Source organism: Micromonospora sp. CPCC 205561 (assembly GCF_036906775.1).
In the GTDB taxonomy this organism is placed as follows: Bacteria; Actinomycetota; Actinomycetes; order Mycobacteriales; family Micromonosporaceae; genus Micromonospora.
This window is the reverse complement of record NZ_JBAKHV010000027.1, coordinates 1-56,127: the sequence shown is the minus strand read 5'-3', so window position 1 is coordinate 56,127 and position 56,127 is coordinate 1. Positions and strand designations below refer to the sequence as shown.

At 74.3% G+C, this 56,127-nt stretch carries 53 protein-coding genes and 2 pseudogenes; 13 read left to right on the top strand and 42 right to left on the bottom strand.

Going from position 1 to position 56,127, the window contains the following annotated elements:
- Positions 1–38 precede the first annotated feature (38 nt).
- From V6V16_RS16110 to V6V16_RS16085, 6 genes are all read right to left on the bottom strand, one after another.
- Entirely contained in the window at positions 39–425 is a 387-nt protein-coding gene (locus V6V16_RS16110) for a cytidine deaminase (protein WP_334562910.1), read from the bottom strand.
- Entirely contained in the window at positions 418–1,830 is a 1,413-nt protein-coding gene (locus tag V6V16_RS16105) for a hemolysin family protein (RefSeq protein WP_334562958.1), read from the bottom strand. The genes V6V16_RS16110 and V6V16_RS16105 overlap by 8 nt, the downstream gene beginning before the upstream one ends.
- Complete coding sequence (gene ybeY / locus V6V16_RS16100; RefSeq protein WP_334562908.1) at positions 1,806–2,279, bottom strand: rRNA maturation RNase YbeY; 474 nt, start codon at positions 2,277–2,279, stop codon at positions 1,806–1,808. The genes V6V16_RS16105 and ybeY overlap by 25 nt, the downstream gene beginning before the upstream one ends.
- Positions 2,280–2,294: 15 nt before the next feature.
- Positions 2,295–3,350: a PhoH family protein gene (locus tag V6V16_RS16095; RefSeq protein WP_334562907.1), complete on the bottom strand. Its 1,056-nt coding sequence runs from the start codon at positions 3,348–3,350 to the stop codon at positions 2,295–2,297.
- 252 nt (positions 3,351–3,602) lie between these two features.
- On the bottom strand, positions 3,603–4,979 hold the full coding sequence (locus tag V6V16_RS16090) for a serine hydrolase domain-containing protein (RefSeq protein WP_334562905.1): 1,377 nt from the start codon (positions 4,977–4,979) through the stop codon (positions 3,603–3,605).
- Positions 4,976–5,335, bottom strand: a complete 360-nt coding sequence (locus V6V16_RS16085) for a histidine triad nucleotide-binding protein (RefSeq protein WP_334562904.1) — start codon at positions 5,333–5,335, stop codon at positions 4,976–4,978. The genes V6V16_RS16090 and V6V16_RS16085 overlap by 4 nt, the downstream gene beginning before the upstream one ends.
- Positions 5,336–5,427: 92 nt before the next feature.
- Here V6V16_RS16085 and V6V16_RS16080 point away from each other — a divergent pair, with 92 nt between their 5' ends.
- A complete protein-coding gene (locus V6V16_RS16080; protein WP_334562903.1) occupies positions 5,428–6,189 on the top strand; it encodes an SDR family NAD(P)-dependent oxidoreductase in 762 nt (253 codons plus the stop codon).
- Between the two features lie 121 nt (positions 6,190–6,310).
- On the opposite strand, the gene V6V16_RS16075 is transcribed toward V6V16_RS16080, so the two are convergent.
- From V6V16_RS16075 to hrcA, 3 genes are all read right to left on the bottom strand, one after another.
- Positions 6,311–7,045 (bottom strand): 16S rRNA (uracil(1498)-N(3))-methyltransferase, encoded by a 735-nt coding sequence (locus V6V16_RS16075; RefSeq protein ID WP_334562902.1) that lies wholly within the window; start codon positions 7,043–7,045, stop codon positions 6,311–6,313.
- A 76-nt stretch (positions 7,046–7,121) separates the two neighbouring features.
- On the bottom strand, positions 7,122–8,267 hold the full coding sequence (gene dnaJ, locus V6V16_RS16070; RefSeq protein WP_334562957.1) for a molecular chaperone DnaJ: 1,146 nt from the start codon (positions 8,265–8,267) through the stop codon (positions 7,122–7,124).
- Between the two features lie 73 nt (positions 8,268–8,340).
- The gene (gene hrcA / locus V6V16_RS16065; protein ID WP_334562900.1) at positions 8,341–9,363 is read right to left on the bottom strand and encodes a heat-inducible transcriptional repressor HrcA; all 1,023 of its coding nucleotides are present in this window, start codon (positions 9,361–9,363) and stop codon (positions 8,341–8,343) included.
- 224 nt (positions 9,364–9,587) lie between these two features.
- Between hrcA and V6V16_RS16060 the strand changes: the two genes are divergently transcribed.
- The gene (locus V6V16_RS16060) at positions 9,588–10,229 is read left to right on the top strand and encodes a DUF4870 domain-containing protein (protein ID WP_334562898.1); all 642 of its coding nucleotides are present in this window, start codon (positions 9,588–9,590) and stop codon (positions 10,227–10,229) included.
- Between the two features lie 44 nt (positions 10,230–10,273).
- Here V6V16_RS16060 and hemW read toward each other — a convergent pair whose 3' ends face one another.
- Positions 10,274–11,497 (bottom strand): radical SAM family heme chaperone HemW, encoded by a 1,224-nt coding sequence (hemW, locus tag V6V16_RS16055; protein ID WP_334562955.1) that lies wholly within the window; start codon positions 11,495–11,497, stop codon positions 10,274–10,276.
- A gap of 19 nt (positions 11,498–11,516) precedes the next feature.
- Between hemW and V6V16_RS16050 the strand changes: the two genes are divergently transcribed.
- The 3 genes from V6V16_RS16050 (at position 11,517) to V6V16_RS16040 (ending at position 14,393) form a co-directional block, all read left to right on the top strand.
- The gene (locus V6V16_RS16050; protein WP_334562896.1) at positions 11,517–12,335 is read left to right on the top strand and encodes an enoyl-CoA hydratase-related protein; all 819 of its coding nucleotides are present in this window, start codon (positions 11,517–11,519) and stop codon (positions 12,333–12,335) included.
- Between the two features lie 74 nt (positions 12,336–12,409).
- On the top strand, positions 12,410–13,270 hold the full coding sequence (locus V6V16_RS16045; RefSeq protein ID WP_334562894.1) for a hypothetical protein: 861 nt from the start codon (positions 12,410–12,412) through the stop codon (positions 13,268–13,270).
- A 187-nt stretch (positions 13,271–13,457) separates the two neighbouring features.
- The gene (locus tag V6V16_RS16040; protein ID WP_334562953.1) at positions 13,458–14,393 is read left to right on the top strand and encodes a phytanoyl-CoA dioxygenase family protein; all 936 of its coding nucleotides are present in this window, start codon (positions 13,458–13,460) and stop codon (positions 14,391–14,393) included.
- Between the two features lie 119 nt (positions 14,394–14,512).
- Here the strand turns inward: V6V16_RS16040 and V6V16_RS16035 are convergent, their stop codons facing one another.
- From V6V16_RS16035 to V6V16_RS16000, 8 genes are all read right to left on the bottom strand, one after another.
- Positions 14,513–15,154, bottom strand: coding sequence for an MOSC domain-containing protein (locus tag V6V16_RS16035; RefSeq protein ID WP_334562891.1), 642 nt, complete (start codon positions 15,152–15,154; stop codon positions 14,513–14,515).
- Between the two features lie 79 nt (positions 15,155–15,233).
- Positions 15,234–16,064 carry a carbohydrate ABC transporter permease gene (locus V6V16_RS16030; RefSeq protein WP_334562952.1) on the bottom strand — a complete coding sequence of 277 codons (831 nt, stop codon included), beginning with the start codon at positions 16,062–16,064 and terminating at the stop codon, positions 15,234–15,236.
- 23 nt (positions 16,065–16,087) lie between these two features.
- Positions 16,088–17,074: a carbohydrate ABC transporter permease gene (locus V6V16_RS16025; protein ID WP_334562889.1), complete on the bottom strand. Its 987-nt coding sequence runs from the start codon at positions 17,072–17,074 to the stop codon at positions 16,088–16,090.
- Positions 17,071–18,360 carry a sugar ABC transporter substrate-binding protein gene (locus V6V16_RS16020; protein WP_334562886.1) on the bottom strand — a complete coding sequence of 430 codons (1,290 nt, stop codon included), beginning with the start codon at positions 18,358–18,360 and terminating at the stop codon, positions 17,071–17,073. The genes V6V16_RS16025 and V6V16_RS16020 overlap by 4 nt, the downstream gene beginning before the upstream one ends.
- A gap of 212 nt (positions 18,361–18,572) precedes the next feature.
- Complete coding sequence (locus tag V6V16_RS16015) at positions 18,573–18,860, bottom strand: GlsB/YeaQ/YmgE family stress response membrane protein (RefSeq protein WP_334562884.1); 288 nt, start codon at positions 18,858–18,860, stop codon at positions 18,573–18,575.
- A 354-nt stretch (positions 18,861–19,214) separates the two neighbouring features.
- Entirely contained in the window at positions 19,215–19,502 is a 288-nt protein-coding gene (locus tag V6V16_RS16010; RefSeq protein ID WP_334562884.1) for a GlsB/YeaQ/YmgE family stress response membrane protein, read from the bottom strand.
- A 335-nt stretch (positions 19,503–19,837) separates the two neighbouring features.
- The gene (lepA, locus tag V6V16_RS16005; RefSeq protein ID WP_334562882.1) at positions 19,838–21,715 is read right to left on the bottom strand and encodes a translation elongation factor 4; all 1,878 of its coding nucleotides are present in this window, start codon (positions 21,713–21,715) and stop codon (positions 19,838–19,840) included.
- A gap of 102 nt (positions 21,716–21,817) precedes the next feature.
- A complete protein-coding gene (locus V6V16_RS16000; protein ID WP_334562880.1) occupies positions 21,818–22,354 on the bottom strand; it encodes a DUF4240 domain-containing protein in 537 nt (178 codons plus the stop codon).
- A 99-nt stretch (positions 22,355–22,453) separates the two neighbouring features.
- On the opposite strand from V6V16_RS16000, the gene V6V16_RS15995 reads away from it, so the two are divergent.
- Positions 22,454–23,449 carry a phosphotransferase family protein gene (locus V6V16_RS15995; protein WP_334562878.1) on the top strand — a complete coding sequence of 332 codons (996 nt, stop codon included), beginning with the start codon at positions 22,454–22,456 and terminating at the stop codon, positions 23,447–23,449.
- A 273-nt stretch (positions 23,450–23,722) separates the two neighbouring features.
- Positions 23,723–23,989, top strand: a complete 267-nt coding sequence (gene rpsT, locus V6V16_RS15990) for a 30S ribosomal protein S20 (protein WP_334562876.1) — start codon at positions 23,723–23,725, stop codon at positions 23,987–23,989.
- 301 nt (positions 23,990–24,290) lie between these two features.
- Here the strand turns inward: rpsT and V6V16_RS15985 are convergent, their stop codons facing one another.
- From V6V16_RS15985 to pepN, 9 genes are all read right to left on the bottom strand, one after another.
- Positions 24,291–24,746 carry a hypothetical protein gene (locus V6V16_RS15985; RefSeq protein ID WP_334562874.1) on the bottom strand — a complete coding sequence of 152 codons (456 nt, stop codon included), beginning with the start codon at positions 24,744–24,746 and terminating at the stop codon, positions 24,291–24,293.
- The gene (gene holA / locus V6V16_RS15980) at positions 24,743–25,723 is read right to left on the bottom strand and encodes a DNA polymerase III subunit delta (RefSeq protein ID WP_334562950.1); all 981 of its coding nucleotides are present in this window, start codon (positions 25,721–25,723) and stop codon (positions 24,743–24,745) included. Before holA ends, V6V16_RS15985 begins: the two co-directional genes overlap by 4 nt.
- 124 nt (positions 25,724–25,847) lie before the next feature.
- Positions 25,848–28,277, bottom strand: a complete 2,430-nt coding sequence (locus V6V16_RS15975; RefSeq protein ID WP_334562872.1) for a ComEC/Rec2 family competence protein — start codon at positions 28,275–28,277, stop codon at positions 25,848–25,850.
- Entirely contained in the window at positions 28,274–29,257 is a 984-nt protein-coding gene (locus V6V16_RS15970; RefSeq protein WP_334562870.1) for a ComEA family DNA-binding protein, read from the bottom strand. The genes V6V16_RS15975 and V6V16_RS15970 overlap by 4 nt, the downstream gene beginning before the upstream one ends.
- Before the next feature lie 210 nt (positions 29,258–29,467).
- Positions 29,468–30,328: a DegV family protein gene (locus V6V16_RS15965; protein ID WP_334562868.1), complete on the bottom strand. Its 861-nt coding sequence runs from the start codon at positions 30,326–30,328 to the stop codon at positions 29,468–29,470.
- Between the two features lie 39 nt (positions 30,329–30,367).
- Entirely contained in the window at positions 30,368–30,997 is a 630-nt protein-coding gene (locus V6V16_RS15960; protein ID WP_334562866.1) for a histidine phosphatase family protein, read from the bottom strand.
- Positions 30,994–31,404: a ribosome silencing factor gene (gene rsfS / locus V6V16_RS15955; protein WP_210837515.1), complete on the bottom strand. Its 411-nt coding sequence runs from the start codon at positions 31,402–31,404 to the stop codon at positions 30,994–30,996. Before rsfS ends, V6V16_RS15960 begins: the two co-directional genes overlap by 4 nt.
- A gap of 110 nt (positions 31,405–31,514) precedes the next feature.
- Positions 31,515–32,111: a nicotinate-nucleotide adenylyltransferase gene (nadD, locus tag V6V16_RS15950; protein ID WP_334562861.1), complete on the bottom strand. Its 597-nt coding sequence runs from the start codon at positions 32,109–32,111 to the stop codon at positions 31,515–31,517.
- A 70-nt stretch (positions 32,112–32,181) separates the two neighbouring features.
- On the bottom strand, positions 32,182–34,698 hold the full coding sequence (gene pepN, locus V6V16_RS15945) for an aminopeptidase N (RefSeq protein ID WP_334562859.1): 2,517 nt from the start codon (positions 34,696–34,698) through the stop codon (positions 32,182–32,184).
- A gap of 70 nt (positions 34,699–34,768) precedes the next feature.
- Here pepN and V6V16_RS15940 point away from each other — a divergent pair, with 70 nt between their 5' ends.
- On the top strand, positions 34,769–34,987 hold the full coding sequence (locus tag V6V16_RS15940) for a DUF397 domain-containing protein (protein WP_088992395.1): 219 nt from the start codon (positions 34,769–34,771) through the stop codon (positions 34,985–34,987).
- Between the two features lie 49 nt (positions 34,988–35,036).
- Here the strand turns inward: V6V16_RS15940 and V6V16_RS15935 are convergent, their stop codons facing one another.
- The gene (locus V6V16_RS15935; RefSeq protein ID WP_334562856.1) at positions 35,037–36,389 is read right to left on the bottom strand and encodes a cellulase family glycosylhydrolase; all 1,353 of its coding nucleotides are present in this window, start codon (positions 36,387–36,389) and stop codon (positions 35,037–35,039) included.
- A gap of 189 nt (positions 36,390–36,578) precedes the next feature.
- Positions 36,579–36,971 (bottom strand): hypothetical protein, encoded by a 393-nt coding sequence (locus V6V16_RS15930; protein WP_334562854.1) that lies wholly within the window; start codon positions 36,969–36,971, stop codon positions 36,579–36,581.
- 299 nt (positions 36,972–37,270) lie between these two features.
- Here V6V16_RS15930 and V6V16_RS15925 point away from each other — a divergent pair, with 299 nt between their 5' ends.
- The gene (locus V6V16_RS15925; protein WP_334562852.1) at positions 37,271–38,518 is read left to right on the top strand and encodes a cytochrome P450; all 1,248 of its coding nucleotides are present in this window, start codon (positions 37,271–37,273) and stop codon (positions 38,516–38,518) included.
- Between the two features lie 37 nt (positions 38,519–38,555).
- Here V6V16_RS15925 and V6V16_RS15920 read toward each other — a convergent pair whose 3' ends face one another.
- Both V6V16_RS15920 and V6V16_RS15915 read right to left on the bottom strand, forming a co-directional pair.
- On the bottom strand, positions 38,556–39,728 hold the full coding sequence (locus V6V16_RS15920) for a zinc-dependent alcohol dehydrogenase (RefSeq protein ID WP_334562850.1): 1,173 nt from the start codon (positions 39,726–39,728) through the stop codon (positions 38,556–38,558).
- The gene (locus tag V6V16_RS15915; protein WP_334562849.1) at positions 39,725–40,360 is read right to left on the bottom strand and encodes an SRPBCC family protein; all 636 of its coding nucleotides are present in this window, start codon (positions 40,358–40,360) and stop codon (positions 39,725–39,727) included. The genes V6V16_RS15920 and V6V16_RS15915 overlap by 4 nt, the downstream gene beginning before the upstream one ends.
- A gap of 143 nt (positions 40,361–40,503) precedes the next feature.
- On the opposite strand from V6V16_RS15915, the gene V6V16_RS15910 reads away from it, so the two are divergent.
- Both V6V16_RS15910 and V6V16_RS15905 read left to right on the top strand, forming a co-directional pair.
- The gene (locus tag V6V16_RS15910) at positions 40,504–41,241 is read left to right on the top strand and encodes a class I SAM-dependent DNA methyltransferase (RefSeq protein WP_334562848.1); all 738 of its coding nucleotides are present in this window, start codon (positions 40,504–40,506) and stop codon (positions 41,239–41,241) included.
- On the top strand, positions 41,238–42,287 hold the full coding sequence (locus tag V6V16_RS15905) for a glycosyltransferase (RefSeq protein WP_334562846.1): 1,050 nt from the start codon (positions 41,238–41,240) through the stop codon (positions 42,285–42,287). Before V6V16_RS15910 ends, V6V16_RS15905 begins: the two co-directional genes overlap by 4 nt.
- A 175-nt stretch (positions 42,288–42,462) precedes the next feature.
- Here the strand turns inward: V6V16_RS15905 and V6V16_RS15900 are convergent, their stop codons facing one another.
- Genes V6V16_RS15900 through V6V16_RS15890 form a run of 3 tightly spaced genes read right to left on the bottom strand, consistent with a single transcriptional unit; the run spans position 42,463 to position 44,406 of the window.
- The gene (locus V6V16_RS15900; protein WP_334562845.1) at positions 42,463–43,146 is read right to left on the bottom strand and encodes a DUF3618 domain-containing protein; all 684 of its coding nucleotides are present in this window, start codon (positions 43,144–43,146) and stop codon (positions 42,463–42,465) included.
- Complete coding sequence (locus tag V6V16_RS15895; protein ID WP_088998863.1) at positions 43,143–43,595, bottom strand: phage holin family protein; 453 nt, start codon at positions 43,593–43,595, stop codon at positions 43,143–43,145. Before V6V16_RS15895 ends, V6V16_RS15900 begins: the two co-directional genes overlap by 4 nt.
- 31 nt (positions 43,596–43,626) lie before the next feature.
- Positions 43,627–44,406: a hypothetical protein gene (locus V6V16_RS15890; RefSeq protein WP_334562844.1), complete on the bottom strand. Its 780-nt coding sequence runs from the start codon at positions 44,404–44,406 to the stop codon at positions 43,627–43,629.
- Positions 44,407–44,663: 257 nt separating this feature from the next.
- Here V6V16_RS15890 and V6V16_RS15885 point away from each other — a divergent pair, with 257 nt between their 5' ends.
- Complete coding sequence (locus V6V16_RS15885) at positions 44,664–45,143, top strand: DUF4383 domain-containing protein (RefSeq protein ID WP_334562843.1); 480 nt, start codon at positions 44,664–44,666, stop codon at positions 45,141–45,143.
- Positions 45,144–45,239: 96 nt separating this feature from the next.
- On the opposite strand, the gene V6V16_RS15880 is transcribed toward V6V16_RS15885, so the two are convergent.
- The 8 genes and pseudogenes from V6V16_RS15880 to V6V16_RS15845 all read right to left on the bottom strand — a co-directional run bounded on the left by V6V16_RS15880 (position 45,240) and on the right by V6V16_RS15845 (position 55,127).
- A complete protein-coding gene (locus tag V6V16_RS15880) occupies positions 45,240–45,689 on the bottom strand; it encodes a GNAT family N-acetyltransferase (protein WP_334562841.1) in 450 nt (149 codons plus the stop codon).
- A 289-nt stretch (positions 45,690–45,978) separates the two neighbouring features.
- Positions 45,979–47,421, bottom strand: a pseudogene (gene obgE, locus V6V16_RS15875) (GTPase ObgE); the annotation flags it as partial.
- Between the two features lie 92 nt (positions 47,422–47,513).
- A complete protein-coding gene (gene rpmA / locus V6V16_RS15870; protein WP_334455035.1) occupies positions 47,514–47,768 on the bottom strand; it encodes a 50S ribosomal protein L27 in 255 nt (84 codons plus the stop codon).
- Between the two features lie 11 nt (positions 47,769–47,779).
- A complete protein-coding gene (gene rplU / locus V6V16_RS15865; protein WP_088975625.1) occupies positions 47,780–48,094 on the bottom strand; it encodes a 50S ribosomal protein L21 in 315 nt (104 codons plus the stop codon).
- Positions 48,095–48,260: 166 nt separating this feature from the next.
- Positions 48,261–48,773, bottom strand: a complete 513-nt coding sequence (locus tag V6V16_RS15860) for a hypothetical protein (protein ID WP_334562837.1) — start codon at positions 48,771–48,773, stop codon at positions 48,261–48,263.
- Positions 48,774–48,891: 118 nt separating this feature from the next.
- Positions 48,892–52,047, bottom strand: coding sequence for an Rne/Rng family ribonuclease (locus V6V16_RS15855; RefSeq protein ID WP_334562834.1), 3,156 nt, complete (start codon positions 52,045–52,047; stop codon positions 48,892–48,894).
- Positions 52,048–52,178: 131 nt separating this feature from the next.
- Positions 52,179–52,898: a TIGR03936 family radical SAM-associated protein gene (locus V6V16_RS15850; protein WP_334562948.1), complete on the bottom strand. Its 720-nt coding sequence runs from the start codon at positions 52,896–52,898 to the stop codon at positions 52,179–52,181.
- Positions 52,899–53,087: 189 nt separating this feature from the next.
- The gene (locus V6V16_RS15845) at positions 53,088–55,127 is read right to left on the bottom strand and encodes a TIGR03960 family B12-binding radical SAM protein (protein WP_334562831.1); all 2,040 of its coding nucleotides are present in this window, start codon (positions 55,125–55,127) and stop codon (positions 53,088–53,090) included.
- 169 nt (positions 55,128–55,296) lie between these two features.
- Here V6V16_RS15845 and V6V16_RS15840 point away from each other — a divergent pair.
- A pseudogene (locus tag V6V16_RS15840) lies at positions 55,297–56,127 on the top strand (hypothetical protein); the annotation flags it as partial.

Sequence of the window (56,127 nt, the reverse complement as noted above, 5' to 3'; positions counted from 1 at the left end):
CCCGTCGGTGGCGCGGCGTGCCGCGCCGGGGTGCCCGCTCACTCGACCACCGTGCCCAGCACCGTGCCGTCCGGGGCGGCCACGTGGACCGGCGCGTCGGCGGCGAGGTCGCGCACCGCCGCGTGCCCGGCGCCGTCCAGCGTCGACGCCTCGGTCACCACCACGGCCGCCTCCAGCCGGGTCGCGCCGGCCGCCGCCGCCGAGGCCACCGCGAGCTGGAGCGCCGTGATCGTCAGCGAGGGGAGCGAGACGCTGGCCGCGGCGTACGTCCGACCGTCCTGGTCGCGTACCGCCGCGCCCTCCACGGCGCCGATCCGGCCTCGCGCGCCCCGGGCCAGGACGACCAGCTTGCCGTCCTCGGCGCTGAGCTGGACCGGGTCGGACGGGGTGGGCCGGGCGGCCGGTACGGCGGGTGACTCAGGCATCGGCGGGTTGCCTCTCCTCGGATCGGTTCGGGTCGTCCCGGGGCTCGGCGTGCTCGCCGCGGCCGGGGCCGTTCTGTGTGTCGGTGGACTCCGCCCGGCTCACCAGCACGGTGTCGATCCGGTTGCGCCGGCCGGTGGTGCCCTCGGCGACCAGCCGGAGCCCGGCGACCTCCACCTGCGCCCCGGGGATCGGGACGCGGCCCAGGGACTGGGCGAGGAGGCCCCCGACGGTCTCCACCTCGTCGGTGGGGAGTTCGGTGTCGAACAGCTCGCCGATGTCCTCCACCGGGAGCCGCGCGGTGACCCGCACCGCGCCGTCGTCGAGGTGCTCGACCGGGGGACGTTCGACGTCGTACTCGTCGGTGATCTCGCCGACGATCTCCTCCAGGATGTCCTCGATGGTGACCAACCCGCCGGTACCGCCGTACTCGTCGACGACGATGACCAGGTGGTTGCGGGCGGCCTGCATCTCCGAGAGCAGGTCGTCGACGGGCTTGGACTCGGGCACGAAGGTGGCCGGGCGCATCAGCTCGGCGACCGGGAGCTGCCGGTCGGCCGGGGCGCCGCCCTGGGTGCGCCGGATCAGGTCCTTGAGGTAGAGCACGCCGAGCACGTCGTCGACGCTCTCGCCGATGACGGGGATCCGGGAGAAGCCCGAGCGCAGGAAGAGCGCCAGCGCCTGGGAGAGCGTCTTGTGCTCCTCTATCCACACCATCTCGGTACGCGGCACCATGACCTCGCGGGCGATGGTGTCGCCGAGCGCGAAGACCGAGTGGATCATCTGTCGTTCGCCGTGCTCCACGACCCCGCGCTGCTCGGCCAGGTCGACCAGCTCGCGCAGCTCCACCTGGGTGGCGAACGGCCCCTCCCGGAAGCCGCGCCCGGGGGTGACCGCGTTGCCGATCAGGATCAGCAGCGAGGCGAGCGGGTTGAGCGCCCGGCCCAGCCAGCGGACCAGCGGCGCCACGGAGCGCCCGACCACGTACGCGTGCTGCCGGCCGATGGTCCGCGGGCCGACCCCGACCACCACGAAGCTGATCACGGTCATCGCGCCGGCGGTGATCAGGGCCGCGCGCCAGCCCGCGCCGAAGGTGTCCACCGCGACCAGCGCGACCAGGGTGGTCGCGGTCAGCTCGGCGAGCAGCCGCAGCAGCAGCAGCAGGTTGAGGTGGCGGACGACGTCCCCGGCGACGGCCTGGAGCGTCCGCGCGCCGCGCACGCCGTCGCGGGCCAGCTCGGCGGCGCGGGCGGGCGAGACCGCGGCGAGCGCCGCCTCGGTCATGGCGATCAGGCCGGCCAGCACCACCAGGCCGGCCGCGGAGACCAGCAGTTGCAGGTCGGGCAGGCCGGTGGCGCCGGCCGCCAGTGTCGGGGTGGTCATCACCGGGACCGGGTCGACCGCCAGCTCGCCAGCAGCCGGGCCTGGAGCGCGAACATCTCCCGTTCCTCCTCCGGCTCGGCGTGGTCGTAGCCGAGCAGGTGCAGCACGCCGTGCACGGTGAGCAGGTGCAGCTCGTCGGCCGAGGCGTGGCCGGCGGTGGCCGCCTGCTTGGCCGCCACCTCGGGGCAGAGCACGATGTCGCCGAGCAGCGCCGGCTCCCCGCCGGCGGCGGACGACTCGCCGGGCCCGTGGTCGACGCTGCCCTCGTCCATGGGGAAGGCGAGCACGTCGGTCGGGCCGTCGCCGCCCATCCACCGGTGGTTGAGCTCGGTCATGTAGTCGATGTCGACCAGCAGCACGGAGAGCTCGGCGAGGGGGTTGACCCCCATCTCGTCGAGGGCGTGCCGGGCGACGGCGAGCACGGCGTCGGTGTCGACCTCGACACCGGACTCGTTGGCGATCTCGATGGACAACAGTCTTCCCTCGTTCTAGCGGCGCCGGCCGGGCCGGTTGCCCTGGGCGGACCGCCCCGGTACGGCGTGCACGCCCTGGGCCTGCTGGTTCTCCCGCTCGTCCCAGCGGGCGTACGCGTCGACGATCTCCCCGACCAGCTTGTGCCGGACGACGTCGGAGCTGGAGAGCTGGGCGAAGTGCACGTCCTCGACGTTCTCCAGGATCTCCCGGACCACCCGCAGGCCGCTGGTCGTCCCGCCCGGAAGGTCCACCTGGGTGACGTCACCCGTGACGACGATCTTGGAGCCGAAGCCGAGCCGCGTGAGGAACATCTTCATCTGCTCGGGCGTGGTGTTCTGCGCCTCGTCCAGGATGATGAACGCGTCGTTGAGAGTACGCCCCCGCATGTACGCCAGCGGCGCGACCTCGATCGTGCCCGCCGCCATCAGCTTGGGGATGGAGTCGGGGTCGAGCATGTCGTGCAGCGCGTCGTAGAGCGGGCGCAGGTAGGGGTCGATCTTCTCGTTGAGCGTGCCGGGCAGGAAGCCGAGCCGCTCCCCCGCCTCGACCGCCGGCCGGGTGAGGATGATCCGGTTGACCTGCTTGGCCTGCAACGCCTGGACGGCCTTCGCCATGGCCAGGTAGGTCTTGCCGGTGCCGGCGGGCCCGATGCCGAAGACGATGGTGTGCGCGTCGATCGCGTCGACGTAGCGCTTCTGCCCCAGGGTCTTGGGCCGGATGGTGCGCCCGCGCCGGGAGAGGATGTTGAGCGTCAGGACCTCGGCGGGCCGCTCGGCGCCGCCCTGCTCGAGCATGCCGACGGTACGCCGGACGGCGTCAGTGGTCAGGGTCTCGCCTTTCTCGATGAGTTCGAGCAGTTCGCTGAAGAGCCGCTCGGCGAGGGCGTTGTCCGCCGGGGCGCCGGTGATCGTGATCTCGTTGCCCCGGACGTGCACGTCGCTGTCGACGGAGCGCTCGACCAGTCGCAGGATCTCGTCGCCCGCGCCGAGCAGGTTGACCATGATCTTGGAATCCGGAACGGTGATCCTGGTCTGCACCCGGGGCGGGCCGGGAGGTGGGGTGCCGGTCATAGGTCGGGCCGAGGGGCCCTGCGCCACCTGCTCTCGATCTCGGCGCCGGGCCTGGCGGCGCGGCGTGCTGACGTTCCCTCCATCGTATCGGTTCAACAGCGGCGGCACCGCGTCCATTTCCCCCGCCCCGCGCCAGGGTCGCGGGCCGGGCGCCACCGGGGGGACGCGAAACCGGACGACGGCACCCACGGCGGCAGATCCCCGCGCCGCGGGGCGGGCGGCGCGTGCCGGCTCCGCCCCGCCCGCCGCCGGTCAGGAGCCGGAGCGGAAGTCGTACCGCTCGAAGGTCTCCTGGTGCCGCGTGAACCGGTAGGTCGCCCAGTGCATCCGGACCACCTCGCCCCGCTCGTCGCGGGTCAGCCGCAGCAGCTCCCCCGCCTCCCGGCCGGAGACCGTGCGGAACACGTCCGGCCGCTCCGGCAGCGGGGCGAAGACCGACGGGGGCCGGCCCGCCGGGTCGTCGGCCCCCCGGGCCCGCAGGGCGCCGTCGTGCCAGCAGAAGACGTACTCGAAGCCCTCGCCCCACCAGCGCCCCAGCAGCCCGCGTACGTCGGGCGGGGCGGGCGGGCCCGGCCGCCACGGCGAGACGTCGGCCGGGTCGTGCTCGACGGCGGCGGCCAGCAGCCGGTGCGGCAGGCCGAGGAGGTCGGCCGCGGTGCCGGAGGAGCCGAGCACCGCGACGCCCATCGCGCCGGGGGTGCCCTCCCCGCCCCGCCGGCCGTAGACGCCGGCCAGGAAGCCGGGCATCGCGCCGTCGTGCCCGACGTGCATGATCCGCTCGCCCTGCGGCACCAGGATCAGCCCGAGCCCGAAGCCGCCGGCCCAGAGCGTCTCGTCGGTGACCGTCGCCGGCCAGCGCATCTCGTCCAGGGTGGCGGGGGCCAGCACCGCGCCGGCCGGGTCCAGCGCCGCCGGGTCGGCGAGGAAGGCCGCCCAGCGGGCCATGTCCGAGGCGGTGCTCCAGAGCTGCGCCGCCGGCCCGACCGCGCCGAAGTCGGTGGGCGGCTCGGGGTGCGCCTCGTCGGAGTACGCGTCGACCAGGAAGCCGGTGGCGGCGTGCGGCCCGGGCGTCACCGAGGTCTCGGCCAGCCCCAGCGGGGTCAGCACCCGCTCGGCGAGGACCTCCGCCCAGCTGCCGCCGCGCAGCCGGCCGACGAGCCGCCCGAGCAGCGCCATGCCGAGGTTGGAGTAGTGGTACCGGCGGCCGGGGGGCAGCACCCGCTCGACCCTCACCAGGTCGGCCAGGAGCCGCTCGACGTCCGGCGCGCGCAGGTTGTCCCAGACGTCCCCGTACGGCTCCCGTTGCAAACCGGCGGTGTGCGACAGCAGCCGGCGCACCGTCAGCTCGCCGTGGGCCGGCAGGTCCAGGTGCCGGGCCAGCGGGTCGTCGAGGTCGAGCAGGCCGTCGTCGCGGCACTGGAGGGTCAGCACGGCGGTGAACGTCTTCGTCACCGACCCGATCCGGAACCGGGTGCCCGGTCCCAGCTCCGTGTCGTTGCCGGTGCCGCCGACGGTGCAGGTCCAGAGCGGCCGGTCGGCCCGGTGCAGGGCCGCCGACACCGCGGGCACCCGGGCGTGCGCCTGGACCGTGCGCACCAGCCGGGACAGTCGGTCGTCGACGCCCGTCACGCGGGGTTCCGGGCCAGCATGGGCCCCAGCGGCGCCCCGCCGAGCACGTGCGCGTGCACGTGGAAGACCTCCTGGCCGCCGTGGGTGCCGGTGTTGAACATCAGCCGGAAGCCGTCGCCGAGCAGCCCCTCGTCCTCGGCCACCGCGGCGGCCGTGGCGAGGACCTCCCCGGCCAGCGCCGGGTCGCCCTGGGCCAGCGTCGCCACGTCGGCGTAGTGCTCCTTGGGGATGACCAGCACGTGCACCGGCGCCTTCGGGCCGATGTCGCGGAAGGCGAGCGTGGTGGCGGTTTCCCGGACGATCGTGGCCGGGATCTCCCCGGCGACGATCCGGCAGAACAGACAGTCGGTTCCCATCGGGGCAGTGTAAGGAAGGACACCTCCGCCACGCCCGCGCCGGCGCGGGGAGGGCCTTACCGACGGCGGCCGGGCCGGGCATGATGGCCGGCGTGACTTCACGGGCGGTACTGGTGACGGGGGCCTCGCGCGGCATCGGGCGGGCGGTGGCGAGCGCGTTCGCGGCCGGGGGCGACCGGGTGGCGATCCACCACCGGGACTCGGCGGAGCTGGCCGAGCGGCTGCGCGCCGAACTGCCCGGCGAGGGGCACGTGGTGGTCCGCGCCGACCTGACCGACCCAGAGGCCGTACGGGCCATGGTGGACGAGGCGGCCGAGCGGCTCGGCGGGGTGGACGTGCTGGTCAACAACGCCGGGGTGTACGGCGAGCGGGACGCCCCGCACCCGGTCTTCGGTGCCTCCTACGAGCAGTGGCGCGCGCGGTGGCGCCAGGTGCTGGAGACCAACCTGACCGGCGCGGGCAACGTCATCTGGTGCGCCGCGCAGCACATGCGCGCCCGGGGCGGCCGGATCGTCAACGTCTCCTCGCGGGGCGCCTTCCGGGGCGAGCCGGAGCAGCCGGCGTACGGGGCGAGCAAGGCGGGGCTGAACGCCCTGGGGCAGTCGCTGGCGGTGGCCCTCGCCCCGTACGGCATCTCGATCGCCACCGTCGCACCGGGCTTCGTGGAGACCGACATGACCACCGGCCACCTGAGCGGGGAGCGGGGCGCCGCGATCCGGGCGCAGAGCCCGTTCAACCGGGTGGCCCGCCCCGAGGAGATCGCCGCCGCCGTGCACTGGCTGGCCTCGCCGGGAGCCGAGTGGGCCTCGGGCACCATCGTCGACCTCAACGGCGCCTCCTACCTGCGCAGCTGACCCGCCGGCACCGCACGGGAAGACCGCCGGCACCGCACCCGGGAGGCCGGCGGCGCCCGGCCCGGGGCGTCGGCGGGACAGCCCCGAACGGCTGCGGCGGCCCTCGTCGCCGCCGGGGCGGCTACCAGCGGTCGAGGCGGGCCGAGAGGACCGCGAGCGCGGCCACCCCGGCGGTGGAGGTACGCAGCACCGACGGGCCGAGCCGCACCGGACGGGCGCCGGCGGCCCGGAAGGCGTCCAGCTCCGCGTCGGCGATGCCCCCCTCCGGGCCGACGACCAGCACGACCTCCCCGGCGGCGGGCAGCTCGACGGTGCTCAGCCGCTCCCGCGCCTCCTCGTGCAGCACGAACGCGGCGGCGGCCCCGGACAACCGGCGGGCCAGCTGCGCCGTCGACTCGTCCGGCGTCCCGGCGACCACGGGCAACCAGGCGCGGCGGGCCTGCTTGGCCGCCTCCCGGGCAGTCGCCGCCCACTTCTCCCGCGCCCGTACGCCCCGGTCGCCGCGCCACTGGGCCACCGAGCGGGCGGCCGCCCAGGGCACGATCTCGTCCACCCCGACCTCGGTCATCGCCTGCACGGCCAGCTCGCCCCGGTCGCCCTTGGCGATGCCCTGCGCCACCACCAGGCGCGGGACGGGCGCGTCCACGTACCCCCGCGAGGTGATCTCGACGTCGAGGGTGCCCCGGCCGACGGCGGTGACCACGGCGGCGGCCGTGCCGCCCCGCCCGTCGGCGAGCGCCAGCCGCTCGCCGACCCGCAGTCGTTGCACGGTGGCGGCGTGGTGCCCCTCGGGGCCGTCCAGGGTCAGCCGGTCGGCGGTGGGCAGGGGGTCGACCAGGAACAGCGGCGCGGACACGACGACCAGGCTAGCCGCCCCGGTGGGCACCGGGGCGGCGAGGCCGGGGGCACCGGCCGGTGGCGACCCGCGACCGTCAGGCGTGACCGTTGAACGCGTCGCGCATCCGGGAGAAGAAGCCGCCCTGCTTGGAGAGCTCGGCGACCTCCTCGCCCCGGGTCTTGGCGAAGTCGCGCAGCATCCGCTCCTGGTCGGCGTCGAGCTTGGTGGGCGTGCGCACGTCGAGGTGGACGTAGAGGTCCCCCCGGCCGGTGCCGCGCAGGTGCGGCACCCCCCGGGCGCGCAGCCGCAGCGTGCTGCCCGGCTGGGTGCCGGCCTTGACGTCGACCGGCTCCTCGCTGTCCAGCGTCTTGATGGTCAGCCGAGTGCCGAGGGCCGCCGCCGTCATCGGCACGGTGACCCGGCAGTGCAGGTCGTCGCCCTTGCGGGAGTAGACGTCGTGCGGCCGCTCGTGGATCTCCACGTAGAGGTCGCCGGCCGTGCCGCCGCCCGGGCCGACCTCGCCCTGCTGGGCGAGCCGGATCCGCATGCCGTCCTCGACGCCGGCCGGGATCTTGACGGTCAGCGAGCGCCGGGTGCGCACGCGGCCGTCGCCGGCGCAGGTCGGGCAGGGGTGCGGGATCGTGGTGCCGTAGCCCTGGCAGACGGTGCACGGCCGGGCGGAGACGACCTGCCCGAGGAAGGTGCGCTGGACGGACTGCACCTCGCCCCGGCCGGCGCACGCCTCGCAGGTGGCCAGGTGGGTGCCGGCCGCCGTGCCGGCGCCCGAGCACGTCGTGCAGAGCACGGCGGTGTCGACGGTGATCGGCGCCTCGACGCCGAACGCGGTCTCGTGCAGGTCCAGCTCCAGCCGCAGGATCGCGTCGGCACCGGGCCGGGTCCGCGGTCGCGGACCCCGCGACCCGCCGGCCGCCCCACCGAAGAACGCGTCCATGATGTCCTGGAAGCCGACGAACGGCCCGGCGCCGCCGGGGCCGCCCGGGCCCCCCGCGCCCCCGCCGCCCGGGGCGAGCGGGTCGCCACCCAGGTCGACGATCTGCCGCTTCCGGTCGTCCGAGAGGACCTCGTACGCCGCGTTGATGTCCTTGAACTTCTCCTGTGCCTCCGGATCCGGATTCACGTCCGGGTGGAACTGCCGCGCCAGCTTGCGGTAGGCGCGCTTGATCTCGTCGTCGGAGGCTTCCCGGCTCACCCCGAGAATGCCGTAGTAGTCCCTGGCCACTGCGTTCCGTGTCCTCATGTTCGTCTCGCGTTGCGCCGGTCGTCGGCCGGAGCCGGCCGTCGGCCCTGACTGGTCAGTTCTGGGCCAGCAGCTCGCCCACGTAGCGTGCCACGGCCCGCACCGTGGCGATGGTGCCGGGGTAGTCCATCCGGGTCGGCCCGAGCACGCCGAGGCCGCCGAGGCTCGTCGAGCCCGGCCCGTAGCCGGTGCTGACCACCGAGGCGGCGCGCAGGTTGTCGATCTCGTTCTCGTCGCCGATCAGCACCCGCGTCGTAGTCGGTTCCGCCTCGCCGATCAGCTTGAGCATCACGACCTCCTCCTCCAGCGCCTCCAGGATGGGGCGCAGCGAGCCCTGGAAGTCGAGCAGGCCGCCACGGGTGAGGTTGGCCGTGCCGGCCAGCGCGATCCGCTCCTCGTGGCGCTCGATCAGCGTCTCCAGCAGCACGGTGGAGAGGGTGGTCATCGCCGGCCGCAGGTGCGGCACCGACTCCTCGACCAGCGCCTGCACCAGCGGCGGGGTCTCCGACAGCCGGCTGCCGACGAGCTTCTCGTTGACCAGCCGGCGCAGGTCCGTGACGTCCTCGACGGGGATCGGCGCGGGCAGCTCCACCAGCCGCTGCTCGACCCGGCCGGTGTCGGCGATCATGACCAGCATCAGCCGGGTGGTCGAGATCGGCACCAGCTCCAGGTGGCGGACGGAGGAGCGGGCCAGGCTCGGGTACTGCACCACGGCGACCTGCCGGGTGAGCTGCGCCAGCAGCCGGACGGTGCGGTGCACCACGTCGTCGAGGTCGACCGCGCCGACCAGGAAGCGCTCGATCGCCCGGCGTTCGGCCGGGCTGAGCGGCTTCACCCGGGAGAGCCGGTCCACGAAGAGCCGGTAGCCCCGGTCGGTGGGCACCCGGCCGGCGCTGGTGTGCGGCTGGCGGATGTAGCCCTCCTCCTCCAGCACGGCCATGTCGTTGCGGACGGTCGCCGGCGAGACCCCGAGCTGGTGCCGCTCGACCAGCGCCTTGCTGCCGACCGGCTCCTGCGTGGCGACGTAGTCCTCGACGATGGCGCGGAGCACGGCGAGTTTGCGGTCGTCGAGACCCATCCTCCCCACCTCCTGTCGCACGTCGGCTCCGGCACGCGTGGGCCGGGCGGGCTGACTGCTGGCACTCGACTGTAACGAGTGCCAGTCTACGTCGGCAGCCCTGCCGACGCGATGATCGACCTGGGGCGATCGGCCCGGCCCGCCCGCACGGGGCCCGACCATTCGGACATCACGCCCGGTGTCACGCTGGTGCCCCCTTGCCGGCTGCCCCTACCGTGACCCCCATGACTGAACCACCTCGCCCTCCCGGAGCGGGGGACCCCGGCGACCGGCCGGACCCGGCCGCCCCGTCGGGGTTCCCCGGGCCGCACCGCTCCGACGAGCCCACCGCACCACTGTCCGGGGCGCCGGGCCCGGGCGGCTATCCCCCGCCCGGCGGCTATCCGCCGCCCACCGGTGACCAGCCGCCATCGGCCGGCTACCCACCGCCCGGCGACCAGCCGTCGGCGGGCGGCTTTCCCCCGCCCGGCGGCGGTTACCCGGCCGGCGGCTACGGCCCGCCCGGCGGCGGCTACGCCGGCAACGACGACAGGAACTGGGCCCTGATCGCCCACTTCGGCGGCGCGGTCGGCGTGATCGTCGGCGGCGGCCTGCTCGGCTGGCTGGCGCCGCTCATCGCGCTGATGGCCCGCGGACAGCAGTCGCCGACCGCCCGGGCGCACGCCGTCGCGGCGCTGAACTTCCAGCTCACCTGGACGATCGTCGGGGTGCTGAGCTGGGTGGTCACCCTGATCACCTGCGGGGTGCTGTTCTTCGTCCCGATGCTCGTCTGGCTGGTTCCGCTGATCTTCGGCATCATCGGCGGGGTCAAGGCCAACGAGGGCGTGCTCTACCGCTACCCGATGACCTACAGCTTCACCAGGTGAGGCGGGCCGGCCGCTGCCCGGCCGGCCCCGCTGCGCGCGGCCGGTCAGGGCAGCAGGTCGCGCACGACCGCGTCGGCGAGCAGCCGGCCCCGCAGGGTGAGCACGGCCCGGCCGGCCGCGAACTCGCCGGCGGCCAGCAGCCCGCCGGCGCGGGCCCGCTCGGCGCCCCGGCGACCGGCGTCGTCGAGGACGTCCAGCGGCAGGCCGGAGGCGAGGCGCAGCCGCAGCATGACGTCCTCCATGTGCGCCTCGTCGGGGGTGAGCACCTCCCGGGCCAGGCCGGGCGACTCACCGCCGGCGAGGCGTTTCGCGTACGTCGTGGGGTGCTTGACGTTCCACCAGCGCACGCCGCCGACGTGGCTGTGCGCCCCCGGGCCGAGGCCCCACCAGTCGGCGCCGGTCCAGTAGAGCAGGTTGTGCCGGCACCGGGCCGCCTCGTCACGGGCCCAGTTCGACACCTCGTACCAGGAGAGGCCGGCCGCGCCGAGGGCGGCCTCCGCGGCGAGGTAGCGGTCCGCGGCGACGTCGTCGGAGGGGTACGGCAGTTCGCCGCGGCGCATCCGGGCGGCGAGCCGGGTGCCGTCCTCCACGATGAGGGCGTACGCGCTGACGTGGTCCACCCCGGCGGCGACGACCTGGTCGAGGCTGGCGGCGAAGTCCGCCTCGCTCTCCCCCGGCGTGCCGTAGATGAGGTCGAGGTTGACGTGTTCGAACCCGGCGTCGCGGGCCTCCCGGGCGGCGGCGGTGGCCCGGCCGGCGCTGTGCGTGCGGTCGAGGACCGCCAGCACCCCGGCGGCGGCGGACTGCATCCCCAGCGAGATCCGGGTGTAGCCGGCGGCCCGTAGCGCCCGCAGCGACGCCGGGGTGACCGACTCCGGATTGGCCTCGGTGGTCACCTCCGCGTCCGGCGCGAGCCCCCAGGTGCGGTCGATGCCGTCGAGGATCCGGGCCAGGTCGTCGGCGGGGAGCAGCGTCGGGGTGCCGCCGCCCACGAAGACCGTGTCCACCCGGGGCGGCGGGGCGTCGCCCAGCACCCGGCGGGCGAGCGCCAGCTCGGCGAGTACGGTGTCGGCGTACTCCTCCCGGCCCGCCCCGCCGCCGAGCTCGGCGGCGGTGTACGTGTTGAAGTCGCAGTAGCCGCAGCGGCTGGCGCAGAACGGCACGTGCACGTAGACGCCGAAGCCCCGGGCGCCGACGGCACGGGTGGCGGTGGCGGGCAGCGCGCCGTCGACGGGGACGGTCTCGCCTGCTGGAAGGACGCCGGGCATGGCCACTAGTGTGCCCGGCATGACCTCTCCCGACGTGCTCGTGCGGGTCGCCACGGCCCACGGGGTGACGACCCTCACGCTGGACAGCCCGCACAACCGCAACGCGCTCTCCACGCCGCTGATGACCCAGCTGCTGGCCGGGCTCGCCGAGGCGGTCGCCGACGACTCCGTACGCGTGATCGTGCTCGACCACACCGGCCCGGTCTTCTGCTCCGGGGCGGACCTGAAGGAGACCGCCGCCGCGTACGCCGCCGGCACCGTCCCGGCCGGAATGCTCGGGGACGTGCTCGCGGCGGTCTGGGAGTGCCCGAAGCCGGTGGTGGCGAAGGTGGCCGGCCCGGCCCGGGCCGGCGGGCTCGGGCTCATCGCGGCGGCCGACCTGGCGGTCTGCGCGCGGGAGGCGACGTTCGCCTTCACCGAGGTGCGGATCGGGGTGATCCCGGCGGTGATCTCGGCGACGGTGCTGCCCCGGCTGCACCCGCGCGCGGCGGCCGAGCTCTACCTGACCGGCGACACCTTCGACGGCCGGCGGGCGGCCGAGATCGGCCTGGTCACCGCGGCGGTGCCGGCGGACGGGCTGGACGCCGCCGTCGCGGCGTACCGCGACTCGCTGGTGCGGGGCGCACCGGGCGCGCTGGCCGGGGCCAAGCAGCTGCTGCGCCGGCCGCCCGCCACCGACCTGCGCACCGAGATCGCCGGACTCTCGACCCTCTCCACGGGGTACTTCCTCTCCGAGGAGGGACGGGAGGGCGTCCTGGCGTTCCGGGAGAAGCGGCCGGCGCGCTGGGTGCCCTCCGCCGGCGACGACGCCGCCTCCGGCGCGGACGGAGACGGCTGAGGCGACGCGGAACCGGTCGGACGACCCGGAAGGCGCAGCGGGGGACGTACGCTTGTCGGACTGTCGATCAGGGGGTGTCGGTGCGAACTCGGGCAGTCGTGGCGGGCGGCGTGGTTGTCGTCCTCGTCGCCGTGGTCGGGGTGTGGATCGTCCTGCGGCAGCTCGGCGGGAACCTGCGCCTTCCCCTGGCGGGTCGGACGTGCACCGTGCAGGCCGACGGCCGGGTGACCCTGGACGCCGACCAGATGGCCAACGCGGCGACGATCGCGGCGATCGGCATCCAGCGGGAGATGCCCGAACGGGCCGTCGTGGTGGCGCTGGCCACCGCGTACCAGGAGTCCGGCCTGCGCAACCTCGCCGGCGGCGACCGCGACTCGGTCGGGTTGTTCCAGCAGCGTCCGAGCCAGGGCTGGGGCACCCCGGAGCAGATCGGCGACCCCCGCTACGCCGCCCGGCGGTTCTACACCGCGTTGAAGAAGGTGCGCGGCTGGGAGCGGATGCGCGTCACCGACGCGGCGCAGCGGGTGCAGCGCTCGGCCTTCCCGGAGGCCTACCAGAAGTGGGCGGACGAGTCCGAGGTGCTGACCCGGGCCCTGGTCGGGCACGCCACGGGGGCGGTCGCCTGCACGGTGGGGCGCGACCCGGCGATGCGCGGCGAGGCGGCGACGAGCGCGCTGAACCGGGGCCTGTCGCTGGACTGGGGCGCGGCCACCGCCGCCGCCGCCGCGGACCTGACGGGCCTGACGGTGCCCGCCGCCGACGAGCGCCGCGGCTGGCGGTACGCGCACTGGCTGGTCTCGCACGCGCACGACCACGGCGTGAAGCGGGTGCGCTTCGGCGACCTGGAGTGGACGGCGCGCAACGGGACCTGGGACCGCACCGACGACGCCCCGGCCGCCGGGCGCGTGGTCGCGGAGGTCTTCGCCGAGGGGTAGCGGGCCCGATCTCCTTACCGGCAGTGACCGCACGAACCGGCATTTCCCCCCGCAAGCCGCATTCAGTCCCGCCGTCGTGACCGTTGGTCGTCGCTCCGCTTCCGACAGTCGGGACGCGGCCGCGCACGGCCCCGGGGAGTATCTGGCCCGGGAACCCGCGCGTTACGATCGGCGGCCTGTGCCAGCAATGGTTTCGCCTCATGGGGAGGGGTACGTCGAGGTGTTCGACTACGGCGACCGGACCGGTTACGAACCGATCAGTGACACCGACCGCAAGGAGTTCCACGAGCAGGGCTTCCTTCTGCTGCGCAACGTCCTGACGGAGGACCACCGGGCGGCGCTGGAGGCGGCGGTGGACCGCGTCTACGCCGAGGAGAAGGCGAAGGGCAAGACCACCAAGGACGGCACCCTGCACCTGCTGGGCTTCCTGGAGCGCGACGAGCTCTTCGGCGACCTGCTGACCCACCCGATCGCCTTCCCCTACATGTGGGGGCTGGCCGGCTGGAACATCTACACCCACCACAACCACCTGGACGTCACCCCGCCGGCGGCGGAGCCGGAGAAGCCGTACTGGGGCTGGCACCAGGACGGGTACCGGCAGAACTCCGACCCGGAGACGATGGACCCGAACCTGCCCCGGCCGATGTTCTCGCTCAAGGTCGCGTACGTGCTCTCCGACCTGTCGGAGAACGGCCGGGGCGCCACCAAGGTGATCCCGGGCAGCCACCTGTGGAACTCGCTGCCCCGCCCGGAGGACACCTCCGTGCACAACCCGGACCCGGAGGGGACGGTGGAGATCACCGCCAACCCGGGTGACGCCTTCATCTTCGACCGCCGCCAGTGGCACTCCCGGTCGACGAACCTGTCGACCATCACCCGCAAGATGCTCTTCGTCGGCTACACCTACCGGTGGATCCGCCCGCTGGACGAGCTGCACATCGACAAGGATGGCGAGTGGTGGGCCAACCGCACGCCGGTGCAGCGCCAGCTCTGCGGCGAGGGCACCCACACCGCCAACTACTGGGGCATCAACTGGGACGGCTACATCGACGACGAGATCCCGCTGCGCAAGGAGCTCAAGCAGCGCGGGCTGCTCGACCGCAACGTGCCCTGGCTGCGCTGAGCAGGTAGCCGGCGCTCACGACGCCGACGCCGGACGGGCCCCTCCCCCATGGGACGGGCCCGTTCCCGTACGCCCGCCCGGAGCCGCGCGAGGGCCGCGGGTGCGGTCGGGCGGCGGGGTCAGCTCCGGCCGGCGAGCCGGCGGCGCGCCTTCTCCCGCAACGACTCCGGCAGCTCCGGCGCGTCGAGCAGCCGGGGCAGCAGCTCCGGCTCCAGGCTCAGGGCGCGGAAGACCTCGCCGATCGTCACCCCGTGCGCGGGCCGGTCCACCACCTCGACCGGGTCGCCCGCGCCGACCTCCCCCTCGCGCAGCACCCGCAGGTACGCGCCGGGCGTCGCCCGCGCCGTGAACCGCCGGGGCAGGTCGGGCACGCCCCGGAAGCCGGCGAAGGTCGCGCACGGCGTCCGCGCCTTGGTGATCTGGAGCAGCGCCGACCCCACCGCCCACTGCTCACCGATCACGGCGCCGGTGACGTCCACCGCGTACGTGGTGAGGTTCTCGCCGAAGCCCCCGGCGCGCACGTCGAGACCCAGCTCCGCCGCCCACCACGCGGCGTCCTCCTCGGCGTACGCGTAGACCGCCTGGTCCGGGCCGCCGTGGCGGGCCCGGTTGCCGATGAAGTCGCCGGCCACCCCGTCCGTGCGCAGCAGCACCGGGCCGTCGACAGGCCGCTTGTCGATCCCGCTGCGACCGCTCGCGTCGCCCGCCCACCGCGCCTCGGTCACGATGCCGAGATTCACCGATGCCAGCCTGCCCGTCATGGCGGTCAGCCTAGCCGCGCCGGCCGCGCCGGGACCGCCGCCCGCACCCCCGCCGACGGGGCGCGGGCGGCTCGTCGGGTCAGCCCTTGACGGCCCCGGCCACCAGCCCGGAGACCATCCGCCGCTGCACCAGCAGGAAGAAGACGATCACGGGCAGGGTGAAGAGCGTGGAGGCGGCCATCACCGGGCCCCAGGCGGTGTCGTCCCGCCCGAAGAAGAAGGTCATGGCGACCGGCAGGGTGTAGCTCTCCTGGTCGTTGATGAAGGTCAGGGCGAAGATCAGCTCGTTCCAGGCGGTGATGAACGAGAAGATGCTCGTGGCCACCAGCCCGGGCGCCACCAGCGGGAAGAGGACCTTCCGGAAGGTCTGCGCCCGGCTGGCCCCGTCGATGGCGGCGGCCTCCTCCAGTTCCTTGGGCACCGCGGCGACGAAGCCGCGCAGCATCCAGACCGCGAACGGCAGCGAGAAGCCGAGGTACGTGAGGATCAGGCTGGGCAGGGTGTTGTAGAGCCCGAGCCGCTGGATCATCAGGAACAGCGGGATGACCAGCGCCTCCAGCGGGATCATCTGCACCACCAGCAGCATGATCAGGAAGGTGGTCCGCAGCTTGAACCGGAACCGGGCCACCGCGGTGGCGGCCAGCAGCGCGACCAGGCCGCTGAGCAGCACGGTGGAGACCGCCACCAGCACGCTGTTCAGGAAGAAGTCGCCGAAGGTCACGCCCGGGATGAGGTTGCCGGTGAGGATCTGCCGGTAGTGCTCCAGGGTCGGTTCCGTGGGCACCGGCCGGGGCGTGGTCGAGAAGATCTCCGAGCTCGGCTTCAGCGAGGTGGCGATCATCCAGTAGACCGGGAACGCGGCGAAGAGCGCCACCAGCAGCCCCGCGCCGTTGAGGGCGATCCGCTTCACCCCGGCACCGCCTCCGCGTCGCGTCACGCGTCCTCCTCCTGCTTGAGCACCATGCGGACGTAGAGCCCGGTCACCAGCAGCAGGATCAGGGTGAGGATCACCGCGATCGCGGCGCCGAGGCCGTACTTCGGCGGGGGCGAGAAGGCCTCCGCGTACGAGTAGATGGAGAGCATGAAGGTCGGCCGGTCCTGGGTGCCCCCGGCCAGCACGAACTGCTGGGTGAAGACCTTGAAGTCCCAGATGGTGGAGAGCACGACCAGGATCCCGAAGACCGGCCGCAGCAGCGGGAAGGTGATCTTCCAGAACACCTTCCAGGGCCCGGCCCCGTCGACCCGGGCCGCCTCGTGCAGCTCACTCGGCACGCTCTTCAGCCCGGCCAGCACGCTGACCGCGATGAACGGGAACGAGTGCCAGACCACCACCAGGGTCAGGATCGAGAAGAACAGCAGGGGCGAGTTGAACCAGCCGTAACCGGTCCAGTCGCTGCGCCCGAAGAGGCTCTGGGAAAGCCCGTCGGGCAGCGCGTTGAACAGCCAGGTGACCAGACCGCTGGTGTCGTCGAAGATCCACTTCCAGACGATGGTGCCGGTCAGGGCCGGGGTGGCCCAGGCCAGCATCACGCAGCTGGCGACGAAGGCGGCCATCCGCCGGCCGAGCCGGTTGAGCAGCAGCCCGACCAGGGTGCCCAGGATCATCGTGAGCACGACGTTGGCCACCGCGAAGAGGACGGTGTTGCGCAACACCGTCAGGAAGAACGGGTCGCCGAGGATCTCGGCGTAGTTCCCCAGGCCCACCCACGGCCACTCGCGGTCGCCGCGCAGCTGGCGGACGTTGTTGAGCTGGTGGAAGGACATCACCACCACCTGGCCGAGCGGCCAGAGCAGCAGCACGCCGATGATCACCAGGCAGGGCAGGAGCAGCAGGTAGGGCAGGCGGTCCACCCGGCGGCGCCGCCGCGCGGGGGTCTCCCGCGCGGCGGCCGCCTCCGGCGCCTCGGTCAGCGTGGTCACTTGGCGTTGAGGATGCTTTCCATCTCCGCGGCCGCGTCGGCGGTAGCCTTCTCGACCGTCTTCTGACCCTTCATGACCGAGCTGTTCATCGCCTGGGTCACCGTCTTGGTGCGGCTGACCTCGACCCACTTCGGGGTGAGCGGCGTGAGCTTGGTGTTCTGCATGGTGGTGGCGAACGCCGCCATGACCTTGTCGCTGGCGTACTTGTCGCCGCCGACCAGGTCCTTGTAGACCGGGAAGAAGCCGAGGCTGTCGGCGAAGGCCTGGTCGTTCTTCTTGTTCAGCAGCACGGTCAGGTAGTCCCAGGCGAGATCCTGCCGCTCGCTGTCCTTCCAGATCGCGACGTCGGAGCCGCCGGCGAAGCCGGGCGCCGCCTTGCCGTCCGGGCCGGGGATCGGGAACGTGCCCCAGACCTTCTCGATCTCCGGGTTGTCCTTCTTGATGGCGCCCTGCTGCCAGCTGCCGCCGAAGGCCATCGCCGCCTTGCCGGTGGCGAACTGGGTGCGGGCGTCGATCTCGTTCCAGCCCGCGGCGGCCGGCGGGGCGACCTTGTGCACGGTCACCATGTCGGTCCAGAACTTGACGGCCTTCTGCGCCTCCGGCGTGCTGTAGCCGGACTTCCACGAGCCGCCCTGCTGGGTGGCGATCTCCGCGCCGGCGCCCCAGAGGAACGAGTAGAAGGGCAGCTCGGAGTTGCCCGGCAGCGCGATGCCGTAGGTGCCCGGCTTCTTGGCCTGCACGGCCTTGGCGGCGGAGACCAGCTCCTCCCAGTTGGTCGGCGGCTTGACGCCCGCCTCCGCGAACCAGTCGGTGCGGTAGTACATCGCCCGGACGCCGGCGTACCAGGGCACGCCGTACTGCTTGCCGTCGAGCTGTGCGTTCTTCACCAGGTCGGGGAGGATGTCCTTGCCCTCGGCCCAGCCGTTCATGCGGTCGGTCACGTCGGCCAGGGCCTCCTGCGCCGCCCAGCCCTGGGTCTCGGTGTTGCCCAGCTCGGTGACGTCCGGTCCCTCGCCGCCGGCGAGAGCGGCCTGGAACTTCTTCGGCGCCTCGAGCCAGGGGATGTACTGGACCACCACGTCGGTGTCCGGGTGCTTCTGCCGGAACTCGGTCTCGACGCCGTCCAGGAACTTCGTCTGGGCCTCGCTACCCTCGCCCATCATCCATACCGTGAGCTTGCTGTTGTCGGCGGCCTTCTCCTCGTCGGAGCCACCGCAACCGGCCAGGACCATCGCGGCCGAGGCCACGACGGCGGTGACCGGGGCCAGCCGCTTCCACCTGTTCACGCCACATCTCCCTCGCGCCGCTTGGCACTAACCTTCTCCGCCGCACCTTAGTAGGAAAATTTCCTTTACGACAGTGGGCGGTCCGGCGAAGAGATGAGACGGTACCGCAGGGGCGGGGCCGCGCGGTGCGACGCCGCGTGGAAACGGTCGTACGCAGACGGACGGGCGCCCGACCTGTCAGGTCGGGCGCCCGTCCGGTGCGTAGGTGAGGACTACCGGTGGGTGACGCTGCGGCGACGACCCACACCGGCGACCAGCGCCACCGCGATCGCGGCCAGCACCACCTGGACCAGCAGCTCACCCCAGTCGATACCCGAGGTAGAGGTGGCGATACCCATCGCCCGCGCCAGCACGGTGCCCAGCAGGGCGGCGCCGACACCGATCAGCATGTGCAGCCACATCGGCATGTTCTGGCGGCCCGGCACGAGCAGGCGACCCAGAGCGCCGATGATAAGACCAACGACGAGCGCAGTGATGATGCCCCAAACGGTGAGCTCCACGTCGCCCTCCTCCTTCAAAAAGAATCAGTTCCACGGTCTGTGGTGTTCCTGTCGTGACCGCTAAGTTCCCGACCCGCCAAAAATCCAAACCGACTTTTCCGCCGACTGCGTGACGCCCCGCCCCGACGGGGACGGCGACATCCCCGGGGGCCGTCCGCGGACACGCGCGCCGCCACCGGGGCCGGCTCCGGACAGTCCTCTCCGGGCGCCCCGGGCCTGTCCGCGCAGGGCCGCGCGGGGCCCGTCCGGGTGCGGACCGGCCCCGCGCCGGCCGCTCGCGGACCGCAGGGCCGGCGGACGCGGACGGGCGCCCGACCTGTCAGGTCGGGCGCCCGTCCGGTGCGTAGGTGAGGACTACCGGTGGGTGACGCTGCGGCGACGACCCACACCGGCGACCAGCGCCACCGCGATCGCGGCCAGCACCACCTGGACCAGCAGCTCACCCCAGTCGATACCCGAGGTAGAGGTGGCGATACCCATCGCCCGCGCCAGCACGGTGCCCAGCAGGGCGGCGCCGACACCGATCAGCATGTGCAGCCACATCGGCATGTTCTGGCGGCCCGGCACGAGCAGGCGACCCAGAGCGCCGATGATAAGACCAACGACGAGCGCAGTGATGATGCCCCAAACGGTGAGCTCCACGTCGCCCTCCTCCTTCAAAAAGAATCAGTTCCACGGTCTGTGGTGTTCCTGTCGTGACCGCTAAGTTCCCGACCCGCCAAAAATCCAAACCGGCCCGATCGGCCAGGGACGACGTCGTCCATCAATGGCACGCCGGCCGGCGACGGCCGCCGGACGATCATCCGCGCAGGTCGCGCCCGCTGCCGGCCGGCGGTTGCGGACCGGCCCGGCGGGCCGAAATTTCCTTCGACGCGAACGGCCGACGCCCCGCCGGACGGGACTCCCCGAGGGGGTCCGCCGTCCGGCCGGGGCGCCGGCCGTCGTACGTCGTGGTCCGCCGGCGCACCGGCGGCGCGTCACTTCTTGCCGGACGCCTTGGTGTCGCCGGAGTCGGAGGAGAGCGCGGCGATGAAGGCCTCCTGCGGGACCTCCACCCGGCCCACCATCTTCATCCGCTTCTTGCCCTCCTTCTGCTTCTCCAGCAGCTTGCGCTTACGGCTGATGTCGCCGCCGTAGCACTTGGCGAGCACGTCCTTGCGGATGGCCCGGATGGTCTCCCGGGCGATCACCCGGCTGCCGATGGCCGCCTGGATCGGCACCTCGAACTGCTGGCGCGGGATCAGCTGGCGCAGCTTCGCCGCGATCGTGACGCCGTAGTTGTACGCCTTGTCCTTGTGCACGATCGCGCTGAACGCGTCCACCGGCTCGCCGTGCAGCAGGATGTCGACCTTCACCAGGTCGGACGCCTGCTCGCCGGAGGGCTCGTAGTCCAGCGAGGCGTAGCCCTTGGTGCGGCTCTTCAACTGGTCGAAGAAATCGAAGATGATCTCCGCGAGGGGCAGCGTGTAGCGCAGCTCCACCCGGTCGGCGGAGAGGTAGTCCATGCCGAGCAGGCTTCCCCGGCGGCCCTGGCAGAGCTCCATCACCGCGCCGACGTAGTCGTTCGGGGTGAGCACCGTGGCGCGCACGACCGGCTCGTACACCTCGGCGATCTTCCCCGTGGGGTACTCGCTCGGGTTCGTCACGACGATCTCCTGGCCGTCCTCGGTGATGGCCCGGTAGACCACGTTCGGCGCGGTGGAGATGAGGTCGAGGTTGTACTCGCGTTCCAGCCGCTCCCGGATGATCTCCAGGTGCAGCAGGCCGAGGAAGCCGCAGCGGAAGCCGAAGCCGAGCGCGCCCGAGGTCTCCGGCTCGTAGTCGAGCGCGGCGTCGTTGAGCTTGAGCTTGTCCAGCGCCTCGCGCAGGTTGGGATAGTCGGAGCCGTCGATCGGGTAGAGGCCCGAGTAGACCATCGGCTTCGGGTCCTTGTAGCCGCCCAGGGCCTTGGTCGCCGGCCGGGAGTTGATGGTGATCGTGTCACCGACCCGGGACTGCCGGACGTCCTTCACGCCGGTGATCAGGTAGCCCACCTCGCCGACGCCGAGCGCGTCGGCCTTCACCATCTCGGGCGAGATGACGCCGATCTCCAGCAGCTCGTGCACGGCGGCGGTGGACATCATCTTGATCCGGTCGCGGGCGCTGATCCGCCCGTCGATGACCCGGACGTAGGTGACCACGCCCCGGTAGACGTCGTAGACCGAGTCGAAGATCATCGCGCGGGCGGGCGCCGCGGCGTCGCCGACCGGGGGCTTGAACTGCCGGACGATCTCGTCGAGCAGGTACGGCACGCCGTCGCCGGTCTTGCCGGAGACCCGGATGCAGTCCGCCGGGTCGCCGCCGATGAGGTGCGCCAGTTCCTCGGCGTACTTCTCGGGCTGGGCGGCCGGCAGATCGATCTTGTTGAGGACCGGGATGACGTGCAGGTCGTTCTCGAGGGCCAGGTAGAGGTTCGCCAGGGTCTGCGCCTCGATGCCCTGCGCGGCGTCGACCAGCAGGATCGCACCCTCGCAGGCGGCCAGCGAGCGGGACACCTCGTAGGTGAAGTCGACGTGACCCGGCGTGTCGATCATGTTGAGCACGGCGGTCTCGCCGACCCGGTCGCCCTCCCGGATGGTCCAGGGCATCCGGACCGCCTGGCTCTTGATCGTGATGCCGCGCTCGCGCTCGATGTCCATCCGGTCGAGGTACTGCGCACGCATCTGCCGGGGGTCGACCACGCCGGTGAGCTGCAACATCCGGTCGGCCAGGGTCGACTTCCCGTGGTCGATGTGGGCGATGATGCAGAAGTTCCGGATGCGCGCCGGGTCGGTGGAACCAGGAGCGTTCGCGCCGGAATCGAGCGTCGGTGGCACAGCGGTCCGTTCTGGTCGGCTGACGTGAGCGGGCCGACACGACGCCGGCCCCCTCTATGCTCCCACGTCGCCGCCGCGCCCCCGTCGCGCGGCCGGGTCAGGTCACTCCGCGGGCGGCTCGACGAAGAGGGCGGCGAGCTTCGGCAGGTGCCGCTTCGCCTCCTCCTCGTCGTCGAAGTCCCAGAGGTCGTTGAGGTCGGGCACCGGCGCCGGCTCCCGGTCCGCCGGCAGTTCGGCGGCGGTGGCCCGGCGGTACGCGTCCCACGGCACCGCCAGCATCTCCGCACCCGCGAACTCCTCCCCGCTGAGCGAGGCCGCCCGGATCTGCGGCAGCCCGGCCAGCGAGTCCGGGTCGGCGACGGCACGGGCGAACACCTCGCGGCCCTGCGTCATCAACCAGCCCCGGAAGTGGTGGAAGCCCTCGTCGGAGACGCCGCCGTTGATCAGGTAGGCGGCGCCCCAGAGGTCCACCCGGTGCGAGGCGGCCAGCACCCGGGCCTGGTGGTGGGCGTACCCGACGATGTCCTCCGGATCGCGCTCGGCGAGCAGGGCGACGGCCCGCGCGGCGACGGCGTGCGGCTCTCCCCCGCCGCCGGCCCGGGCCCGGTCGATCAACTGCCAGAAGTCGTCGGTCCTCATGGCCCGCAGTCTGGCAGACCGCGCCGCCACCGCGCCCACGGCGGGGAACGGCCCGGCCCGGTCGCGGGCGCGCTGCGGGGCGCGCCGCCGAGCGGCAGCATGGTGGGCGTGACCTCGACGTCCCCGCCGCCCGTGCCGTACCACGCGACCGCCCGGCGGCCGGCGTGGGAGACGCTGCCGGCGGCGCTGCGCACCGCCGTCGCCGGCCGGCTCGGCGCACCCGTGGTCGCCGCCCGCAGCGCCGGCGCCGGCTTCACCCGCGGTTTCGCCGCCGTGCTCAGCACCGCCGCCGGGGACCACGCCTTCGTCAAGGCCGCCCCCGCCGCCGAGCAACCGCGGCTGGTCGACTGGTACGCCCGGGAGGCCGCGCTCCTCAGCCGGCTCCCCGAGCCGCTGCGGGCGCCCCGCCCCCGGTGGACCCTGCACGAGGCCGGCTGGTTCGCGCTCTGCCTGGACGCCGTCGACGGGCACACGCCCCGGCTGCCCTGGGACCCGGCCGAGCTGGCCGCGACCCTGGCCGGGTACGCCGACGTCGCCGCCGCCCTCTCCGCTCCCCCGGCCGGGCTGGTCGCGGCGGGGCTGCCCCACCTCGCCGACCTGGCGCGGGAGGACATCCTCTGGTGGGGCGAGGTGGCCGCCGGGCGGGAGCCCGCCCCGCCGCTGCCCGCGCCGCTGCGGGACCGCCTGCCCGACCTGGTCGCGCTGGAGTCCCGGCTCCCCCCGTACGCCGCCACCGCCACCGGCCTGATCCACGGCGATCTGCGGCTGGACAACGTGCTGATCGACGGGGCGGGGCAGGCCTGGTTCTGCGACTGGGCCTGGCTCTGCCACGGGCCGGCCTGGTTCGACCTGGCGACGCTGCTGCTCACCGCGTACGCCGACGGGCTGGACGCCGACGCGCTCTTCGCCGGGCACCCGGCGTCGGCCGGCGCGCCCTCCGACGCGCTGGACGTCACCCTCGCCGCCCTGTCCGGCTACTTCCTCACCACCGCCACCTCGGCGCCCAAGACCGCCTCGCCGCACCTGCCCGCGCACCAACGGTGGAGCGGCGAGCAGTCGCTCGGCTGGCTCGCCCGCCGACGAGGCTGGGGCTGACGGTCGGCGGGGCCCCGGAGTGCGGGCGGGGCCGTCGGTCGACGCGGCGCTCCGAGGCGGGGTGACCGGCCGACGCGGCTCCCGGGACGAGGTGACCTGTCGCCGCCCACGGGTCGCCGCGGCCCGGGGCGAGGCGCGCGCCCGCCAGGGGTGGACCGAGCCGTTTTGGCTCGTCCCGGGGCGACCTGGTAGCCTGGCTCTTCGCGCAGCGATGACGCATGCTCGTCGCGCGCGGAAGCAGACCAACCCGAGCTATCAAGACGAGGCTGTCGCGTGGCGAACATCAAGTCCCAGATCAAGCGCAACCGGCAGAACGAGAAGCGCCGGCTGCGTAACAAGTCGGTCAAGTCGTCGCTGAAGACCGCCGTCCGGAAGTTCAACGAGGCCGCCGAGGCTGGTGACGCCGAGAAGGCCGCCATCCTCATGCAGGAGGCCTCGCGCAAGCTGGACAAGGCGGTCAGCAAGGGCGTGATCCACTCGAACCAGGCCGCGAACCGCAAGTCCGCGATCGCCAAGCGCGTGGTGTCGCTCTCCGCCTGACGAGGCGACCCGTAGACCCGACCGGAAGCCCCGGGCACGCCCCGGGGCTTCCGGCTGTCTGCCGTTCCCCGCTCCGCCGGGCTTCCGGTGGCCTGCCGCTCCCGGCCTCCCGGGCCCTTCCGGCTGCCTGCCTTGGCCCGCGCCTCGCGGCCCCGGCTGCCTGCCTTGGCCCGCGCCTCGTGGCTTCCGGCTGCCGTTCCCCGGTCTCCTGGGGCTTCCGGCCACCTGCCCCGCCCCGCGCCTCGTGCCTCCGGACGCCTGCCGTTCCCCGGTGGCCGCAGAGAGCGTCGGCGCGGTCCTCCTAGCTCCGCTCCCCCGCGCCGCCACGCCGGTCAGGGCGCACCCGCCGGGCGGGCGCGGCACGCGGCACCGGTGACGCCGTCACGACCGCGCCCGGCACGCTGTGCCGGACCCAGTCCACCCTGGCGCGCCCCACCGCGGGCTCCATCTGCTGTCGGAACCGGTCCCGTTCCTGCTCGGGCACGAGAGCGGCGGAACGGACCACCGCCGCGGCCACCATGTCGTTGAGCTTCACCATCGCCGCCACCGTGGCGGGCAGGATCAGCACCGACCACCAGGTGACCAACTCGGCGAGGGCCAGCAGCGCGGCGAGCGCGACGGCGCCCTCGAAGAACAGGAAACAGAGCACCCCGCCCGGGTTGACGAAACGCAGCCCGAGCAGGCGGGCGTAGAGCGGGCGGTACCGCTCCTCGTCGGCCGGGATCGTGGCCCACGAGCCGCGAGGCGATCGACTCACCGGGCGCCGCCCTGCCGGGCGGCCGCGACCGAGAAGACGGCCCGCTCCAGCGCGTACGCCCGGTCGTCCGAACCGCCCTTGACGGCCGCGTTGCACTCGGCGGCGGCGCGCATCGCCTGAACCAGGCCCTCGGGCGTCCAGCCACGGGCCCGCTGCTGGGCCGTCCTGATCTTCCACGCCGGCATGCCGAGGGTGCCCGCCAGCTGGTAGGGGTCGCCCCGCCCGGCGGCGGCGACCCGGGCCACGGTGCGTACGCCGTCGGCGATCGCGTCCGCGATGGGCACCGGATCGACTCCCACGTGCAGCGCCCAGCGCAGCGCCTCCAGCGCCCCCGGCACGTCGCCCACCATCGCGGCGTCGGCGACGGTGAAGCCGGTCACCTCGACCCGGCCCCGGTAGTAGCGGGCGACCGTGTCGGCGCCGATCCGCCCGTCGGTGTCGGAGATCAGCTGGGAACAGGCGGCGGCCAGCTCGCGCATGTCGTTGCCGACGGCGGCGATCAGCGCCTCGGCGGCGTCGTCGGTGCACTTGCCGCCCGCACGGCGGATCTCGTCCCGCACGAAGGCCACCCGCTCGCGGTGCCCCTTGAGCCTGGCCGCGGGCACCACCGTGGCACCGGCGGCCTTCAACCCGTCGGCGAACGCCTTGCCCTTGGCCGCGCCGAGGTGCAGCACGACCAACTGCACGTCGGGGTCGGGGTTCTTCGCGTACGCCAGCAGGGCGGCCACCAGGTCCTTGCGGGCGTCCTGGCCGGCGCGCAGCACCAGCACCCGCCGCCCGCCGAAGAGGGACGGGCTGAGCATCTCGGCGATCTCGCCGGGGACCAGGGTGCCGGCCTGGTATTCGCGGACGTCCACGTCGGGATCGAGGCTGCGGGCCTTCGCGACGGCTTCGGTGACCGCGCGCGTGGCGAGCAGCTCCTCGTCGCCGAGGACGAGCAGAATAGGAGCGAGGCTGGCGGCGGTCACGCCGCCCATATTCGCACGGCCGGCGGCCGGATCCAGCCTGCTCATCGGCACTCCGGCTGCACGGCCCGCACTCAGCGCGAATCCAGACATTCCCCTCGACACCTCCTTATTGCCAACAATTGCCGTCTATTCCCTAGCGCTGCCGGCCGGACGGAGCACCCCGTGCCGCCACCGCGAGACCCGCTCGGCCGACCACCGCCGCCACGTCCCCCTCCGTGTCGGTACGCAACACCCGCGCCCCGTTCCGCGCCAGCCGCCCGAGCACCGCCGGGTTGGGATGCCCGTACGTGTTGCCCGCCCCCACCGGCACGAGGGCGACCAGGGGACGCACCGCGTCCAGGAAGGCCGGGTCCTGGTAGGCCGAACCGTGGTGCGCGACCTTCAGCACCTCGGCCCGCAGCCCGCCCGGCGCCGTGCTGTCCAGCAGCGCCCGCTGCTCCTCGGTCTCGGCGTCCCCGGCGAGCAGGATCCGCACGCCCGCGACGGTGGCGAGCAGCATCAGGGAGTTGTTGTTCGGATCCGACCGGGTGCCCCGCATCGGCTGGGGCGGGCCGATGACGCCGAACTCGACCCCGCCCTCCCGGTACCGCCAACCTGCTCCGCCCGCCACCACGTCGACGGCGTGCGCCGCCGCCTCGGCGAGGACCAGGTCCCGCCCCGCGGCGGGCTCCGGCCAGCGCGGGGTGAGCACGGCGTCGACCCGCCGCCCCCGGAACACGCCCGCGACGCCACCGGTGTGGTCGACGTGGAAGTGGCTGACCACCAGCAGCGCCACCTCCCGTACGCCCAGCCGACGCAGGCAACCGTCCGCCGCCGCCGGGTCCGGCCCGGCGTCGACCACCACCGCCCGGCCGGCCGTCACCGGAAGCACCACCGTGTCGCCCTGGCCGACGGCGCAGGCCGCGACCACCCAGCCCGCCGGCGGCCAGCCGGGGGCGGCCAGCCGCACCGGCAGCGTGCCGGCCAGCACGGCGACGACCACGACCGCCACCAGCCGGCGGACCACCGGGTGCCGGGTCGCCACCAGCAGCGCGACGGTGAGCCCGGCCAGCAGCAGGGCACCGGTCGTCCCACCCGGCCACGGCAGCGTGCCGGCCGGCAGGCGCGCGCCGTGCCGCGCCACCGTGACCAGCCACCAGGCCGGCCAGCTGGCCAGCCACGCGACGAACTCGGCTCCGGCGGGCCAGACGGGCGACACGGCCGCCGCCAGCACGCCGAGCACCGTGGCGGGCGCGATCGCCGGCACCGCGAGCAGGTTCGCCGGCACCGCGACCAAACTCACCGTGCCCGAGATCCCCGCCACCACCGGGGCGCAGGCGAGCTGCGCGGCGGCCGGTACGGCCAACGCCTCGGCGAGCCCGGCCGGCACCCCGCGGCGGCGCAGCCCGTCGCGCCACCTCGGGGCCAGCAGCAGCAGGCCGCCGGTGGCCAGCACGGAGAGGGCGAAGCCGGCGTCCCCGGCCAGCTCCGGGTCGAGCAGCACCAGCACGGCCACCCCGGCCGAGAGGGCGGGCAGCGCCGCCCGGGGACGCCCGGCCGCCAGGGCGGCCAGCCCGATCGCCCCCATGGTGGCGGCCCGCACCACGCTGGGCGAGGGGCGGACCAGGATGACGAAGCCCACCAGGGCCAGCCCGCAGAGCCCGGCGGCCAGCCAGGGACCGGCCCGCGCCCAGCGGGCCAGCAGCAGCACGGCGCCGACGACGATGGCCACGTTGGAGCCGGACACGGCGTTCAGGTGGGTCATGCCGGTGGCGAGGAAGTCCTCCTCGACCGTCGGCGGCAACCGGCTCGTGTCGCCGACCACGAGGCCGGGCAGCAGACCGCCCCGCTCGTCGGGGAGCGGCGCGCAGGCCCGTTGCAGACCCGCGCGCAGCACCCCCGCGGCCCGCTGCGCCGACGGCGGCGCGCCGTGCCGCGCGGGCGGGCCGGCCGCGCTCAGCACGGCCGCCGTCAGGTCGCCCCCGCGCGGCGCGGCCAGCCTCCCCTCGGCTGTCACCCGCTGCCCGGGCAGCAGCCCTCGCCAGCCCGGATCGGTGGCGAGGACCAGGACGCGGACCCGCGCGACGACCCGCCGCCCGTCGGGACCCGCGACCCTGGCCAGCTCGGCCGGCACGAGCAGGGTCGCCGGGCGCCCGGTGACGCCCCGGACCGGGCGGGGGTCGTCGCGGACGAGCAGCTCGGCGGTGACGGTGGCGCGCTCCTCGACGAGGGCGCGGAGCGGCGCGGCGTCGCGGACGGAGAGCCGCGCGGCGGTCGCCGTCGCGCCGCAGACCACGCCGAGCAGCACGGCCACGGCGATCCAGCCGTACCGCCGGACCGGGGCGGCCGGCCGCCCGAGGACGCCGGTCAGGTGCAGCCCACCGAGGCCGGCCGCCGCGCCCGCCACCACCGCCAGCAGCAGGGTCACGCCGGCGGTGAGGTGCAGCCCGGCCAGCGCCGCGAGCCAGGCGGCCACCGCCAGGCCGGCCAGCCGCAGGTCGATCGCGGCCGTGGCCTGCCCGCTCGCGTCGTCGCCGCCGGGGAGCCCGGCTCCGGGCGGCCCGGTTCTGCTGGCCGCCGTCACACCGTCACCAGGTCCTTGAGCTGCTCGTAGCGGGCGTCGCCGATGCCGTCGACCTGGCGCAGATCACCGACGGAGCGGAAGCCGCCGTGCTGGTCGCGGTGGGTGAGGATGCGCTGGGCGAGCACCGGGCCCACGCCGGGCAGCGCGTCGAGCTGCGCGAGCGTCGCCGTGTTGAGGTTGAGCCGGCCACCCGCACCGGGCGCCGCTCCCGGCGCGCCGCCGGGCGCCGTGCCGGGCGGGGGTGGCGCACCCGGCGGCGCCGCGACGCCGACCAGGACCAGTTCCCCGTCGGTGAGCTTGCGGGCCGGATTGAGCAGGGCCACGTCCACTCCCGGCAGTGCCCCGCCGGCCGCCTCGACGGCGTCGGCGACCCGCGCGCCGGCCGGCACCCGGACGAGCCCGGGCCGGCGCACCTTGCCGGCGACGGCGACCACCAGCTCGCCGGCCGCCGTCACCGAGGGTTCCGCGAGCCCCGTCACCGCCCCGGGCGCCGGGGGCGCCCCGGCCGAGGTCGCCGGGCGGACCGGCTCGGTCTGCGGCCGGGAGCGCCAGGCCCAGGCGCCGGCCCCGAGCACCACCAGCGCGGCGACGGCGGCCAGCGCCCGAACACCGCGTCGGCCGGGGTCGAAGGCCCCCGGCCCCGGCAGCCGGGACGGCGGCGCGACCCCGGCCGCCGCCTCGGAAACCCGGTCCGGCGGGTCGGGCTCCGGCAGCGCCGCCGACCCGGCCACGGCGGACGCCGACGGAGACGCCGACGGAGAGGCCGCGACCGGCGCCGGCCGGAAGGGCGCAACCGCCGGCGGCGGGAGAGCCGGGGTCGACGCCGAGACCGCGAGCGGGGCGGTCGCGCGGGCCGCCGGGGACGGCGGCGCGGCGGCGGCCGGCGGCGGCAGGTGATCCGGGTCGGCCGCGCCGACCGGCGCGGCCCCCAGCAGCCGGCGCAGTCGTTCCCGGACCACCGTCTCCTCGTCGTCTGACACGTCGTGAGGCTAGGAGCGCGGGGACCGATCGGAGAGTCGCGCGGAGTCAGGCTGTGGACGACGACGCCACCTGTGGACGGTGCCCCGATCATGCCGGCGATGTGCTAGCGCCGAAGCAGCCGCAGGTCGGCGGCGCCGTCGGCAGGCTCACCCGTCGGCGAGTCACCAGGTGTGGCAGCGACGTGGGCGGACGCCGCCGCGGGACCGGCGTCAGCCGACGGTGGGCGGGCGGCGGTGCACGACCACGCAGGCCAGGCCGGGACCGGCGTGCGCGGCGACGACCGCGCCGGCCTCCGAGACGTACGCGTCGCGCAGGCGGTCACCCAGCCGGCCCCTCAGCGCCTCCAGCAGCGCCTCGGCCCGCTGCGGCGCGGCGAGGTGGTGCACGCCCAGGTCCACCTCGGCGTCGCCGGCGGCCTCGACGGCCAGGTCGACCAGTCGCGCCACGCCCCGGCTGGCGGTGCGCACCTTGTCCTTGAGGACGATCGCGCCGTCCGGCATGTGCATGATCGGCTTGACCGACAGCGCGGTGCCGAGCAGCGCCTCGGCGGCGCCGATCCGGCCGCCCCGACGGAGGAACTCCAGCGTGTCGACGTAGAACCAGATGGTGGTGCGGGAGATGGCGGCCACGGCGGCGTCGCGTACCCCCGTCAGGTCCTCCCCCCGCTCGGCGGCCGTGGCGGCGGCGACGGCGGGGAAGCCGAGGCCCATGCCGGTCGAGCGGCTGTCGACCACGGCGACCCGGTCGCCGAACTCGGCGGCGGCCAGCCGGGCGGCCTCCACCGTGCCGGAGAGTTCGGCCGACAGGTGCACCGAGACGACCCCGGCGGCCCCGGCGTCGAGCAGGTCCCGGTACGTGCGGACGAACTGCTCCGGGGCGGGGCGGGAGGTGCTCACCGAGACGCGCCGGCCGCCCAGCGCCCGGGTGGCGTCGGCGGGGGTGGTCTCCACCCCCTCCAGCCCTTCGGCGCCGTTGAGCACGACGGCCAGCGGCACCACCGTCAGCCGGTGCGCGCGCAGCAGCTCGGGCGGGAGGTAGGCGGTGGAGTCGGTGACGACCGCGACGGGCATGCCCGGCACGCTAGCCGATGTCGCCGCCGGACGCCGGGGTCAGACCGGCTCGGTGGCGGCCGGCACACCCATCAGGCCGACGTTGTGGGCACGCAGGTGCCAGCCCCGCGTGTCGTCGTGCCGCAGCTCCGTCCAGTGGCAGTTCTGCAACGAGCCGACGGTGCGCAGGACGGCGGGCTCCCAGCCGAGCAGGTTGCCGCAGCCCTGGCGGGCCGCGCCGCCGTGGGTGACGACCACCACGGTGCCGCCCGGCGCGGCGGCGGCCGCGTCGACGAGGGCCGCGCCGACCCGCTTGCCGAGGTCATCGAGGGTCTCGATGCCGGCGCCCGGGTCCGGGTCGCCGGCCCGCCAGCGGGCGAACTCGGCGGGGTGGCGCTCGGCGGCCTCGGTGAGGGCCAGCCCCTGCCAGGACCCGAAGTGCCGCTCCCGCAACCGCGGGTCCTGGCCCACCGGCAGCCCGGTCAGCGCGGCCAGCGCGGCGGCCGTGTCCGCCGCACGGATCAGGTCGCTGGCCACGATGGCGTCCGGCCGCAGCGCGGCGAGCAGGGGCGCGGCCGTACGGGCCTGCTCGCGGCCCAGGTCGTTGAGCGGGACGTCGGTCTGCCCCTGTACGCGACTGGCGGCGTTCCAGTCGGTGTTGCCGTGCCGCCAGATGATCAGGCGGGTCATTCGGCGGTGGTGGAGCCCGTGCCGGACTCGGCGTCGACGAGGTCCCGGTCGACGAACGGGATCGTCGGGCAGTCCTTCCAGAGCCGGTCGAGCGCGTAGAACTCGCGCTCCTCGGTGTGCTGGACGTGCACCACGATGTCGACGTAGTCGAGCAGCACCCAACGGCCGCCCCGCTCGCCCTCCCGCCGGACCGGCTTGGCCTTCTCCGGCAGTTCGAGCAGCCGCTCCTCGATGGCATCGACGATGGCGAGCACCTGACGCTCGTTGGGAGCCGCGGCGAGCAGGAACGCGTCGGTGATGGCGAGCTGGTCGCCCACGTCGATGATGACGATGTCCTGCGCCTTCTTGTCGGCCGCGGCCTGGGCGGCGGCGATGGCCAACTCGTGGGCGCGTTCGGAAACTGTCACCGTTCTCCTTCGATCAACCGTGCGATCCTCCAAGCGTCTCACACCCGTCGGAATCCCGACTCGTCAGTTCTGGCGCGTTACCCGCCCGAACCACCCCAGAACGGGCCTAATCACCGCTGATAGAGGCGCCGCTTGCCGATGTACTGCACCACACCGTCCGGCACGAGATACCAGACCGGCTCCCCCCGGGCGACCCGGGCCCGGCAGTCCGTGGACGAGATCGCCATGGCCGGCACCTGCACCAGGCTGACGGTGTCGGCCGGCAGGTGCGCGTCGGTCAGCTCGAAGCCCGGCCGGGTCACCCCGATGAAGTGGGCCAGCTCGAAGATCTCGTCCAGGTCCTTCCAGGAGAGGATCCGCTCCAGCGCGTCCGCCCCGGTGATGAAGAACAGCTGCACCTTCGGGCCGTACTCGGCGTGCAGGTCGCGCAGGGTGTCGACCGTGTAGGTGGGCCCGCCCCGGTCGATGTCGACGCGGCTGACCTGGAAACGCGGGTTGGAGGCGGTGGCGATCACCGTCATCAGGTAGCGGTCCTCCGCCGGGCTGACCGCCTCGTCCGCCTTCTGCCACGGCTCGCCGGTGGGGACGAAGACCACCTCGTCCAGCCCGAACCGGTCGGCCACCTCGCTGGCGGCGACCAGGTGCCCGTGGTGGATCGGATCGAAGGTGCCGCCCATGATGCCGACCCGCCGGGTGTCTTCCTCCACCCCGTGATCCTAGGGCGGGCGGAACCGTCGGCCTCCCGGGGCCGCCGGTTCCGTCCCGGCCGGCGGACGCTCAGGCCCCCGCGGCGGCGACCGCGGTCCGGGCGATCAGGGCGCGGCGCAGGTCGTCGTCGGCGTCGGCGACCACCCGGCGCAGGCCGGGGGTGACGTCGTCGCGGGCCAGCAGCGCCGCGGCCGCCTCCCGGGTGGGCTGCGCCACCGCGTACCGGGGGAAGGCCAGCTTCGCCACCTGGTCGGCCACCCAGGGCGTACGCGACCGCGCGGCGGACGGCATGTCGGCGAAGTACCGCTCGACGTAGCCGGCGGTCAGCCCGGCCTGCTCGGGCTGCCAGAACCCCTCCGCGGTCGCCTCGACCAGCCGGTTGGACAGCTCGGTGTTCGACACGACGATCTCCCAAGCGGCCCGCTTGGCGGCCGGGTCGGGCAGCGCCGCGCGGCACCGGGCGGCCCGCTCGGCGCCGGCGGCGCTCGGGTCGGCCCCGGCCTCGGCGGCGATCTCCGGCGCGCCGGCCGCGCCGAGCACCACCAGCCGCAGCAGCAGCGCCCAGCGCAGCTCGGCGTCGACCGCGAGCCCCGGCGGGACGTCCCGGCCGGCGAGCCAGCCGGCCAGCCGCTCCGCGTCGATGCTGGCGGCGATCCAGCCCCGGGCCGCGGCGAGCTGGAGCGACCCGCCGGCCGGGGCGCCGTCGAGCAGTTTCCGACAGGCGGCGGCGAGCTGCGCCAGGGCGGCCTCGCGGGCGGGCGGGTCGAGGTAGCGGTCGACCAGCGAGCGGCCGAGCGCCAGCACGTCCTCGGTGATGATCACCTCGGTTTCGGCGGGGAGGGCGGCGGCGACCAGGGCGACCAGGCCGGCGACCGGCCGTTCCCCGTCGGTGGCGGCGTCCAGCGCCTCGCCCCAGAGCAGCGCCCGGGCCAGCGGGTCGGCCAGGGCGGGCAGCACCAGCGGCACGGCGTCCGCCGACGCGGGGTCGAGCCGGATCTTGGCGAACGTCAGGTCGCCGTCGTTCGGCAGCAGCAGCCGCGCCGCCGGCTCGCCGGCCAGCCCGGCGAGCACCGTCCGACCGCCGTCGGTGTCGGGGGCGAGGTCGACCTCCGTCCGGAGCACGGTGCCGTCGGCGGCGTACCGGCCGAGGCCGATGCGGTGCGGGCGCAGCACCGGGTGCGACGCGGGGGCGGTCTGCCTGATCGCGACCTCGGTGTAGCGGCCGCCCGCGTCGACGGTGACCTCGGCACGCAGCGTGTTGACCTGCGCCGAGCGCAGCCAGCGCTCCGCCCAGCCGGACAGGTCCCGCCCGGCCGCGGCGGCGAGGCTGCCGAGCAGGTCGGCCAGGGTGGCGTTGCCGAAGCGGTGCCTGGCGAAGTGGTCGTTGAGGCCGGCGAGGAAGACGTCGTCGCCGAGCCAGGCGACCAGCTGCCGCAGCAGGCTCGCCCCCTTGGCGTACGAGATGCCGTCGAAGTTGAGCAGCCCCTCGGCGGCGTCCGCGACCTCCTCGGGCGCCACCGGGTGGGTGGAGGGGCGCTGGTCGGCCGCGTAGCCCCAGGCCTTGCGCCGCAGGGCGAAGGTCGTCCAGGCCCGGTCGAAGCGGGTCGCCTCGGCGGTCACCCGGGTACCCAGGTACTCCGCGAAGGACTCGTTCAGCCACAGGTCGTCCCACCAGCGCATGGTGACCAGGTCACCGAACCACATGTGCGCCATCTCGTGGGCGATGGTGGTGGCGCGCTGCTCCCGCTCGGTGTCGGTGACGGCGGAGCGGAAGACGTAGTCGTCGCGGAAGTTGACCAGGCCCGGGTTCTCCATCGCGCCGGCGTTGAACTCCGGCACGAACGCCTGGTCGTACTTGCCGAACGGGTAGCGCTCGGCGAAGAGCCGGTGGAACCGGTCGAGGCACTGCTTCGTGACGGTCAGGATCTCCTCGGCGTCGGCGTCCAGGTGCGCCGCGAGGGAGCGCCGGCAGTAGACGGCGAGCGGGATGCCGTCGTGCTCGTCGCGCCGGACGTGCCAGGGGCCGGCGATCAGCGAGACGAGGTACGTGGCCAGCGGCGCCGTCGGCGCGAACTCCCAGCGCCCGGGGCGCGGGGTGGCCGCGAGCAGGCCGTTGGCCGCGACGACCCAGTGCGGCGGGGCGGTGACCGACAGGGTGACCGGCGCCTTCAGGTCGGGCTGGTCGAACGCGGCGAAGACGCGCTGCGCGTTGTCCAGGAAGGACATCGCGTAGAGGTAGGTCTCGCCGTCGGCGGGGTCGACGAAGCGGTGCATTCCCTCGCCGGTGTTCGAGTACGCCATCTCGGCGGTGACGGTGAGCGTGTTGGTCTCGGCCAGCCCGGTCAGCGGCAGCCGGTTGCCGGCCAGCGAGGCCGGGTCGACGTCGCGGTCGTTGAGGCGTACCGCCAGCAGTTTCGCGGGTTGGACCTCGGCGAAGGTCTCCGCGCCGGACGCCGCGCGGAAGCGGATGGTCACGTCGGAGCGGAACCGGTCGCCGTCGCCGGTCAGGTCGAGGTCCAGCTGATAGGACTCGACGGTGATCGCCGCGCCACGCGCGGTCGCCTCTACACGGGTCAGGCTCGGCATCCGCTTATCCTGCCCGATGGGGAACCGCACGTGTCTCCCCCATCACCCCGTGGCACTGGAGGACAGAACGATGGCTTCGCACCCCAAGGGCGACTTCGACCTCTCCCGGGCGGTCTGGCAGCGGGCCGAGGGTGACACCTCCGAGAGCGCCGTCGAGGTGGCGTTCGTCGACGACCTGATCGGCATGCGCAACTCCGCGGAGCCGGACGGCCCGGTCCTGGTCTTCACCCAGGCCGAGTGGGACGCGTTCGTCGCCGGCGCCCAGGACGGCGAGTTCGACCTGGACTGACGGCGACGCCCGTCCCGCGCGGACGCGCGCGGGACGGACTGCCGGTCGGTCAGGTGGCGGTGCAGGAGAGGGTCGGGACGGCGTTGTCGCCGCTCCACGACCCGAGGAAGCCGAAGGTCGTGGCGACGCCCGCGCCGAGGCTGCCGTTGTAGCTCACGTTCCGGGCGGTGACGACGGATCCGCCGGTGGTGACCGTCGCGTTCCAGGCCTGGCTGACGGCCTGGCCGGAGGCGAGGGTCCACGTGACGGTCCAGCCGCTGATCGCCGAGCTGCCGGCGGTGACCCGGACCTCGCCCTGGAAGCCGCCCGGCCACTGGCCCACCACCCGGTATTCGGCGGCGCAGGCCTTGCCGCCGCCGGTCGGGCTGGGGGTGGGTGATTCCGTCGGGGTGGGGGTGGGGATGGGCGAGGGCGTCCCGGTCGGCCCACCGCCGAAGATCGTGGCCTCGCTGGCCGTGGCCTTGATGCCGTTGGCGCCGTTGAAGATCCGCTGCCCCCAGGTGGTGAGCCGGGCGGGGTCGAAGTCGGTGGCCATGTCCAGGATGGGGTCGGTGTTGCCGCTCCAGGACCAGCCGAGGTAGCCCAGGCCGCGCGCCTGTGCCTCGGCCAGGATCGTCTCGTGGTCGACCTCGTTGGCGTTGAACCGCCAGCCGAACTCGCCGATCACCAGCGGCCAGCCGTTGGCCTCGAACCGGTCCAGGTAGTCGGTGATGGCCTTGGCCGTGTTGAAGACCGCGTACATGTGGATGGAGAGCACGGTGTTGTGCCGGCTGTCGGCGTCCAGGACCGTCTGCGCGTTGTCCCGCATGACGTACTGCCAGTCCTGGCCCCAGTTCGGCGCGTCGACCATGAGCAGGTGCTCGAAGCCGTTGGCGCGCATCTTCGTGATCGCGGCGGCGGTCGCGGCGGTCCACTGGCCGGCGTTCACGTTGCCGATCGGCTCGTTGCCGATGTTGATGACGACGTAGCCCTCCTGGCCGACGAGCGCGCTCTTCTGGCTGATCCAGTAGTCGACGGCCTCGTCGAGCGAGGCGGCGGCGCCCTCCTCGCCGTAGCCGGTGGTGTCGTGGACCTCCAGGACGCAGATCAACCGGTTCTGCTTGCACAGTGAGATCACGTTCGCGACGTCGGTGGACGGACCCCACCGCTTGCCGCTGCCCAGCACCACCCGGACGGTGTTGGCGCCGAGCGCCTTGACGTCGGCGAACGAGTCCGTCTGGCCGGTGAACCAGACGTGCGGATGGTTGACGCCCCGCATGACGAACGGCCGGCCGTTCGCCTCGACGATGTCGCGCCCTTCGACGTGCAGTCCCACCGCCGCGTCCGCCGGCTTGACGAACACCAGGACGGACGCGACGACGACGAGGAACGCGGCGCCGAGGGTGACGATCCTTCTTTTCATTGCCTACCTCAGGGTGAGGCCCCGACGACTCGGGGCGCAGGCACGCCTGCCCTGGCGCACGTCGATGGGGTGCGCGGCGCGCTCGTGACGAGTGCGACGTACGGGTGTGAGACCGGCCCGGCTCGGCAACGTTGTCAAGCTACCCGCGCCCGGACGAGCGACGCAATAGGGGACGATCGATGCCCGAGGTCAGTCGCCGTCGCCCCAGCCCAGCCCGCCCGGCCCCGGGGCGTGGTGGAAGCCGGGATGGCCGGCCACGTCGGCGCAGCGCTCGCCGTCGGGGCCCGCGGCGCCGCAGAACAGCCGCTGGGCGCGCTGCCACGCGTCGGCCGGGGACAGCGCCGACGCGCCCAGGGCCAACTCGGGTCGCAGCAGACTAAGCGCCTCCGCGTATCCCACCGCGAGTTCCCGTGCCGACTCCTCGTCGCGCGCGGTGAAGCCGAGGTGCAGGGTGAAGAACCGACCCGGCCGCGCGGGGCGGCGGGGCGGGGCGATCAACGACGCGTCCGGAACCTCCCCTGCCGCGCCGAGCCCCGCCAGTGCCCGTCGTTGCCGCCAGTACGGCGGCCTGTTGTCGCGCATACGCCCTCCCCGTGGCGATCGGGACGGCCGCCGCCTTCCGGGTGCCGCACCCGTGTCGCGGGCGCGGCTGCCCTGCCGTCGGCACGCCGTCGGCGGCCCGGCCGGACCGCTCCCCGAGCACACCAGCTTTCCGGGCTCCCGGGAGGGGCCAGCAGCCGCGCCGCCCGCTGGCCCCCTCCCCGCACGTCGCGCCGACCGGTCGTCCGTGCCCGCGGGGTTCAGCCAGGCTGACCTGGGTAGACGCGGAGGCACGGACAGGATGCGGCCGGCAACGGCCACCACCCCGGTCAGGAGGCCCGATGGCGACGATCCCGACGGAACGCGGCCCGGACAGCTCGGTGGCGTTCCTGCGCGACGGCTACCGCTTCATCGGCCGGCGTTGCGACCGGCACGGCAGCGACATCTTCCAGGCCCGGCTGCTGCTGGAGCCCACCATCTGCCTGCGCGGCCGGCCGGCGGCCGAACTCTTCTACGACACCGAGCGCTTCGTCCGGGCGGGCGCGATGCCGAAGCGGGCGCAGCGCACCCTCACCGGGCGCGGCGGCGTGCAGGGCCTCGACGGGGCGGAGCACGCCGACCGCAAGGCCATGTTCATGTCGATCATGACCCCGGCCGCGATCCGACGCCTGGGGCAGCTCTTCGACGACGAGTGGCGGGCCCGCGTCGCGGGCTGGGAGGCGGGCGGGCCGGTGGTGCTGTACGACGAGGTCGGCAAGATGCTGACCCGCGCCGTCTGCGCCTGGGCGGGCATGCCGCTCGCCGACGCCGAGGTGGACCGGCGCACCGCCGAACTGCACGCGATGATCGAGGGCCCGGCGGCGCTCGGCCCGGCGCACTGGCGCGGTCTCTGGGGCCGCCGCCGGGGCGAACGCTGGGTCGGCGGGGTCATCGACCGGGAACGTGTCGGCACGGTCCAGGCCCCGGACGGCAGCGCGCTGCGGGTAATCGCCGCGCACCGGGACCCCCGCGGGCGCCTGCTCCCCCGCCGGGTCGCGGCCGTCGAGCTGCTCAACGTGCTGCGCCCCACGGTCGCCGTCGACCGGTTCGTCGTCTTCGCCGCGCTGGCCCTGCACGACCACCCGGCCTGGCGGCAGCGGGTCCGCGGCAGCGAGGAGGAGACCGAGAGCTTCGTGCAGGAGGTACGGCGCTACTACCCCTTCTTCCCGGTGGCCGCCGCCCGGGTCCGCCGCTCGTTCGACTGGCAGGGCTACCACTTTCCGCGCGGCCGGCGGGTGCTGCTCGACCTGTACGGCACCAACCACCACCGCGCCCTCTGGCCGGAGCCGGAGCGGTTCCGGCCGGAGCGCTTCACCGACTGGCGGGGCGACCCGTACGCCCTCGTCCCGCAGGGCGGCGGGGACCACCTGGCCGGCCACCGCTGCGCCGGGGAATGGATCACGATCGAGCTGATGAAGCGGGCGGTGACGAACCTGACCACCGCCATGCGCTACGACGTACCCCCGCAGGACCTCGCGCTGAGCCTGCACCGGATGCCGGCCCTGCCGCCCAGCGGGTTCCTGATCGCCAACGTGCGCCGCGCGGGCTGAGCCGCGCCGCGGGGCGGAACCCCGCGGCGTCGGCGTCTCAGGCCGGGTGCAGGACGCTACGCAGGCAGCCGTCCTCCTTCTTCTCGAACATCTCGTAGCCCCGCGCGCCCTCCTCCAGCGACATGGGATGGGTGGCGAGGTAACCGGGATCGATCTCGCCGGCGGCGAGCCGGTCCAGGAGCATCGGGATGTAGCGCTGGGCGTGCATCTGCCCCATCCGCAGTACCAGCGCCTTGTTCATCGCCGCGCCGAGCGGGAACTTGTCGACCAAACCGGCGTAGACGCCGACGATGCTCACCGTGCCGCCCTTGCGGCAGGCCATGATCGCCTGCCGGACGGAGGTGGGGCGGTCGGTCTGCAACCGGGCGGTCTGCTTCGCCTTGTCGTACGCGTACACCGGGCCGACGTCGTGGGACTCCATGCCGACCGCCTCGATGCACGCGTCCGGCCCCCGGCCGGCGGTCATCTCCCGCAGCGCCTCCAGCACGTCGGTCTCGGCGTAGTTGACGGTCTCCACGCCGAGCCGGTCGGCGGCCGTGGCGAGCCGATCGGGCAGCCGGTCGATCACGATCACCCGTTCGGCGCCGAGGAGCTGCGCGGACCGGGCCGCCATCTGGCCCACCCCGCCGGCGCCCCAGACCGCCACCACCTCGCCGCCGGAGAGCGCGCAGAAGTCGGCGGCCATCCAGCCGGTCGGCATCGCGTCGGAGGCGAAGACCACCGAGTCGTCGGGCAGGCCGTCGGGGACCTTGAACGCCCCGACGTCGCCGAACGGCACCCGGACGTACTCGGCGTGGCTGCCGGAGTAGCCCCCGGCCGCGTGGGAGTAGCCGAGGATGCCGGCCGGCGAGTGCCCCCAGAGCTTCTCGGTGAAGACGGGCTGCGGGTTGGAGTTGTCGCAGAGCGAGTACTGCTCGGTGCGGCAGTACCAGCAGCCGCCGCAGGCCACCACCGAGCCGACCACGACGCGGTCGCCGACGCGCAGCCGCCGTACGCCCGGGCCGGTCTCCACGACCTCACCCATGAACTCGTGGCCGAGGACGTCCCCCTCCCGCATGGCGGGCAGGAAGCCGTTGATCAGGTGCAGGTCGGAGCCGCAGACGCTGCTGGCCGCGACCTTGACGACGATGTCCCCCTCGGCGCGGATGCGCGGCTCCGGCACGTCGCGTACCGCCAGCTTGCCGACGCCTTCCCAGCAGAGCGCCCTCACGCCCGTCCCCCCGTCGTCAGCTTCTCGCGCATCTTGTCGGTCGCCTTCTCCTGGGCCGGGCCGCGCGCGGACGGGTCGCGCCGCGTGTCGATCACCTGCCCGCACTCCACGAGCGCCTTCACCCGGCGCAGTGCGTCGCGCAGCCCCAGGTCCGGATCGTCGCCGCCGACGAGCCCGAACGCCCGGCGCAGCGGCCCGGAGCGCCACCGCAGCTCGGCGCGGACCTCCGTACCCCGGTCCTGCGGCGCCGGCGTCAGCCGGACCGTGCCCTCCTGCTCGGGCCCGTCGACGACCCGCCAGCGCAGCTGCCCGGGCCCTTCGACGGTGATCTCGGCCCGCCACTCGGTGCCGCCACCGGCCGCGTCCCGGGCAACGCAGCGCCACCGCTCGTCGTCGAGCTGCTCCAGGGTCGCCCACTCGGCCAGCGCGCGGTCCATCCGCTCCCGGTCGGTCCAGAAGCCGATCACCGCCTCCACCGGACGGTCGATCGTCACCCCGCGCCGCACCACGTACCAGCCGTCGCGCCGCTCGGGCTGGCGCCGGCGTCGCCGACGGGCCACCGCCCGACCAACGCCGGCCACGGCCACAGTGGTGGCGCCGAGCAGCGCCCACCTTGTTCCGTTGCTGGTCATCACGTCTCCTCCGCCCGGGCGGCCGGGATGGACCACCCGTACCCGTTGCGCTACCCGGCGCCGCCCGGCCGAAACGACGGACCGGTTTGACCGTGCGATATCCGGGCACCTGCTGCGGGCACCCACCTGCACCGGGAGGCACGTTGTCCTTCGACGCCAGCGAGTACGGCCGCCACGTCGCGGAGGTCTACGACGAGGCATTCGCCCACCTCACGCCGGACGCCGCCGTGGAGCGGCTCGCCGCGCTGGCCGAGGGCGGTGCCGTGTGCGAGTTCGGCATCGGCACGGGTCGGCTCGCGCTGCCGCTGGTCGCCCGGGGGCTGACCGTCGCCGGCGTGGAGGGATCCCCGGAGATGGTCGCCGGGCTGCGGACCAAGCCCGGCGGGGACGCGATCGAGGTGGCCGTCGGCGACTTCGCCGCGACCCGGGTGCCCGGCGAGTTCGCCCTGGTGGTGCTCGCGTTCAACACGATCTTCGCGCTGCCGGACCAGGCCGCCCAGGTCGCCTGCTTCCGCAACGCCGCCGCCCACCTGCGCCCCGGCGGCCGGTTCGTGGTCGAGGCCTGGGTGCCGGACCCGGGAGCCTTCCGCGCCGGTGGCGCGCTGCGGCCGGTGCGGGTGGCGGAGGACGTGGTGCTGCTGGAGGCCGCCCTGCTGCACCCCGCCGAGCAACGGATGACCACCACGAAGATCCGGTTCACCAACGCCGGGGTGCACCTGCTGCCGGCCAACCACCGCTACGCCTGGCCGGCGGAGCTGGACCTGATGGCCGAGCTGGCCGGGCTGCGCCGCGAGCACCGGTGGGAGGACTGGACGGGCCGGCCGTTCACCGACCACAGCCGCGAGCACGTCTCCGTCTACCGCCGCCCGGAGTCGGCGTGAGCGCGCCGGCCCGCCCCGCCGGCCCGGCTCCCGACGGCCACGGCACCCCGGCGGCGCCGACGGGGGGCACCGCCGACCGGCGCCGGCTCCCCGTCGCGTACGTCCTGCCGCTGCGCTGGACCGACGACGCCGAGCTGGCCGGGCTGACCGACTACCTGCGCCGGCTGAGCGGCCTGGTCGACGTGACGGTGGTGGACGGGTCGCCGCCGGAGGTGTTCGAGCGGCACGAGCGGGCCTGGCGCGGCCTGGTCCGGCACCTGCGCCCGGATCCCGCCCTGCGCGGCGTCAACGGCAAGGTGACCGGGGTGCTCACCGGCGTCGGCGCGGCCCGGCACGAGCACGTGGTGATCGCCGACGACGACGTCCGGTACGACGAGGCGGGGCTGCGAGCCGTGCACCGGCTGCTCGACCGGGTCGACCTGGTCCGGCCGCAGAACTACTTCGACCCGCTGCCCTGGCACGCCTGGTGGGACACGGGGCGGACCCTGCTCAACCGGGCGCTCGGCGCCGACTACCCCGGCACCCTCGCGGTACGCCGGAGCACCTTCCTCGCCATGGGCGGGTACGACCCGGACGTGCTCTTCGAGAACCTGGAGCTGATCCGCACCGTGCGCGCGTACGGGGGCACCGAGGCGGCACCCGCCTGGCTGTACGTACGCCGGCTGCCGCCGGACACCGCCCACTTCCTGGGCCAGCGGGTCCGCCAGGCGTACGACGACCTGGCCCAGCCGGCGCGCCTGGTGGTCTCGCTGGCGGTCCTGCCGGCGCTGGCCACGGCGGTCGCGGCCCGGCGGCCGGGGCTGCTGCTCGGCGCGGCCGCGACCACGGTGGCGCTCGCCGAGGCGGGGCGGCGCCGGGCCGGGGGCGCCGCGGTCTTCCCGCCGGTCACCAGCCTGGCGGCCCCGTTCTGGGTGCTGGAACGCGGCGCGTGCAGCTGGCTCGCCGTCGGCCGGCGACTGCTCTTCGGCGGAGTCCGCTACGCCGGCGGCCGGGTACGCCGCGCCGCCCACTTCGAACGCACCCTCCGCCCCCACCGCCCCCACTGACCCACCCCCACCCCGCCCCCGCGGGCGCGGGTGCGGGCGCGGGAGGGCGGGGGCGGCGAGGGGAGAGAGGGAGGCGGGCGGGAGGCGGGGGGCAGGGGGTGGACAGCAACTCGCGGCCACCTCCCGGGAGAGCCCGGGAGTGGCCGCGAGGTGCTGGGTGTGGTGGGTGGGTTGGTCAGTACCGCACCTGTTCGCGCGACTGCTGCGCCTGGTCCTTGACGTCGTGCGCCGCGGAGCGGGTGTCGTCCTTGACGGCGTGCACCGCGTCCTGGGCGGTGGAGCGGAGCGACTCGGTGGCCTGCTGGGCCGGCTCGCGCAGCTCCTCCTTCAGCTCGCTGGCGACCTCGCCCAGCTTCTCCTTCACGGCCCCGGCGTGCTCGCCGGCCCTCTCCTTGACCTGCGTCGCCACCTGCTGCTCGCGGCGGGTGGCCGGGATCAGCGAGGAGGCGAGCCAGCCGACGCCGAAGGCGATCAGGCCGGCGGCCAGCGGGTTGCCCTCGGACTTCTGGCGGATCACCTGCGGCGCGCGCTGCGCGGCGTCACTCACGGTCGAGGCCGCCGAGTGCGCCTTGTCGCTGACCGTCGAGGCGGCGGAGTGCGCCTTGTCGCTCACCGAGGAGGCCGCCGAGGAGGCGTGGCCGCCCACCGCGTGGGCGCCGTGCTTGGTGCTGTGACCCAGGTCGGAAGCGGTTCCCATCACCTTGTCCCTCACATTCTGCAGTGCGTTGCGGGCCCGCTGCTTGCGGTCGTCGACGATGCGGGCGGGGCTGACCTTGTACGCCAGCGCGTCCACGTCGGAGCTCAGGTTGTTCCGGGTGGCTTCGATCTCCCGGCGGATCTGGTCCGGGTCGGTGCTCATCGAGTGACCTCCTGCGGGTGGGGCTTGAGCGCGTCGGGGATCCGCTGCACGCTGTCGTTGGTCTGCTTGAGGCCGCGGATGTGCTCGGCGCTCTTCTTGGCCTTGGAGTAGAGGACCGCGGCGATCGCGCCCCAGATGACGGCCACGATCAGCGCCGCCCAGCCGGCGTCCATCACGTTGGACAGGCCGGCCCAGAGGGCCAGCGACAGGAAGAGGGCCACCATGTAGCCGCCGAAGCCGGCGCCACCGAAGAACCCGGCGGTCTTGCCCGCCTTCTTGCCCTCCTGACGGATCTCAGCCTTGGCCAGCTCCACCTCCTGCCGCATCAGGGTGGACAGGTCGCTGGTGACCTGGCGCATCAGCTCACCGATGGAGCTGCCCCTGACCTCGTCCGCGTCGTGGGGGTGGTAACCGGAGTCCAGCCCCGCCCCCTGCGTCGGCATGCTCATGCCGCCGCCTCCCTTCGGATGACTCGTGGGCTCACGGACGGGTGGTCCCGGTCGACGGCACGCCCGGCAGCGGGTCGGTCTGGCTCACCGGCGGCAGCGGCTGACCGACGCCACCGGCGGGGTCCGCGTAGCTGGTGGTGGTCTGCGGGTCCGCGTACGCGCCGGGGGTCGGGTCGAGGTAGCCGCCCGGGGGCACGGCGTCCGGCACTGCGCGCGGGGCCGGCGGGGTCGGGATGACCGCGGTCCGCTCCGGGTCGTAGCCGGCGCCGGAGTCGTACCCGGAGAACCCGTTGCCGCTCTGGCTGTCGCCGGCGGCGGAGATGTTCTTGGTAAGCCGGCCGGCGAGGACACCCAGCACGGCGGCGCCGACCAGGAAGGTGCCGGGGTTGCGACGGGCGTAGTCGCGCACCTCGGCGATGATGTCCCCGGGCTCGCGCTGCTCCAGCCAGCCGGCCACACCGTGCACGCGGTCGGCGGCCTGGCGGGCGATCTCGCTGACCGGGCCGGACTGTCCGCCCTGCTCGGCCATCGAGCGCATCTCGTCGGCCAGCGAGCGGAGCCCGCTGGCGGCGCGCCGCTGCTGGTCGCCGGTCTGGCTGGCGAGCTGGCTACGGGCCTCGCCGTAGAGGTTGCGCGCCTGGCGCTTCGCCTCGCCGACGACCTCCTTGCCCTGCTCCTTGGCGGTGCCGGCGACGGCGCCACCGGCCTGCTTGGCCTCCGAGCCGACCTGACGGGCCTGCTCGCGGACGCCGCTGCCGTTGGTCGACTCCTGCCCGTACGTGGAAGTCGTGGGTGACAGATCGTAGGTCATGATTTCCCTTCCGCTCGGAAAGTCGTCGCGGTTGTGCTGGGGGGATGCACCGGCCGTTCCTGCCGGCGCATCTCTTGACCTACCCTCCGTCGCCGATTCCATACCTGGTTTGTGACTTCCGCTGCGCCCCGGCGTCGGCGGGCCACAAAATGGAGGATCGTCGGAACCGGTGTCGGAGGCGTCGCGCAGAGTGACGGCTGCGCCCGTGACCGACGCCCGCGGGCAGGGCGTTCCGCGGCCGCCACGGAGGGGAATCGATGGCACGCAACGTACGCGGCGGCGCGCCGGGCCGGAAGCCGTGGGTGCAGCTCGCCGCCGCGGCCGCGGCCGGGGTCTTCGCCCTGATCGGGGTGCTCGGCTTCATCCCCGGGATCACCACCGGCTACGGCGACATGACATTCGCCGGCCACCACTCCGAGGCCCGGCTGCTCGGCCTGTTCCAGGTGTCGATCCTGCACAACGCGCTGCACCTGGGCTTCGGGCTGGCCGGCCTGGTGCTGGCCCGCAGCGTCGGCGGGGCCCGGGTCTTCCTCGCCGGCGGCGGCGCGCTCTACCTCGGCCTCTGGCTGTACGGCTTCGCGATCGACCGGGAGAGCGCGGCGAACTTCATCCCGGTCAACGACGCCGACAACTGGCTGCACCTGGTGCTCGGCTTCGGCATGCTCGCCCTCGGGCTGCTGCTCTCCAACCAGGTGGGCACGGGCACCCGACCCGACGACCCCTTCGACCGTCCCTGACCCCTGCGGCGTCGCCACGTCGACGCGCGCCGCCGGAGTCGGGGCCCCGGTCACCGCCGCCCACGCGCGCACCGGCGACCGGGCGGCCGGCCGCCGTCAGACCGGCACGCGCAGCCGCTTGGCGAAGCAGACGCTGTACGGGTTGCCGACGTACTCGCCGTAGACCGGGATCGGCTCGTACCCGCTGGAGGTGTAGAGCCCGACGGCCGCCGGCAGGTACGTGCCGGTCTCCAGGCGGACCACCGCGTGCCCCTGCCGGAAGGCCAGCTCCTCCAGGGCGCTCAGCAGCTGCCGGGCGACGCCCCGCCCCCGGTACGCCGGGCGGACGTACATCCGCTTCACCTCGGCGGTGCCGGCGTCGAGCGCCTGGATCCCGCCGCAGGCGACCGCCCGCCCGTCGGCGACCACCGCCAGGTAGCGGATGTCGTCGTGGGTGACGGTCGCCTGGCCGTCCAGCCCGCCGTCGGCCTCCCGCAGTTCGCGCTGCTGGGCGGCGACCAGGGTGTCGATCTCCGGGTCGGTGGCGGGACGTGACTCGATCAGCATCAGGCCACGCTAGGTGCCGGGGATTTCGAGCAGGTTTCCGGCAGTCGACCCGCTCGCGGAGCGCGTCGAGCCATCGGGCGACGGGCTATCCGGCGTCGTCCTGCGCGGCGGCCCGCGACCGACCCGCCTCGTCGGAGGAGCCCGCCTCGTCGGAGGAGCCCGCCTCGCCGGAGGGACCCAACTCGTCGGGCCGGACCGCCCCGTCCGACGGGCCCGGCTCGTAGGAGCGGCCCGCCTCCCGGACGGGGCCGGCCTCGCCGAAACCGCCCTCGTCGGACGGGTCGACGTCGTCCGAGACGTCGGCGTCGGTCCCCTCGAACTCGTCCTCCGGGCGCCGCCGGCGGGCCTTGCGGGCCGCCAACCGCTCCGCGGCCGACGCCCGGGAGGACTTCTCCTCCAGCCGGACGTCGGTGCCCCGGTTGCCCGGGATGAAGTCGGCCCCCGCGTAGAGGGTCGGCTGCCAGTCGAACTCCCGCTCGCCGATCCGGACCAGGTCGCCCGGCTGCGCGCCGGCCTTGCCCAGCTTCTCCTCCACGCCCAGGCGGGCCAACCGGTCGGCCAGGTAGCCGACCGCCTCGTCGTTGTCGAAGTTCGTCTGCCGCACCCACCGCTCCGGGCGGACGCCGCGCACGACCCAGGCGCCCTCCGCGGCGGCCTCGATGGTGAAGCCCGCGTCGTCGACCGCCTGGGGGCGGATCACGATCCGGGTCGGCTCGGCCGGCGGCGCGGCGTTGCGGCCGCGCTCCACCACCTCCGCCATGGCGTACATGAGCTCCTTCAGCCCCTCCCGGGTGGCCGCGGAGACCTCGAACACCCGGAAACCGCGCTCCTCCAGGTCGGGGCGGACGATCTCGGCCAGGTCGCGGCCGTCCGGCACGTCGACCTTGTTCAGCGCCACCAGCCGGGGCCGGTCGGCCAGGCCGCCGTACTCGGCCAGCTCGGCCTCGATGGTGTCGATGTCGGCGACCGGGTCGCGGCCGGGTTCCAGGGTGGCGGTGTCGATGACGTGCACCAGCACGGCGCAGCGCTCGACGTGCCGGAGGAACTCCAGGCCGAGCCCCTTGCCGGTGGCCGCCCCCGGGATCAGGCCGGGCACGTCGGCGACGGTGAAGGTGTGGTTGTCCATCCGCACCACGCCGAGGTTGGGCACCAGGGTGGTGAACGGATAGTCGGCGATCTTGGGCTTGGCGGCGGAGATCACCGAGATCAGCGACGACTTGCCGGCCGACGGGAAGCCCACCAGCCCGACGTCCGCGACACTCTTCAGCTCCAGTACCACGTCGAGCTGTTCACCGGGCTCGCCCAGCTCGGCGAAGCCGGGGGCCTTACGCCGGGCGTTGGCCAGCGACGCGTTGCCCCGACCGCCGCGCCCGCCCCGGGCCACCTCGAAGGTCGTGCCGTCGCCGACCATGTCGGCCAGCACGGTGCCGTCGGTGCCCTGCACGACGGTGCCGTTCGGCACCTTCAGCACGAGGTTGCGGCCGTTCGCGCCGTCCCGGTTCGAGCCGGCGCCACCCTTGCCGTTCTCGGCCTTCACGTGCGGGCGGAAGTGGAAGTCGAGCAGCGTCGTCACCTGCGGGTCGACCACCAGGGACACGCTGCCGCCGTGCCCGCCGTTGCCGCCGTCGGGGCCGCCGAACGGCTTGAACTTCTCCCGGTGGATCGAGACACAACCGTGCCCCCCATCGCCGGCCTGCAGGTGCAGGACGACCCGGTCAACGAACGTCGCCACGGGCGTCAATCCTTCCAGCGAGGTTCACGCCCCGCACGAGAAAAGGCGAAGCGGGCCGGGACACGAGGTCCGCGGCCCGCTTCGCCGGAAGACTACTGCTGCGGCACGATGTTCACGGTCTTGCGACCGCGCTTGGTGCCGAACTGGACCGCGCCGGCGGCCAGCGCGAAGAGCGTGTCGTCTCCGCCGCGGCCGACCAGGTCACCGGGGTGGAACTTGGTGCCACGCTGACGGATGAGGATCTCACCCGCGCTGACGACCTGACCACCGAAGCGCTTCACGCCGAGTCGCTGGGCCGCGGAGTCACGACCGTTGCGCGAGCTGGACGCACCCTTTTTGTGAGCCATCTGAGGACGACCTACTTCCCGCTGGAGATGCCGGTCACCTTGACCTGGGTCAACGGCTGGCGGTGACCCTGGCGCTTGTGGTAGCCGGTCTTGTTCTTGAACTTGTGGATCCGGATCTTCGGGCCCTTGGTGTGCGCGGCGATCTCGCCGGACACCGCGACCTTGGCAAGCTTCGCCGCGTCGGTCACCAGGTCGTCACCGTCGACGAGGAGCACCGCGGTGAGCTTCACCGCGTCGCCGGGCGCACCGACGAGCTTCTCGACCTCGATCACGTCGCCCTCGGCGACCTTGTACTGCTTGCCGCCGGTCTTGACGATCGCGTACATCGGAGGCGGACTCCCTGTCGTTGAGGCTGCTGGCGGGTGTCCCCGCGGCGGCTCGCCGGGTAGCAGAGGCACGGCGGCGTGGGCACGCGGGAACTCGGCACACCAAAGTGCGCCGCAGGCCAGCGTACGCCATCGGAGGCCCGACGCCCAAACCGGCCCCGCCGGGTCAGCGGGCGCAGAGCTGGTCGAGGCGCAGCCGGAGCCGGTCGAGTTCGGTCTCGTCGATCGAGTCGACGTCGGTGCCGAGCGTGCCGACCTCCGCCGCCATGTCCGCGAGGAGCGTCTTGAGCTGCGCGTCCTCGGCCCGCGTCGACTCGCTGCGCAGGGTGCTCCGCCAGGCGGTCAGCGCGGCGGAGATGCGCTCGCGGGCGGTCCGGGCCCCGGCGGTGTCGTCCGCGCCGACGGCCGCGACCATCCTGCCCAGCTCCTCGACGTACGTCCGCACGGCGGTCTCGCCGGCACGCTGTGCCGCGGCGCACACTTCGGGGGCGTTGCCGCCGGCAGCCCCGCTGCCGGCGCCCGGCGACGCCCCGGTGGTCCCGCCCGGGGCGCCGCCGGGCGGGGCGGAGCTGGCGGGGACGTCGCCGGTTGGGGCGGCCCGCTCGGGCCGCTCGGTCCCGCAGCCGGCACCGGCGAACAGGACAGCGGTGACCGCGGTGACGGCGAGCAGACGGCGCATCGTTCTTCTCCTGACCGCAGGCGGCCGATCGTGGCCGGGGATCGACCATACGACAGGGCCCCGCCCATCGGACATTGCCGGGGACGGGGCCCTGTCAAACGTCGGCCTGCTCAGCCGGTCACGGCCGGGTACGCCGCCGCGCTCCGCTGCGGCGGGAGCGGCGCCGGCCGGTGCCGCCCTCCGCGTCGTCGCCGTCGGCGTCGGCGAGCGCGTCCGGGTCGTCCGGTGCGGCCAGCCGGGCGGACTCGCCCGTCTGGCTGTCGGCGACCTCGGCCGCGGCGGCGGTGTCCGCCTCGAAGCGGGACAGGTCGTAGCCCATCGTGTCGTGGTAGTCGGCGTCGGTGTCCACCACGGCGTCGGTCTCGGTGACCTCCGCCACGGTCCGCTCCACCGGGGCGTTCTTGCGGGCCCGTCGCCGGGACGGGCCGGCGCCCTGCTCGGCCGCCGGGGCGGCCACGGCCGACGCCACCGCCTTGACCTTCTCCCCCGCGCCGCCGCCGGATCGCGGCTTCTCGGGCACCGGCTCGGTGTGCACGATCACGCCCCGGCCCTTGCAGCACTCGCAGGTCTCGCTGAACGCCTCCAGCAGGCCCGCGCCGATCCGCTTGCGGGTCATCTGCACCAGGCCGAGCGAGGTGATCTCGGTGACCTGGTGCTTGGTGCGGTCCCGCCCCAGGCACTCGGTCAGCCGGCGCAGCACCAGCTCCCGGTTGGACTCCAGCACCATGTCGATGAAGTCGATCACCACGATGCCGCCGAGGTCGCGCAGCCGGAGCTGGCGGACGATCTCCTCGGCCGCCTCCAGGTTGTTGCGGGTGACCGTCTCCTCCAGGTTGCCCCCGGAGCCGGTGTACTTGCCGGTGTTGACGTCGATGACGGTCATCGCCTCGGTCCGGTCGATCACCAGCGAGCCGCCCGAGGGGAGGAAGACCTTGCGGTCCAGCCCCTTGATGATCTGCTCGTCGATCCGGTACTCGGCGAAGACGTCCGTGGTCCCGACGTGCCGCCGCAGCCGGGCGACCAGGTCGGGCGAGACGTGCGACAGGTACGACTCGACCATGTCGTACGACTGCTCGCCCTCGATCACCAGCTCGCGGAAGTCCTCGTTGAACAGGTCCCGGACGACCCGGATGACCAGGTCCGGCTCCTCGTAGAGCAGCACCGGCGCGCCACCCTCGGCGGCTTTGGCCTGGATGTCCTCCCACTGCGCCTGGAGCCGCTTGACGTCGCGCGCCAGCTCGTCCTCGCTGGCGCCCTCGGCGGCGGTCCGGACGATCACGCCCGCGCCGTCCGGCACCAGCTTCTTCAGCACGTCCCGCAGCCGCTTGCGCTCGGTGTCGGGCAGCTTGCGGCTGATGCCGGAGGCGTTGCCGTGGGGCACGTAGACCAGGTGCCGGCCGGAGAGCGCGATGTGGCTGGTCAACCGGGCGCCCTTGTGGCCCATCGGGTCCTTGGTGACCTGCACCAGCACCGAGTCGCCGGAGCGCAGCGCCTGCTCGATCGAGCGGGCCCGGCCCTCCAGGCCGGTGGTGTCCCAGTTGACCTCGCCGGCGTACAGGACGGCGTTGCGACCGCGCCCGATGTCGACGAAGGCCGCCTCCATGCTCGGCAGGACGTTCTGCACCTTGCCGAGGTAGACGTTGCCGGCCATGGTCCCGGAGGAGTTGCGGGTGACGTAGTGCTCGACGAGCACCCCGTCCTCCATGACGGCGATCTGGGTACGGTCGCCGCGCTGGCGTACGGCCATCACCCGGTCGACCGCCTCCCGGCGGGCCAGGAACTCCGACTCGCTGAGGATCGGAGGCCGGGTACGGCGCTGCTCGCGGCCGTCACGGCGGCGCTGCCGCTTGGCCTCCAGCCGGGTGGAGCCGGAGACGCCCTGCACCTCGTCGACGGTCTTGCGCGGTTCGCGGATCTTGACGACGGTCGGCACGCCGTCGTCGGCGCCCGCCTCCACGTCGCCGGCGCCCCGGCGGCGGCGCCGGCGGCGACGACGGGTCAGCGCGTCGCCGCCCTCGGCCTCGTCGTCCTCGTCGCCCTCGGGCTCGTCCGCCTCGGCCTGGGCGGCCTCCTCGGACTCCTCGTCGTCGGCGTCGTCGGCACCACCCTTGCCCCGGCCCCGGCCGCGCCGGCCACGCCGGCGCCGGCGCCGGGCCGCGGCGCTCTCGTCATCGTCGTCGTCATCGTCCTCGGCGGCCTCCTCGGCCTCCTCGGTCGGCTCCTCCTCGGGCTCCGCGACCTCGACGGCCTCGACGTCGCGGCGGCCACGCCGGCGGCGGCGCGCCGGCTCCTCCCGCTCGGCCGGCTCGACCGGCTCCTCGGCGGCCGGCTCCTCCGGCTCGGGAGCCGGGGTCACGACCCGCAGCACCGGGACGTCCTCCGGCTGGGGGGCCATGAAGAGCACGGTCGGCGCGGAGAGCGCGGCCCGCCGGCGGCGGGTGCGCGGCTCGGGCTCGGGGGCCGGCTCGGGCTCGGCGGCCGGCGTCTCCTCGGCGACCGGCTCCCGCTCGGCGGCCGCCTCGTCCTCGTCGGTCGGCTCCTCGTCGGCGCCCGGGGTGACCGGCACGCCCGGCGGGGCCTCGTCGGCGCGGCTGCGCGCGCCGCCGACGGCGGCGGGCGGGGCGGCGGCACCGAACTCGGTGCCGGCCTCCGGCCCGGTCCCGGCGACCACCGGCGGCTGCTCCGCCCCGGCGGGCGCGGTGGCGGCCCGGTCGGACGCGCCGGTTGCCGTCGGTGAGCCAGACGCGGCGTCGGCCGGGGCCTCCGCGGCCGGCTCGGCCCCGGCGGGGGCGGCCTTCTTCCGGCGGGTACGGGTCGCCTTGACCGGCGGCGCGACCGGCTCGGCGGAGGTCTGCTCCGACCCGGCGGGCTGCTCCTCGGCGGCCTGCCCGGTCGACTCCTCGGCGGCCTTCGCGGTGGTGGCCTTCCGGCGGCGGCGCGGCGTCTTCGGTGCGGCGTCGAGGTCGCCGGCGACCGGGGCGAACACCTCGGCCTGGGGGGCCTCGCCGCTGCCCGCCACGGGCGCCGTGGGCGCCTCGACCGGCGCCTCGGTCTGCTCCGACTGGTTCAACGGCGCGGTACGCCGCCGGGTGGTACGCCGCCGGACCGGCGCGGCCGGAGCCTGCTCCGCCTCGGCGGCTCCGGCGTCGCCCGGGCCGTTCCCCGCGCCGGTGGCGTTCCCGGCGGTGCCGTGGTCAGCGGTGCTGTTGTCGGCGGTCTGGTCGGCCGGCTGTGAACCGGTCCGTTCGCCGCCCTCGGGCTCGTTCTCGAGCATGGACGTTCTCCAGTTCTGGCTGCCCCGGGCGCGGGTGAGCGCTGCCACGCAGGGTCGCCGCAAAAGTGTTTCCGCCGAGCGCGCAGGGTGCGCGACCGCCGAAGTCTGCCTGCCTGAACGCTGACCGACGGTCAGCGTTCACCGATGGTTGCCCCGTCGCGGTCCGCGTCCAACGGATCCGCGATCGCATCCTGCGCGGTCAGCGTGCCCTGTGCCAGCCGGATCACCCTCGGCGAGACCGGCGGCTCCAGGTCGGCCACCACGCGGAGGCCGGAAAGGACGTCATCGGGCCGCACGGAGGGGGTGACCTGCCGCACGACCAGTTCGAGTATCGCACACGGTACGGCCGGGACCCCGGAAGGCGTCTCCGCCGAAGTGATCACATCGATCCGGATCACCGCCGCGCGGGCGTCGAAGGTGCGCCGGCCCTGCTTGGTCATCCGCTCGACCAGCACCTCGTCGGCGGCGGTGAAGGCGGCGACCGCCCCTCGCAGGACGCCCGGGTCGACCTCCGGCAGCTCGATGCGCCAGTGCGACGCCTCGATCCGGTCGGCCAGGCTCCCGCCGCCGGCCACGACGGCGTCGAGCACGTCGAGCCCGGGCGAGAGCGCGGCGTCCAGCGCGGCGCGCAACTGCTCCGGGTCGACCGCCTCGCGGAGCCCGATCTCCAGATACTCCGCCTCGCTCGCCACGCCCGTGGGGGCCGCGCTGGCGTACGAGATCTTCGGGTGCGGGGTGAAGCCCTGGGAGAAGGCGATCGGCACGCCCGCCCGGCGCAGCGCCCGCTCGAACGCGCGCGCGAAGTCCCGGTGCGAGGTGAAACGCAGCGGGCCGCGCTTGGCGTACCGGATCCGGACGCGCTGGACGACCGGGGCCTGGCCGCCCTCTGGCTGTGGTTTCCTACTGATCGTCGTGCTCCTCGGTGTCAGGGACCGGTTGATCGTGACGGCACGCTCGTCACTCGCGTGCCGCTGACGATAGCCACATGATCGACCCGCCGCGCGGCGGGCGGCCCGCCCGGCCGCCCGCCGGCGGCGGGGCTACTGCTGTGCGCCGGTGGGGAGCCGCAGAGCGTTGACCGGGGTGAGCGGGAGGAGCTTCTTCCCGGTCGGGCCGATCTGGATCTCGGTGTCCATCGAGGGGCAGACGCCGCAGTCGAAGCACGGGGTCCACCGGCAGTCGTCCTGCTCGTACTCGCTGAGCGCGTCCTGCCAGTCCTGCCAGAGCCAGTCCTTGTCCAGCCCCGAGTCCAGGTGGTCCCACGGCAGGACCTCCAGCCCGTCCCGCTCGCGGGTGGTGTACCAGTCGAGGTCGACGCCGAAGGCGGGCAGCACCTCGGCCGCGGCCTCCACCCAGCGCTGGTAGGAGAAGTGCTCGCTCCAGCCGTCGAACCGGCCGCCGTTCTCCCAGACCCGGCGGATCACCGCGCCGACGCGGCGGTCACCCCGGCTGAGCAGGCCCTCGATCAGCGACGGCTCGCCGTCGTGGTAGCGGAAGCCGATCGCCCGGCCGAGCGACCGGTCGGCGTTGATGGCCTGCTTGAGCATCTTCAGCCGGCCGTCGATGACCTCCGGCCGCTCCATGGCCGCCCACTGGAACGGGGTGTGCGGCTTCGGCACGAACCCGCCGATGGAGACCGTGCAGCGGATGTCCTTGGAGCCGGTGGCGGCCCGGCCCGCCCGGATCACCTCGTGGGCCATGTCGGCGATCTCGAGGACGTCGGAGTCGGTCTCGGTGGGCAGGCCGCACATGAAGTAGAGCTTCACCTGCCGCCACCCGTTGGTGTAGGCGGTCACGACGGTGCGGATCAGGTCTTCCTTCGACACCATCTTGTTGATGACCTTGCGGATCCGCTCCGACCCGCCCTCCGGGGCGAAGGTCAGGCCGGTGCGCCGGCCGTTGCGGGACAGCTCCTGCGCGAGGTCGATGTTGAACGCGTCGACCCGGGTCGACGGCAGCGAGAGCGAGACGTTGGTGCCCTCGTACTGCTGGGCCAGGCCGGAGCACATGTCGCCGATTTCGGAGTGGTCGGCCGACGACAGCGACAGCAGGCCCACCTCGTGGAAGCCGGAGAACTCCAGGCCCTCCCGCACCATCTGCCCCACGGTGGTGATGGAGCGCTCGCGGACCGGGCGAGTGATCATGCCGGCCTGGCAGAACCGGCAGCCCCGGGTGCAGCCCCGGAAGATCTCCACCGCGTACCGCTCGTGCACGGTCTCGGCCAGCGGGACCAGGGGCTTCTTCGGGTACGGCCAGGCGTCCAGGTCCATCGTCGTGCGCTTGTGCACCCGGAACGGCACGTCCGCCCGGTTCGGCACGACGCGCTGGATCCGGCCGTCGGGCAGGTAGTCCACGTCGTAGAAGCGCGGCACGTAGACGCTCTCGGTGCGGGCCAGCCGCAGCAGCAGCTCGTCGCGCCCGCCCGGGGAGCCCTCCGCCTTCCACTCCCGCACGATCCCGGTGATCTCCAGGACCGCCTCCTCGCCGTCGCCCAGCACGGCGGCGTCGACGAAGTCGGCGATCGGCTCCGGGTTGAACGCGGCGTGGCCGCCGGCCACGATCACCGGGTCGGCGTCGGTACGGTCGGCGGTGAGCAGCGGGACGCCCGCCAGGTCGATCGCGGTGAGCAGGTTGGTGTAGCCCAGCTCGGTGGAGAACGAGACGCCGAACACGTCGAAGTCGCGCACCGAGCGGTGGGCGTCGACGGTGAACTGCGGCACGCCGTGGGCGCGCATCAGCTTCTCCAGGTCCGGCCAGACCGCGTAGGTCCGCTCGGCCAGCACGTCGGGCAGCTCGTTGAGCACCTCGTAGAGGATCTGCACGCCCTGGTTGGGCAGGCCGACCTCGTACGCGTCGGGATACATCAGCGCCCAGCGCACGGCCGCGGTGTCCCAGTCCTTGACCACCGCGCCCAGCTCGCCACCGACGTACTGGATGGGCTTGGTCACCTGGGGCAGCAGCGGCTCCAGCCGGGACCAGACCGACGGCTCCAGGTCGCGGGGCTGCATCGGACGCGCCGGGCCGGGGCCGTCGCCGGAATTGGCCGCGGCGGGGCGCGGCGTGGTGGACGGGACGCTCATGATGCCCAAGGGTACGCGGCCCGGGGCCGGCCGCCGCGCGCACGCCGTCCGACGGCCGGGTCGGTGCCGGCGGCGCGCTCCCCGCCCACGCCCGGACGACGGGTGGCCGGGATCGCCCCGCTGGCGCGTCGGTACTAACCTCGGACCGGCGCGAGAGGAGATTGCCGCGATGCCGCAGCCGCAGCCGGGCACGGACCGGCCGGCCGACGGGAGCCCCCCGGGTCGGGACCAGGACCGGGATCCGGCCGTCACCGAGGAGTCCCCGGCCTCCCCCGCCGCACCCGCCCCCACCGGTGGCGGCACGGGCCCGGAGGGCACCCGTGAGCTGCCCGCCGACGACTCCGGTCCGACCGGAGCCGGCGCGCCGACGGGTGCCGACGAGGGCGTCCGGCGGGAGGCCGGCGACGCCGAGCCGCCGACGCTGGAGGACGCCGGCCCCGAGGGCGGGCGGGACCCCGGTCCCGCGTCCGCCACGGGCCCGGAGGGCACCCGCCGGCTGCCCGACGACGGGCCGGCCGACCGCCCGCGGGTCGGCCCCCAGGGCACCCGGATGTTTCCCGCCGACGAGCCGCCACCCGAGCCGCCCGCGCCGCGCTGGAGTGGTTCGGCGGCGGTTCCCCCGCCACGGCCGCGCAAGCCGGCCTGGGGCGAGTCGGCCGTACTCCCCCCGCTGCCGCCGACGCCGGCCGCGCCGCCCCCGCCGGTCGCCCCACCCGAGCACCTCACCCCGGTGGACCCCTGGGCGGGCGCCGACACCGGCGGGTGGGACCTGCCGCCCGCCGCGCCGCCCCCGCCTCCCACGCTGCCCTACCCGGCCGCGCCGTCGACCCGGCCGTACTCCGGGCCGCCGGCGCCCCCGGTCCACACCCCCGGGCCACCGCCGCACGCGCCCGGGCCGCCGGGCGGCCTCGACCACCAACTCGCCCGTGCCGGTGGGCGCCCAGGCCGCGACGGGGACGAACACCGACAGCGCGACCGCACCGAGGACCGCGCTCAGCCG

Coding starts and splice junctions, on each gene's coding strand:
- V6V16_RS16110 (WP_334562910.1), bottom strand. CDS start 425: ATGCCTGAGTCACCCGCCGTACCGGCCGCCCGGCCCACCCCGTCCGAC.
- V6V16_RS16095 (WP_334562907.1), bottom strand. CDS start 3,350: ATGACCGGCACCCCACCTCCCGGCCCGCCCCGGGTGCAGACCAGGATC.
- V6V16_RS16085 (WP_334562904.1), bottom strand. CDS start 5,335: ATGGGAACCGACTGTCTGTTCTGCCGGATCGTCGCCGGGGAGATCCCG.
- hrcA (WP_334562900.1), bottom strand. CDS start 9,363: ATGGGTCTCGACGACCGCAAACTCGCCGTGCTCCGCGCCATCGTCGAG.
- V6V16_RS16060 (WP_334562898.1), top strand. CDS start 9,588: ATGACTGAACCACCTCGCCCTCCCGGAGCGGGGGACCCCGGCGACCGG.
- hemW (WP_334562955.1), bottom strand. CDS start 11,497: ATGCCCGGCGTCCTTCCAGCAGGCGAGACCGTCCCCGTCGACGGCGCG.
- V6V16_RS16050 (WP_334562896.1), top strand. CDS start 11,517: ATGACCTCTCCCGACGTGCTCGTGCGGGTCGCCACGGCCCACGGGGTG.
- V6V16_RS16040 (WP_334562953.1), top strand. CDS start 13,458: ATGGTTTCGCCTCATGGGGAGGGGTACGTCGAGGTGTTCGACTACGGC.
- V6V16_RS16035 (WP_334562891.1), bottom strand. CDS start 15,154: ATGACGGGCAGGCTGGCATCGGTGAATCTCGGCATCGTGACCGAGGCG.
- V6V16_RS16000 (WP_334562880.1), bottom strand. CDS start 22,354: ATGAGGACCGACGACTTCTGGCAGTTGATCGACCGGGCCCGGGCCGGC.
- V6V16_RS15995 (WP_334562878.1), top strand. CDS start 22,454: ATGGTGGGCGTGACCTCGACGTCCCCGCCGCCCGTGCCGTACCACGCG.
- holA (WP_334562950.1), bottom strand. CDS start 25,723: ATGGGCGGCGTGACCGCCGCCAGCCTCGCTCCTATTCTGCTCGTCCTC.
- V6V16_RS15965 (WP_334562868.1), bottom strand. CDS start 30,328: ATGCCCGTCGCGGTCGTCACCGACTCCACCGCCTACCTCCCGCCCGAG.
- V6V16_RS15960 (WP_334562866.1), bottom strand. CDS start 30,997: ATGACCCGCCTGATCATCTGGCGGCACGGCAACACCGACTGGAACGCC.
- pepN (WP_334562859.1), bottom strand. CDS start 34,698: ATGCCGAGCCTGACCCGTGTAGAGGCGACCGCGCGTGGCGCGGCGATC.
- V6V16_RS15940 (WP_088992395.1), top strand. CDS start 34,769: ATGGCTTCGCACCCCAAGGGCGACTTCGACCTCTCCCGGGCGGTCTGG.
- V6V16_RS15935 (WP_334562856.1), bottom strand. CDS start 36,389: ATGAAAAGAAGGATCGTCACCCTCGGCGCCGCGTTCCTCGTCGTCGTC.
- V6V16_RS15930 (WP_334562854.1), bottom strand. CDS start 36,971: ATGCGCGACAACAGGCCGCCGTACTGGCGGCAACGACGGGCACTGGCG.
- V6V16_RS15925 (WP_334562852.1), top strand. CDS start 37,271: ATGGCGACGATCCCGACGGAACGCGGCCCGGACAGCTCGGTGGCGTTC.
- V6V16_RS15915 (WP_334562849.1), bottom strand. CDS start 40,360: ATGACCAGCAACGGAACAAGGTGGGCGCTGCTCGGCGCCACCACTGTG.
- V6V16_RS15900 (WP_334562845.1), bottom strand. CDS start 43,146: ATGAGCACCGACCCGGACCAGATCCGCCGGGAGATCGAAGCCACCCGG.
- V6V16_RS15895 (WP_088998863.1), bottom strand. CDS start 43,595: ATGAGCATGCCGACGCAGGGGGCGGGGCTGGACTCCGGTTACCACCCC.
- V6V16_RS15890 (WP_334562844.1), bottom strand. CDS start 44,406: ATGACCTACGATCTGTCACCCACGACTTCCACGTACGGGCAGGAGTCG.
- V6V16_RS15885 (WP_334562843.1), top strand. CDS start 44,664: ATGGCACGCAACGTACGCGGCGGCGCGCCGGGCCGGAAGCCGTGGGTG.
- V6V16_RS15880 (WP_334562841.1), bottom strand. CDS start 45,689: ATGCTGATCGAGTCACGTCCCGCCACCGACCCGGAGATCGACACCCTG.
- rpmA (WP_334455035.1), bottom strand. CDS start 47,768: ATGGCTCACAAAAAGGGTGCGTCCAGCTCGCGCAACGGTCGTGACTCC.
- rplU (WP_088975625.1), bottom strand. CDS start 48,094: ATGTACGCGATCGTCAAGACCGGCGGCAAGCAGTACAAGGTCGCCGAG.
- V6V16_RS15860 (WP_334562837.1), bottom strand. CDS start 48,773: ATGCGCCGTCTGCTCGCCGTCACCGCGGTCACCGCTGTCCTGTTCGCC.
- V6V16_RS15855 (WP_334562834.1), bottom strand. CDS start 52,047: ATGCTCGAGAACGAGCCCGAGGGCGGCGAACGGACCGGTTCACAGCCG.
- V6V16_RS15845 (WP_334562831.1), bottom strand. CDS start 55,127: ATGAGCGTCCCGTCCACCACGCCGCGCCCCGCCGCGGCCAATTCCGGC.